Genomic DNA, 57251 nt, shown 5'->3' with positions numbered 1-57251 from the left:
CGAAGGTGCCGCTGAAAAGCGCTACGGCAAACTGCCGGACAAGATTCGCCACAAGGTCTTGGCCATGTGTGCAGCGACCGACAATGTGGGGCTGTTTTTTGGCGAAGACATCTTTGTCGCCTTTGGCGCGATTGCGTTGATGCATACCTTCCTACTGGGCTCGGGCATTGATGTCGAACCGCTGCATATCGCCGTCTGGGGCATACCCACTGCAATATGCGCCTTTATCATTCACGCGATCCGTCTGCACCGCTTTGACCGAAGGCTTACCCGTGAGCTTTTGCCTGCCGTACCGGTTGCTCCTCAGGCGGAGTCAGCGCAATGATCATCTCCATTCAATACCTGTATTGGTTGGCCGGGGTTTTACTGCTCATCACCGCCGGCATGATCCTGGCCGACCGAACCCATCCCAAGCGTTGGTCCAGCTCGCTGTTTTGGCTGTTGTTTGCGATTCCGTTCCTGGTGGGAGAGCGGCTGCCTTCGGTTGCCATCGGCGTCGGTGTCGTATTGATGGCGCTTATTGCCGGTTTGGGTGGTGTAGGCCGTGGTGTGCATGCGCAGTTGCATGACAAGGCTTCCCGAGCCAGTGCCGGCCGGTTGGGCCATAAGCTGTTTATTCCGGCCCTGGCGATTCCCCTGACGACGGTGATCGGCTCGGTGCTGCTTAAACACACCGAGATAGGCGGCGTGCCGCTTCTGGACCCAAAAAACACTACGTTTGTCTCGTTGGGGTTGGGCTGTCTGATCGCTTTGGGGTTGGCCTGCTGGCTGACTCGCGACACACCGGTGCAGGCTTTGCGCGAATCCCGCCGCCTGACGGAGGCGCTCGGTTGGGCGATGGTGCTGCCGCAGATGCTGGCGATGCTCGGGTTGCTGTTCAACGAAGCGGGGGTCGGCACCGCCGTAGCCCATGTCACCACCACCTATATCAACCTGGACTACAAGTTGGTGGCCGTGATGGTCTATGTCTTGGGCATGGCGCTCTTCACGGTGATCATGGGCAATGGCTTCGCCGCCTTTCCGGTGATGACCGGTGGCGTCGGCGTGCCGGTGCTGGTGGGCATTTACGGTGCTAACCCGGCGGTGATGGCCGCTATTGGCATGTTCTCCGGCTATTGCGGTACGTTGATGACGCCGATGGCGGCGAACTTCAATATTGTCCCGGCAGCGCTGTTGGAACTACCGGACAAAAATGCAGTGATCAAAGCGCAAATGCCCACCGCGTTGATGATGTTGGTGGTCAATATTGTCCTTCTCTACCTGCTGATGTGAGGCAATGATGCGTACTGTGCTGCTGACAGGTTTCGAACCTTTTGATCAGGATTCAATCAACCCTTCCTGGGAAGCGGTGCGGCGGCTGGATGGCGTGCTGTTGGCGGAGGATGTACGAATCGTCGCCCGGCAACTCCCCTGTGCCTTCGCTACGGCGGCCATCTGCTTGAAAGCGCTGCTGGAGGAGCACCGTCCGCACCTGGTGATCGCGACCGGCCTGGGTCCGGGCCGCAGTGATATCTCGATCGAGCGGGTGGCGATCAACCTCAATGATGCACGGATCCCGGACAACCTTGGCGAGCAGCCCATCGACACGCCGGTAGTACCGGGTGGTCCGGCGGCCTACTTCAGCACGTTGCCCATCAAGGCGATGGTACGGGCGCTACGCGAGGCGGGAATACCCGCTTCGGTTTCGCAAACAGCCGGTACCTTTGTGTGCAACCAGGTGTTCTACAGCCTGCAACAGGCACTCGCCGGGTCGGCAGTGCGCAGTGGGTTTATCCATGTGCCATCTTTGCCGGAGCAAGCGGCACGTGTTGCGTCCGGGCAACCGTATATGGCACTGGCTGTGCAGGTTGAGGGCTTGCGGATTGCGGCGCTGACGGCGTGGAGTACCCAGGTGGATGTCACGGAAACGGGTGGGCAGGTCAGCTGACTGGCTCGATTCATTTCAGCGGGATGCCTTGCGTTTACAAGCGTGCAATCGATCCGTAGATTGCCTCAGGCCAGGGTTCGTCAGTACCCAAGACCGGGTGACGAAAGCAAGAGGAAGCCGAGCAGTGTCCGCCAAAGGTTCAACCGTATTTGATCATCGGTACCGTGCATTCCTGTTCGATATGGACGGGACCCTTCTTGACTCGATTGCCGCCGCCGAACGTGTCTGGACCACCTGGGCCGAGCGCCATGGCCTGGATGTGCCTGCTTTCCTGGCCACGATCCATGGTGCGCGGGCGATTGATACCATCGCCCGGCAAGCCTTGCCTGGTGTCGATGCGCAAGCGGAAGCCCAGTGGATTGCCGAGGCGGAAATCGAGGATGTTGAAGGTGTGGTAGCCATTGCCGGTGCGGTGGCGTTTCTGAAGACCCTTCCCGGTGATCAGTGGGCGCTGGTTACGTCCGCGCCCAAGGCCTTGGCCCTGCGTCGGCTGCAAGCGGCGGGTATTAGCCCGCCGGCAACGCTGGTAACGGCCGAGGATGTTGCCAGAGGCAAGCCTGACCCGGCCTGCTATGTGTTGGGGGCCCAGCGCTTGGGGGTGCCGGTGCAGGATTGCCTGGTGTTCGAGGATGCAACGGTAGGGATTCGTGCGGGCGAAGCGTCAGGCGCTGACGTTATAGTCGTGACGGCTACGCACTTGACGCCTCTGATGACGGAGCACCCGTCGATTGCCGGGTATGACCATTTGCAGGCTCATCGTGATCAGGAGGGTTTGTTGCAGCTGCAGTGCTTGATGTCGTAACGATTTTGGTCAATGGGAGGGGGTCACGACGAGGTTTTCTGGTGGTCACTACGAAAGGCGCGCCGACACAGTTTTCGATGAATGGCACTCTGGATCGGCTTGAGGCAGAAAAAAAACAAGTACCCGCAGAGGAATAGCGCCAAGTCCAGCCATGAGCGAGCATCGGGGTTATCGACGCTTTCAATTTCGAATTTGAGGCCATATCCCGCTGCTACGAAGAGCACTCCGATCATCAGGGCGAGGGTCCAGGATTTGGAAAAATAAGGCTGCTTGCGGGTTCGCCTCATCAACGTGCTCCAGAGTGCACAGCAGGTTTCAGGTGATTTGTAACCAGATTTGGCCGCTGAATCGGCTACAAGTTCCCTTGGCACCTTGGTGGGATTTTGTGCGTGATGGCCGGTCTGGGCTAATACTAGTAGGTGTTTGCTTCAATCGAGGGGGGGGAATGCCCATCATGTTGACTCACTGGTTTCTCGCGGCGGTTCATCTTCTGGCGTTCGCGATGGCTCTGGCATCAGTGCTGGCTCGCGGTAATGCGCTACGTGTCCTGACAAATACTGAGCCATCCGCAGTGCGGCGCGTATTGATCGCGGACAATATATGGGGGATCAGCGCGCTGGTGTTGCTGATAACAGGTGGCCTGCGTGCCTTCGGCGGTTATGAAAAGGGCACGGAGTACTACCTGCACCAACCGCTGTTTCATCTGAAGATGACACTGCTGCTTTTTATCCTGCTACTGGAAATCGCGCCGATGATCCGTTTGATCAAATGGCGTATCGCGTTGGCCCGAGGTGGAAGCCTTGATTTACACAAGACAGGGCTCTTTGCGCGCATCAGCCATGTTCAGGCGCTGCTGATTGTGTTGATGGTCATCGCCGCAACAGGTATGGCGCGAGGTGTCGGGCTCAGCTAGGCGGGCAACGTATTTCTGGGGAGGGGTGGGGGGCTGCGGGCCAGAAAAGCTTTCGCCAGCCATTACAGTGAACGAAAAGGCTGGCTACTGGAGGCGCTTGAAGATGTTTAGTTTTTCTCCGGAGCAGTCAGGCCTGCCTGGATGCGTTGGTAAATTTCCTCACGGTGCACGGCAACATTCTTGGGTGCATTGATCCCGATTCGTACTTGCTGGCCGCTAACGCCCAGAATGGTGATTGTAATGTCATCACCGATGTTTATGCTTTCACCGACTTTGCGGGTGAGTATCAGCATGATCTTCTCCTTGATTACTTTAAGGACACATGTTCAGACAGTGCAGATGTCGGCTGTGTGTAGATTACTGTGGAGTTGCTTCCCTGTGGCTGCTTTTTTCAGACGCATAAAGGCAGTATTAATTCCCATGACACCATCATACAGGTCTGCGAAACATCATTCGCAATGTTTAAGGCAACGTTTATGACGGCCAGGATAGACAGTGAATGGTAAAGTTGCCGCTTTGATCGTTAAGGAGCAGGGCAGTGCGTAAAGTAGCGATGGCAATTGCGGTGTTGGCGTTGGCCGGTTGCGGTGAGGGCCGGAGTGTCGAAGCACCCAAGGCCAAACCCGCCGTTACCGAGGTCCAGCCCCAAGCCTCGACGATTGTGGCTCAAGAGTGGGACGTATGGGTAGGGCCGCCGGACCATAAGCTGCAAGCGCTGACAGACCTGACCGCATGGTTGCTTGAGCATGGGTTCAGTTTTTACCTGGCCAAGGAAGACGGCAAGGACCAGGTTCTGCTGGGGCCGTTCAGCACCAAGGCTGAGGCTGAAGCGAAGCAGGTGCTGTTGACCGAAAAGCTGGCCCGGGCCAAGAAAAACGACACGGTGTCCGAGGTCATCGAACACAAGGTTGCACCGTAAGAGGATAGCGAGCGGGACAGCCTGTATCCCGCTTGCTTGCCTCCTTTCAGCCGCAGGCTTTCAGATTGACCGGCCCGACAAACTCATTGCCGCGTCCCATCACGCACGCCACGGTTTGATTGCGCTGGCGCTCCCAGGGTTGTACCGGGTAGGTCTTGTTCCACGCTTCGTACAACTTGCGGTCCTGTTTCGACAGGCTTAGGCCGTACTGCTTGCTCATGTAGAAGTAAGTGCGGGCGATCATGCCGCGAATGGACGGCCGGGGCATGACCTTCTTCGCCTTGAAGTCCACTTGGGTCAAGCAAGAGCCATACTGCCCGTTTTGCACCGGCAACCAGCCAAAGCTGAAGTTGTTGCGGTCACCGTTGACCTCACCGATGCTTGGCACCAGATTGTGCAGGTCCGCTTCGGCACGCTTGTAGACGTCATCACTGCGGGTACAGTTCTTGCGTCCACCCTTCTGCCAACATTGGCGCTGATGACCGATTTGCCAGGCTGGAACAATGTGCTCCCACTCGATTCGCGCCGCCCGGTTGGCGTTCTTGCGCGGGACATAGCCACAGGCCTTCAGGTCTACCCGGTTACCCGTGTATTTACAGCCGCAATAAAACTCCGTGGATTGCGGGGCGTAGAGCTTCCAGGCGATTTTCTTGGCTTCACTGAAGGTGCGCGGGGCCTGGGCGTGGGCAGTGACGGCAAAAAACAGGCAGAACAACGTAATAAAACGGACACTCATTGACTCAATCTTCCTTCGGCACAACCCAGAAAACTTGCACGCCGCCATCATCGCGATGGGCGAGCGTTACGTTGTCGTTTTCCGCAATTTCTTCCAGCAGACGCCCCCATTCATCCTCCGGCTCGTCCGGCAAACGGAAGATCAAGGCTGCCTTGGCTTTTTGGGCGTTGGTCGAATTGATGATTTTTTGCACACGAATCGCGAGGCGTTCATAGGCATCAGGCGGGGTAGGTGCTGCAGAGGAAGGCTTTGCCACGGAGTGATCCTTATTAAGCTGTACGAACATACAGTATTTAACTGTGGGTAAATTCGCAACTGCTTAAAATCCAAGAAGATCGCTTTGACCGTGATTTATTTGTTTCTATGCAAAATGGCTTTGTTTTTTAAAGATTTTTTTGTTTATGGGGGCAAGACGGGGAGGGAGACCCACCCGCCGTTCGCGGCGAGTGGGTGATGGCCCGGTCATCACGACCAGGCCGAGGGCGGGATCAATACTCCCAGAACATCCGTTGCAGCTCTTTGCTGTCCTGGGTCTTGGTCAGGGCGACCATGGCCAGGATGCGCGCTTTCTGTGGGTTCAGGTCATGAGCCACGACCCAGTCGTATTTGTCGTCAGGCTGTTCGGCGTTACGCAGAACGAAACCGCCAGCGTTGACGTGGGAAGACCGAATGATCTGTACGCCTTCCTTGCGCAGTTCCTGCAGGGCTGGCACGACTTTGGACGATACCGAACCATTACCGGTACCGGCATGGATGATAGCTTTGGCACCGGCTTGGGCCAGGGCCTTATAGGCGGTGTCGCTTACGTTGCCATAGGAGTAGGCGATTTCGACATCTGGCAGACTTTTGATGGTCTTGATATCGAATTCGGAACTCATGGTGTGGCGCTTGGCTGGCAGGCGGAACCAGTAGGATTTTCCTTCAACCACCATGCCCAGTGGGCCCCATGGGCTTTTGAACGCTTCGGTCTTGATGTTGATCATTTTGCTGACATCGCGACCCGACTGGATCTCATCGTTCATGGTTACCAGTACGCCTTTGCCGCGAGCGTCTTTGCTGCCGGCGACTGCCACGGCGTTGTACAGGTTGAGCATGCCGTCCGCCGACATGGCGGTGCCTGGGCGCATGGAGCCGACCACCACGATTGGCTTATCGGTTTTTTCCACCAGGTTGAGGAAGTAGGCAGTCTCTTCCAGGGTGTCGGTGCCGTGAGTGATCACGATACCGTCCACGTCCTTGCTGTCGGCCAGTTCGGCGACGCGACGCCCCAGTTGCAGGAGGTTTTCGTTGGTGATGCTTTCAGAGGCGATTTGCAGGACTTGCTCGCCGCGAACATTGGCGATCTGGCTCAGCTCGGGAACGCCGGCGATCAGTTGTTCGATACCGACCTTGGCGGCTTGGTAGGTCGCACTGTTGGCAGCACTGGCACCTGCGCCGGCGATGGTGCCACCGGTGGCCAGGATGACGACGTTGGACAGTTTGGTCTTGGTTTCAGCTTCTTTTGCCTGGGCGGCAACAGGGAACAGCAGCAGGAGGGCCAACGCGCCCGGAACAAAGGTCTTGAGTGCAGATTTCATTATTTTTCTCTCTGGTTTTTGATGAGTGCTGATGCAGGTTCATCTAGAAACACCCGGGCAACTCTGAATGCCACAAGGTGCTGTGTAAGAGCAGGATTTGTACCAGCCGTATTCTGTTTGGTGATTGGATTTAACTTATTGATTTACATCTATTTTTGTCTGAATTTATCGATTGCTGTTCAGTTTCTTGTCCGGCTTTCCGAACAAAGTGCGGCCTTCGTGTTCGGTTGTCCGAAAAAGAGGAGGGGAAAGGGTCGGAACGCCAGGTTGTAAATGAACAGCCTTCTGTTATGTCAGAGAACGGTCGAACGCCGGAAATGTTTAGCGCCATCAGCCTCAGGCTGTAGGGCTCGGCGTAGAGCGGGCTCAGATAAAGGTCTTTTCTTCCGTTGACAAATCTCGACAAGATTCGCATAGTTTGCTCAACGCAAACGTTTGCGAGATGTTTCACGGGTTGCTCCATGAGTGTCGTGAAGGCTCGTATCAGTCTCCCGGGTGGGAAGACCGCCGAAGTGTTCTTCGGTGCAAGCGTTGCTCACAATAATCATAAGATCGGAGTGAACCTATGAAGCTGCCATTCGCTGGACGTCTTCTTGCTGTTGCTGTGCTTGCTGCCGCATCCGCTGCCCTGCCTTTCTCCTCTGCATTTGCCGCTGAAACTGCCGCCAAACCCAAGGTCGGTCTGGTCATGAAATCCCTTGCCAATGAATTTTTCGTCACCATGCAAGACGGTGCCAAGGCTTACCAGAAAGCCCATTCCGCTGACTTCGACATGATCACCAACGGTATCAAGAACGAAACCGATACCTCGGCCCAGATCGATATCGTCAATCAGATGATCCTGTCCAAGGTTGACGCGATCGTCATTGCTCCGGCCGATTCGAAAGCATTGGTCACGGTCCTGAAGAAAGCCTCCGATAAAGGCATCAAGATCGTTAACATCGACAATCGTCTCGACGTTGATGTGCTGAAAAGCAAATCCCTGAATATTCCGTTCGTAGGCCCCGACAACCGCAAGGGTGCGCGCCTGGTGGGTGAATACCTGGCCAAGCAACTCAAGGCCGGTGACGAGGTTGGCATCATCGAAGGTGTGTCGACCACCACCAACGCCCAGCAACGCACCGCCGGTTTCAAGGACGCAATGGACGCTGCGGGCATGAAGATCGTTTCCACGCAATCCGGTGAGTGGGAAATCGACAAAGGCAATGCGATTGCCGCCGCGATGCTCCAGGCAAACCCGAACATCAAGGCCCTGTTGGCCGGTAACGACAACATGGCGCTGGGCGCTGTCTCCGCCGTGCGCGGCGCAGGTAAGGCGGGCAAAGTGCTCGTGGTTGGCTACGACAACATCGAGGCCATCAAGCCCATGTTGCAAGACGGTCGTGTCCTGGCAACGGCCGACCAGGCCGCTGCCCAGCAAGCGGTTTTCGGTATCCAGAACGCTTTGAAGCTGGTCAAGGGTGAAAAAGTCGATGCCGTGGACGGCATGATCGAAACGCCGGTCGAACTCATCCTCAAGAAGTAATCCCCAGCAGCACAAACACAGCGTCCGCTCATCCGGAGCGGGCGCCTGGAGACTTTCGTATGTCATCTTGCGCACCGAACGCTGTCCTCTCGGTCAGTGGTATCGGCAAGACCTATGCCCAGCCGGTTCTGTCCGACATCACCCTGACGCTCAATCGCGGGGAAGTGTTGGCGCTCACCGGTGAGAACGGCGCAGGGAAAAGCACGCTGTCGAAGATCATCGGCGGCCTGGTCACACCGACCACCGGGCAGATGCAGTTCAATGGTCAGGCCTATATGCCGGGCAGTCGGACCCAGGCTGAGGAGCAGGGCGTGCGCATGGTTATGCAGGAGCTCAACCTGCTGCCGACCTTGACCGTCGCGGAGAATCTGTTCCTGCACAACCTGCCCAGCCGTGGCGGCTGGATCAGTCGCAAGCAACTGCGCAAGGCCGCTATTGAGGCCATGGCTCAGGTCGGCCTGGATGCCATCGACCCGGACACGCTGGTCGGCAGCCTGGGCATCGGCCATCAACAAATGGTCGAGATTGCCCGCAACCTGATTGGCGACTGCCATGTGCTGATTCTCGACGAACCCACGGCGATGCTGACTGCCCGTGAAGTCGAGATGTTGTTTGAGCAGATCACCCGCCTGCAGGCTCGGGGCGTGGCGATTATCTATATTTCCCACCGGCTGGAAGAGCTGGCCCGTGTCGCCCAACGCATTGCTGTATTGCGTGACGGTAACCTGGTCTGTGTCGAGCCGATGGCCAATTACAACAGTGAGCAGTTGGTCACGCTGATGGTTGGCCGTGAACTGGGCGAAAAAATTGACCTCGGGCCGCGCACCATCGGCGCGCCGCTGTTGACGGTAAAAGGCCTGACTCGCTCGGACAAGGTTCGCGATGTGTCCTTTGAAGTGCGTGCCGGCGAAATTTACGGCATTTCTGGCCTGATCGGTGCCGGCCGTACCGAGTTGCTACGGCTGATCTTCGGTGCTGACCTGGCCGACAGCGGCACCGTGGCCCTGGGCTCGCCGGCCCAGGTGGTGAGCATTCGTTCGCCGGTCGATGCGGTCGGTCACGGCATCGCCCTGATCACCGAAGACCGCAAGGGCGAAGGCCTGCTGCTGACCCAATCGATCAGCGCCAATATCGCCTTGGGCAACATGCCGAAGGTTTCCAGCGCTGGCCTGGTGAACGGTCGCGATGAAACCGCCTTGGCCAAGCGCCAGGTCGACGCCATGAGTATCCGCAGTTCCAGTCCGTCACAGTTGGTGTCCGAGTTGTCGGGCGGCAACCAGCAGAAAGTGGTGATTGGCCGTTGGCTGGAACGTGATTGCGCGGTGATGCTGTTCGATGAGCCGACCCGCGGCATCGACGTCGGCGCCAAGTTCGATATATACGCGTTGCTGGGTGATTTGACCCGTCAAGGCAAAGCGCTGGTGGTGGTATCCAGCGACCTGCGTGAGTTGATGCTGATCTGCGACCGGATCGGCGTGTTGTCCGCCGGGCGCCTGATCGAGACCTTCGAGCGCGACAGCTGGACCCAGGACGAATTGCTCGCCGCCGCGTTTGCCGGCTATCAGAAACGTGATGCGTTGCTCAATGAAGCGGCGCCTAGGAATACCCCATGAAAACTGCACCTTCCGCCGCGAAACGTAGCGGCAACTTCTACGGCCTGGGTACTTACCTGGGCTTGGCCGGCGCCTTGCTGGCGATGATTGCGTTGTTCTCGTTCCTGAGTGACCACTTCCTGTCCTATGACACCTTCAGCACCCTGGCCAACCAGATTCCAGACCTGATGGTGCTGGCGGTGGGCATGACCTTTGTCCTGATCATCGGCGGCATCGACTTGTCTGTGGGTTCGGTTCTCGCCCTGGCGGCATCCGCCGTCAGCGTGGCGATCCTCGGCTGGGGCTGGAGCGTATTGCCGGCCGCGCTGTTGGGCATGGGTTGTGCGGCGCTGGCCGGGACCATCACCGGCTCCATCACTGTGGCTTGGCGTATCCCATCGTTTATCGTCTCCCTCGGTGTGCTGGAAATGGCTCGCGGTGTCGCGTATCAGATGACCGGCTCGCGTACCGCGTATATCGGTGACTCTTTTGCCTGGCTGTCCAACCCGGTGGCCTTCGGCATTTCGCCCTCGTTCATCATTGCGTTGGCGGTGATCATCGTTGCCCAGCTCGTGCTGACTCGTACCGTGTTCGGTCGCTACCTGATCGGGATCGGTACCAACGAAGAGGCGGTGCGTCTGGCGGGGATTAATCCCAAGCCCTACAAAGTGTTGGTGTTCAGCCTGATGGGGCTGCTGGCCGGTGTTGCGGCGCTGTTCCAGATTTCCCGTCTTGAAGCCGCCGATCCAAATGCCGGTTCCGGCCTGGAACTGCAAGTGATCGCAGCAGTGGTGATTGGCGGTACCAGCCTGATGGGCGGCCGTGGCTCGGTGATCAGTACCTTCTTCGGCGTATTGATCATCTCGGTACTGGCGGCAGGGCTTGCGCAGATTGGCGCGACTGAGCCGACCAAGCGCATTATTACCGGTGCAGTGATCGTGATCGCGGTGGTGCTGGATACTTATCGCAGCCAGCGCGCCAGCCGGCGGGCCTGAACCATGGCAACCATCAAGGATGTGGCGGCGCTCGCGGGGATTTCCTACACCACCGTGTCCCACGTGGTGAACAAGACCCGCCCGGTCAGCGAGCCAGTGCGGATCAAGGTCGAAGCGGCCATCAAGCAGCTCGACTACGTCCCCAGCGCGGTTGCCCGTTCGCTGAAGGCCAAGACCACCGCCACCATCGGCTTGCTGGTGCCCAACAGCCTCAACCCGTATTTCGCAGAGTTGGCGCGGGGTATCGAGGATTACTGCGAGCGTAACGGCTATTGCGTGATCCTCTGCAACTCCGACGATAACGCCGAAAAGCAGCGCAATTATTTAAGGGTGCTACTGGAGAAGCGTATCGATGGTTTGATCGTGACCTCGGTAGGCGGTGATGACAGCGGACTGGCCACCGGCCTGAAAGCCGTGCGCACGCCCATGGTCATCGTCGACCGGGCGCTGGATGGCATTGATGTCGACCTGGTGCGTATCGATCACGAGCACGGCGCCTACCTGGCGACCCGGCATTTGCTGGAGTTGGGCCATCGTGATATCGCCTGCATTGGTGGGCCAAGCCATACCCGAGTGGCGCAAATGCGTCTGGCAGGGTATCGCCGCGCCCTGAATGAGGCCAAGGTCCAAGTGCCTGCGAGCCGCACATTGGAAAGCGACTTCACCAGCACCGGTGGCTACACAGCAGCGGCACAATTGCTGGCGGGTAATCCCCCCAGTGCGATTTTTGCCGGTAACGACATGATCGGCTTCGGCGTCTTGCGGGCCGCTGCCGAGCGCAATATCCGCGTCCCCGGCGAGTTGTCGGTGATTGGTTTTGATGACATTCAAATGAGCCGTTACGTCTACCCGGCATTGACCACAGTGGGCCAGTCGATCCTGCAACTGGGGGAGATGGCGGCGGAGCTTTTACTGAGACGGATTGCGACACCCCAATTGCCGATCGATCAACGCATCGTGACGCCGAGCATTGTTTTGCGTGAGTCGACAGCGCCGTTGGCCGGTGTCTTCGCCCAATACCGCTGAACCGAATTGATGAGTACTGATGTATGCCAGCAAAAGTAGTGGTAGTAGGCAGTCTGAACATGGACCTGGTTACCCGGGCCAGTCGGCTGCCCCGTGGCGGTGAAACCCTGATGGGCCAATCCTTTTCCACGGTTCCGGGCGGCAAGGGTGCCAACCAGGCAGTCGCGTCGGCACGCTTGGGTGCAAGCGTTTCCATGGTCGGTTGCGTTGGCTCCGATGCCTACGGCGTCCAGCTGCGGGAGGCCTTGCTGGTGGAGGGCATTGATTGCCAGGCCGTCAGTGAGGTGGAGGGTTCCAGCGGCGTGGCGCTGATTGTGGTGGATGACAGCAGCCAGAATGCGATTGTGATCGTCGCCGGCAGCAATGGCCAACTGACGCCAGCTTCATTGCAGGCGTTCGATAGCGTGTTGCAGGCCGGTGACGTGATTATCTGCCAGCTCGAAGTGCCGATGGACACCGTTGGCCACACCCTCAAGCGTGGTCGCGAACTGGGCAAGACGGTGATCCTCAATCCAGCGCCTGCCAGCGGTCCGCTGCCCCCAGAGTGGTATACCTCGATTGATTACCTGATTCCCAATGAAAGCGAGGCTTCGGCCTTGAGTGGCGTGGTGGTCGACTCTCTCGATACAGCCAAGATTGCCGCCACACGCCTGATCAAGGCCGGTGCGGGCAAAGTGATTATTACCCTCGGTGCCGAAGGCGCGTTGTTCGCGGACGGGCAGGGCTTCGAGCACCTCGTGGCGCCCAAGGTCAAGGCTGTGGACACCACGGCTGCCGGTGACACCTTCGTCGGGGGTTTTGCGGCGGCGCTGGCCAACGGTAAAAGCGAAGCCGAGGCCATCCGTTTTGGCCAGGTTGCCGCGGCGCTGTCGGTGACCCGTGCTGGCGCGCAACCCTCCATTCCCACGTTGCATGACGTTCAAGGTTTTGTGCCCTCATGAAAAAGACGCCCTTGCTCAATATTGCCCTGTCGCGGCTGATCGCTTCCCTTGGTCATGGGGACATTCTGGTGATCGGTGATGCCGGTCTTCCAGTGCCGCCGGGCGTCGAATTGATCGACCTGGCGCTGACAAAGGGCATTCCCGACTTCATCAGCACCCTGCGTATCGTGCTCAGTGAAATGCAGGTGGAAAGTCACGTGCTGGCCGAAGAAATCCTGCTCAAGCAACCGCCGGCACTGGTCGATCTGGATGCGCTGAATAAGCAGGCGGCCCTCGGCGAGCGTCGCTTGCTCAGCCATGAAGCATTCAAGCAGCTCAGTGGCAAGGCCCGGGCTGTGGTGCGTACGGGCGAGTGCCAGCCCTACTGCAATATCGCGCTGGTCTCCGGCGTAACCTTCTAGAATTCCCCAAAGACAAGGAGTGCGTCATGCAACGTGGTACCCCAACCCTGCGACAACTGTTTCGGAGTGTGCTGCTTTTGTCCGTCCTAACTGCTGCAAGCGCCCAGGCGGCGGAAAAAATCGACCTGATCATCGATACCGATCCAGGTGCTGACGACGTGGTTGCCCTGCTGTTTGCCATGGCGTCCCCTGAGGAATTGAACATTCGAGCGCTGACCACGGTTGCCGGCAACGTGCGCCTGGACAAGACCTCCCGCAACGCGCGCCTGGCGCGCGAGTGGGCAGGGCGCCCGGAGATCCCGGTGTATGCCGGTGCTCCGAAGCCGATGTTGCGCACCCCGATCTACGCCGAGAACATTCATGGCAAGGAAGGTATTTCCGGTGTCACCGTACATGAGCCCAAAGAAGGTCTGGCCGAGGGCAATGCGGTTGATTACCTGATCAAAACCCTGAGCACTGCCAAGCCCCACAGCATTACCATCGCCATGCTCGGTCCGCAGACCAACCTGGCCCTGGCACTCACCCAGGCACCTGAAATCACCCAAGGCATCAAGGAAGTGGTGGTGATGGGCGGCGCGCACTTCAACGGCGGTAACATTACGCCGGTAGCCGAGTTCAACCTGTTCGCCGATCCGATTGCGGCCGAAGTTGTGCTCAAGAGTGGTGTCAAGCTGACCTATCTGCCCCTGGACGTGACTCACAAGGTTCTGACCAGTGAAGCGCGGCTGAAGAAGATCGCGGCATTGAACAACAATGCGAGCAAGGTGGTTGGCGATATTCTCAACGAATACGTCAAAGGCGACATGGAGCACTACGGCATTCCAGGTGGCCCGGTACACGACGCTACCGTTATCGCTTACCTGCTCAAGCCGGCGCTGTTCAGCGGGCGTGAAGTCAATGTGGTGGTGGACAGCCGTGAAGGCCCGACCTTTGGCCAGACTATCGTCGATTGGTACGACGGTTTGAAACAACCCAAGAACGCATTCTGGGTTGAAAACGGCGATGCCCAAGGCTTCTTCGACCTGTTGACCGAGCGCCTTGCACGTCTGAAGTAAAACGCTTGTCGGTCGGCGTTCGCCGGCCGGGTCTTACTCACGCTCGGGGTCTTGTGCCCCCATGTGATCGGCCGGGTATTTTTCGAATACCTGGCCGATGAAAGCTTGCGCCGCCTGGGTTCCCAGCTCCTTGACCAGCAGGTCTATGCCAATGATTGCCAGCTCTTCAGGAGTGCCAGGGCTGTAGGAACCTTGCCCTTGGGGCCACTTGGCTTTGATGTCGGCATGGATGCTTACGATGGTCATGGATATCTCGCCAGTCTGGGTTGGGCAACGTCTAGCCTGGCGAGTTAACCATTTTGCACGGTGTTTGGCACTGCTACTTAGGCATGACGGGAGGGCTGTGCGACACTGTTGGCCTGTTTAATTGCCAGGACAAGCCGCGTGCAGATCGATTTGAACAACCCCGAGAGCCTGACACTGGACGCTGTTCGTCAGATGCTTGCGTCGGCCAGCGACAACGCTCACACCCAACTGCGGGTCACCAAAGACGGCATTGCCTACATCTCTTCGGGCGTCGTGGGAGGGGTTGATATCGAGGGGCTGCTGTTTCGCCTGGAGACCTGGGCGGCCGGTTCCGGTTATGTCGGTAACGTGGCAGCCAGCGATGAAGTGTGGGTCATGCAGATTTTCAATGCGCTGAAGCAGAACTGGCCAAAGCCGCCGTTTGACTACATCGATATCTACTGACGCCTGTTCATATCTGGTGACGATTGATTCGCAAAGACCTGACGCCGAGTCAGGCAGACTTGTCGCGGCTTGGTTACATTTCTGAAACCTATCCTCGAAATTGCTGTCGCACGCACTCTGTCCATTTTTCTCAAAGGAGGCTTCATGCCTTGGAAGCTCGCATCATTCGGTACCTTGTTCGCTGCGCTCGTTTTGACGGGCTGCAGCACTCCAGGTACCTCTGGGCCGGCCAAAGATGCCGCCGTGGCCGATTCAGGTCATAGCCGCTGTGAGGCGAAGGCTGCCGAGTTCACGATCGGCCAGAAAGCCTCACCCCAATTGCTGGAGCAGGCTCGCACTCGCGCCGGTGCGCAGAACGCACGGATTCTCAAGCCCAACGACATGATCACCCTGGAATACCGTTCCGATCGCCTGAACCTCAACGCTGACGACAACCTGGTGATCACCCGCGTCAACTGTGGCTGATTGCCTACCGCTTTTGCAGCGCCCATAAAAAACCCCGTCACATGGACGGGGTTTTTTAGATCAGCGCAGAAATTACTCTGGGCGAACCTGTGCAGCTTGCATACCCTTTTGGCCTTTCTCAGCCACGAAGGAAACGGTTTGGCCTTCTTTCAGGCTTTTGAAACCGTCGCTTTCGATAGCTTTGAAGTGTACGAACAGGTCGTCACCGCCACCTTGAGGAGTGATGAAGCCGAAGCCTTTTTCATCGTTGAACCATTTAACGGTGCCGGTTTGGCGATTAGACATGGTGTATCTCCAAGAAACATATATTTTCAGTAGTACTGTGCTGCTCAGGCCAACTGGGCACACCGGGGTATCATAGTCGAAATGTTCGGCTTGGGAGCCCCCCCAAGGCATTGTTTGCTAATCAATCGCGTTGTGTTTCGTGCCTTGTGTGGCTGAAAGCCCCGATTTACGGGGCTTTTGAGCGAAATATCAGCTGTTAAAAAAAGCCGTAAAAGCTGTGTAAATTGTGAGAAATGGCAGTTTTTCAGCTGGTTTATTACGCCAAACTGGCCTCTGGCCATGACCTCAGTACTTATTTAACGACTTTGCAGGACTGGATAGCGCTTTGCGCTTTTGCGAGCAGAGCGTTGTCAGGTGGGGTGTTTCTGTCCATCAGCTTGCTGAGCTCTTCTTTGCTGAAGTTCTTTTCAAGCGCATTTGCGCCGCACTCACAATGGGCTTTGGCCTGTGCTGGATTAACATTGGGGTTCTGCATGGCGCCTTTCTGGCAATCCTGCTGGAAAGAGCTTTTCCCGCCTTCCGGCCAAGCGGCCTGTACGCTCAGTGGCAGCAGTAGGGCAAATGGGGCGGCGAGAGCCAATAAATGTTTAAGACGCATAAGGAGATGCTCCCTGGAGGTCGTGGGTGGAATGACGATTCTCTGTGTCTTTGAGGCCCTGCGTACAGCCCAAGTTCACTTGTGGGCTTAAATTCCCGGAATTTGCTTTTCACCGAGGCGTCGCCGACGCGATGACCGTTCATCTGTGCTAGCATCCCTCTCTTGGCTATTTTTCGGCGTGCCATATTGCCGCCGTGCCAGGGTCTTTTGTTTAACTCCAGTCACTCTGGTTCGATTATCGGTTGGCCGCAAGGCTCCTGCCGCTGTAAGGCAGGCGTTCATCACTGAACGGCCTGGTGTTGGATCTTGTACTGGCTCATCCCAACCCACGTGACCTTTGGTAGGGGTCACCACTAGGAGAGGAGGCGCCATGCCAACTATTACTCTTCCCGACGGCAGTCAACGTTCATTCGATCATCCGGTTTCCGTAGCCGAGGTCGCCGCATCCATTGGTGCAGGCCTGGCCAAGGCCACCGTGGCCGGCAAGGTCGACGGCAAGCTGGTTGACGCCAGCGACCTGATCACCTCTGATGCCAGCCTGCAAATCATTACGCCCAAGGATCAAGAGGGGCTGGAGATCATTCGCCACTCTTGCGCGCACCTGATTGGCCACGCGGTCAAGCAGCTGTACCCGACGGCGAAGATGGTCATCGGCCCGGTCATCGATGAAGGCTTCTATTACGACATCGCCTATGAGCGTCCCTTCACTCCGGACGACCTGGCGGCCATCGAACAGCGCATGCACGCGCTGATCGAGAAAGATTACGACGTCATCAAGAAAGTCACTCCGCGTGCCGAAGTGATCGACGTGTTCAGCGCCCGTGGCGAAGACTACAAGCTGCGCCTGGTGGAAGACATGCCGGACGAGCAGGCCATGGGCCTGTACTACCACGAAGAATACGTCGACATGTGCCGTGGCCCGCACGTGCCGAATACGCGCTTCCTCAAGTCGTTCAAGCTGACCAAGCTGTCCGGTGCCTACTGGCGCGGTGATGCGAAGAATGAACAACTGCAGCGGATCTACGGTACTGCCTGGGCTGACAAGAAGCAGCTGGCGGCCTATATCCAGCGCATCGAAGAAGCCGAAAAACGCGACCACCGCAAGATCGGCAAGCGCCTGAACCTGTTCCATCTCCAGGAAGAAGCGCCGGGCATGGTGTTCTGGCACCCGAACGGCTGGACCCTGTATCAGGTGCTCGAGCAGTACATGCGCAAGGTTCAGCGCGACAACGGTTACCTGGAGATCAAGACTCCCCAGGTCGTTGACCGCAGCCTGTGGGAGAAATCCGGGCACTGGGCCAACTACGCCGACAACATGTTCACCACCCAGTCGGAAAACCGCGACTACGCCATCAAGCCAATGAACTGCCCGTGCCACGTGCAGGTTTTCAACCAAGGCCTGAAGAGCTACCGCGAGCTGCCGCTGCGTCTGGCCGAATTCGGTGCCTGCCACCGTAACGAGCCATCGGGTGCGTTGCACGGCATCATGCGCGTGCGTGGCTTTACTCAGGACGACGCCCACATCTTCTGCACCGAAGAGCAGATGCAGGCTGAATCCGCAGCGTTTATCAAGCTGACCATGGACGTCTACCGCGATTTCGGCTTTACCGAAGTCGAAATGAAGCTGTCCACTCGTCCGGAAAAACGCGTCGGTTCCGACGAGCTGTGGGATCGCGCCGAATCTGCACTGGCCGCCGCCCTTGATAGTGCGGGCCTTGCGTACGATTTGCAGCCGGGTGAGGGGGCGTTCTACGGTCCGAAGATCGAGTTCTCGCTGAAAGATTGTCTTGGCCGTGTCTGGCAATGTGGTACTTTGCAGCTCGATTTTAACCTGCCGATCCGTTTGGGAGCCGAATACGTCTCCGAAGACAACAGTCGCAAGCACCCGGTTATGTTGCACCGGGCGATCCTTGGATCCTTCGAACGATTTGTCGGGATCCTGATCGAGCACTACGAGGGTGCGTTCCCTGCGTGGCTGGCTCCGACCCAGGCAGTGATCATGAATATCACTGATAAACAGGCAGATTTTGCCGCTGAAGTTGAAAAAATTCTCAATGAAAGCGGATTTCGTGCCAAGTCTGACTTGAGAAATGAAAAGATCGGCTTTAAAATCCGCGAGCATACTTTGCTCAAGGTTCCCTATCTTTTGGTTATCGGAGATCGGGAAGTCGAGATGCAGACTGTCGCTGTGCGTACTCGTGAAGGTGCTGACCTGGGCTCGATGCCCGTCGCCCAGTTCGCTGAGTTCCTCGCGCAAGCGGTTTCCCGGCGTGGTCGCCCAGATTCGGAGTAATTATTATTAAGCGTGAAATGAGACAAGATAAACGAGCTGCACCGAAAGCCCCGATCAACGAGAATATCTCGGCACGCGAGGTTCGGTTAATTGGCGCTGACGGCGAGCAGATTGGCATCGTCTCGATTGATGAAGCGCTTCGTATTGCTGAAGAGTCCAAATTGGACCTGGTGGAAATCTCCGCCGACGCAATCCCACCCGTTTGCCGGGTGATGGACTACGGCAAGTCGATCTTCGAGAAGAAGAAGCAGATTGCCGCAGCGAAGAAGAACCAGAAGCAGATTCAAGTAAAAGAAATCAAGTTTCGTCCAGGGACGGAGGAAGGGGATTACCAGGTAAAACTGCGCAACCTGGTACGTTTCCTGAGTGATGGGGACAGGGCCAAGGTATCCTTGCGATTCCGCGGCCGTGAGATGGCCCACCAGGAGCTGGGGATGGAACTCCTCAAGCGGGTTGAAGCTGACCTGCTCGAGTACGGTTCGGTCGAACAGCATCCTAAGATGGAAGGACGCCAGCTTATTATGGTCATCGCCCCGAAAAAGAAGAAGTAATCAATAGGGCACGGCAGGCCTTCTGATTATGTTTATCAACTGAATGCGGAGTACCGAACATGCCAAAGATGAAGACTAAAAGTGGTGCTGCTAAGCGGTTTCTGAAAACTGCTAACGGTATCAAGCACAAGCACGCTTTCAAGAGCCACATCCTGACTAAAATGTCGACCAAGCGTAAGCGTCAACTGCGCGGTAGCAGCTTGCTGCATCCGTCTGACGTGGCAAAAGTCGAGCGCATGCTGCGCCTTCGTTAATTTTAGTTAAGAATAGAGGAAGTAACTCATGGCTCGTGTAAAGCGTGGCGTCATGGCGCGTAAGCGCCACAAAAAAATTCTGAAACTTGCTAAAGGCTACTACGGCGCGCGTTCACGCGTATTCCGTGTTGCCAAGCAAGCGGTTATCAAGGCTGGCCAATACGCCTACCGTGACCGTCGTCAGAAAAAACGTCAGTTCCGCGCTCTGTGGATCGCTCGTATCAACGCTGGTGCTCGTGTTAACGGTCTGTCCTACAGCCGTTTCATCGCTGGCCTGAAAAAAGCGTCCATCGAGATCGACCGTAAGGTTCTGGCTGATCTGGCAGTGAACGAAAAAGCGGCGTTTGCTGCGATTGTCGAGAAAGCTAAAGCCACCTTGGCTTAAGTACCCCCGACAGTCACCCTGGGCCGCTTCCGTGGCCCAAGGTGTTAAACGTCTTAAATAGGGGAAGAGCCTTCAAGCTCTTCCCCTATTTTGTATCTGGAGTCTGTACATGGAAAACCTGGATGCGCTGGTCTCTCAAGCACTAGAGGCTGTGCAAAGCGCAGAAGATATCAATGCCCTGGAGCAAATCCGGGTTCACTACCTTGGCAAAAAGGGTGAATTGACTCAGGTGATGAAGACCCTGGGGAATTTGCCGGCAGAAGAGCGTCCGCAAGTCGGTGCGCTGATCAACGTTGCCAAGGAGCGTGTCACAGAGGTTCTCAATGCGCGCAAGGCATTGTTCGAGGAGGCCGATCTTGCGGCCAAGCTCGCTGCCGAGTCCATTGACGTGACCCTGCCTGGCCGCGGCCAGACCTCAGGCGGTCTGCATCCGGTTACCCGGACTCTGGAACGTATCGAGCAGTTCTTCACCCATATTGGCTACGGCATCGCCGAAGGCCCTGAGGTCGAAGACGACTATCACAACTTCGAGGCGCTCAACATCCCAGGCCATCACCCGGCCCGTTCGATGCATGACACCTTCTATTTCAATGCGAACATGCTGTTGCGCACCCATACCTCGCCGGTACAGGTCCGCACCATGGAATCGCAGCAGCCGCCGATCCGCATCGTCTGCCCAGGCCGTGTGTACCGTAGCGACTCCGATATCACCCACTCGCCGATGTTCCATCAGGTTGAAGGCCTGCTGGTTGATCGCGACATCAATTTCGCCGACCTCAAAGGCACCATCGAAGAGTTCCTGCGGGTGTTCTTCGAAAAAGAACTGGCCGTGCGTTTCCGCCCTTCGTACTTCCCGTTCACCGAGCCGTCCGCTGAAGTCGACATGGAATGCGTGATGTGCAGCGGTAAAGGCTGCCGTGTCTGCAAGCAGACCGGCTGGCTGGAAGTCATGGGCTGCGGCATGGTTCACCCCAACGTGCTGCGTATGTCCGGGATCGACCCGGAAGAGTTCTCGGGCTTTGCCTTCGGCATGGGCGTTGAGCGTCTGGCCATGCTGCGTTACGGCGTGAATGACTTGCGTCTGTTCTTCGACAACGACTTGCGGTTCCTCGCGCAATTTCGCTAGTCGTAACGAATCTTTAGGAGAGCAGGATGAAATTCAGTGAACAATGGCTGCGTGGCTGGGTAAGCCCGCAGGTAAATCGCGACGAGCTGGTTGCTCGTTTGTCGATGGCCGGTCTTGAGGTCGATAGCGTTACGCCGGCCGCCGGTGTTTTCAGTGGCGTGGTGGTGGGCGAGGTGCTGAGCACCGAGCAGCACCCGGATGCCGACAAATTGCGGGTGTGCCAGGTCAGTAATGGCGCAGAAACCTTCCAGGTTGTGTGCGGAGCGCCGAACGTGCGCCCGGGCCTGAAAATTCCATTCGCCATGATCGGTGCCGAACTGCCGGGCGACTTCAAGATCAAGAAAGCCAAGCTGCGGGGCGTCGAGTCCAACGGCATGTTGTGCTCCCAAGCCGAACTGCAGATCGGTGAAGGCAACGACGGCCTCATGGAACTGCCGGCCGACGCGCCAGTGGGTCAGGACATCCGTGTCTATCTGGACCTGGAAGACGCCAGCATCGAGGTCGACCTGACCCCGAACCGCGGCGACTGCCTGTCCCTGGCCGGTTTGGCCCGTGAAGTGGGCGCGCTGTACGCCGCGACCGTCACGCGTCCGGTGGTAGCGGCAGTGGCTGCGGTCCACGACGAAGTTCGTTCGATCGAAGTGCTCGCTCCAGCTGCCTGCCCACGTTACCTGGGCCGGGTCATCCGTAATGTCGACCTGTCCAAGCCAACACCGCTGTGGATGGTTGAGCGCCTGCGCCGTGCCGAAGTGCGCAGCATCGACGCCGCGGTCGACATCACCAACTACGTGATGCTGGAGCTGGGCCAACCGCTGCACGCATTCGATCTCGCCGAAATCAACGGTGGCATCCGCGTACGCATGGCCGAGGAAGGCGAGAAGCTGGTCCTGCTGGATGGCCAGGAAGTTACCCTGCGCAGCGACACCCTGGTGATCGCCGACCACTCTCGTGCCCTGGCGATTGCCGGTGTAATGGGTGGCGAGCACAGCGGCGTATCCGCGACCACGCGTGACATATTCCTCGAAAGCGCTTTCTTCGACCAGATCGCCGTTGCTGGCAAGGCTCGTTCCTACGGCCTGCACACCGACGCCTCGCACCGCTACGAGCGTGGCGTGGATTGGAAGCTGGCCCGTGAAGCCATGGAGCGCGCCACTGGCCTGCTGCTGGAGATCACCGGTGGCGAAGCGGGCCCGATCATCGAGACCGTCAGCGAGCAGCACCTGCCGTCGATTGCCCCGATCACCCTGCGTGCCCAGCGCGTTGAGCAAATGCTCGGCCTGGTCATTGAGCCTGCTGAAATCGAGCGTCTGTTGTCGGCCCTCGGCCTGGGCATCAGCGCCGATGGGGCAGGGCAGTGGCGTGTAGAAGTGCCAAGCCATCGCTTCGACATCAGCCTGGAAGTCGACCTGATCGAAGAGCTGGCCCGCCTGTACGGCTACAACCGCCTGCCGGTTCGCTACCCGCAAGCCCGCCTGGCACCGCAGCCCAAGGCCGAAGCTCGGGCGCATCTGCCTGAACTGCGTCGCCTGCTGGTAGCCCGTGGTTATCAGGAAGCAGTGACCTACAGCTTCATCGATCCGAAGCAGTTCGAACTGTTCAACCCGGGCGTTGAGCCGCTGTTGCTGGCCAACCCGATCTCCAACGACATGGCGGCCATGCGTTCGTCCTTGTGGCCAGGTCTGGTGAAAGCACTTTCCCATAACCTGAACCGTCAGCAAGACCGTGTGCGCATGTTCGAAAGCGGCCTGCGGTTCGTTGGTCAACTGGAAGGCTTGAAGCAAGAGCCGATGCTGGCTGGCGTGGTGTGCGGTAGCCGCCTGCCTGAAGGCTGGGCGCAAGGTCGCGATGTCGTGGACTTCTTCGACGTCAAGGCTGATGTGGAAGCGGTGCTGGGCTTTGCCGGTGCACTGGATGCATTCACTTTTGCTCCGGGCAGCCACCCAGCGTTGCACCCAGGCCAGACCGCACGTATCGAGCGGGACGGTCGTCTGGTGGGCTTCGTCGGCGCCATCCACCCTGAATTGTCGAAAACCCTCGGGCTCGACCGTCCGGTCTTTGTTTTTGAGCTAGTCTTGGCTGAAGTCGCCTCGGGCAAAATGCCTAAATTCAGCGAGTTGTCGCGTTTCCCTGAAGTGCGACGTGACTTGGCCTTGATTGCAGATCGTGAGGTGGCGGCCAGTGCTGTTCTGGACGTAATCCGTGAAAATGCAGGGGAATGGCTGACGGACCTCAGGCTATTTGACGTCTATCAGGGTAAAGGCATTGATCCGCATAGAAAAAGCCTTGCAGTTGGCTTGACCTGGCAGCATCCATCGCGCACTCTTAATGACGATGAGGTGAATACTACGACGCAAAATATCCTCACCTCGCTCGAACAAAGGTTGAACGCCACGTTAAGGAAGTGACGTATGGGGGCTTTGACGAAAGCTGAGATGGCGGAACGTCTGTATGAAGAGCTGGGCCTGAACAAACGCGAGGCCAAGGAATTGGTCGAGCTGTTCTTTGAAGAAATCAGGCACGCTCTTGAAGACAACGAACAGGTCAAGTTATCCGGTTTCGGTAACTTTGACCTGCGGGACAAACGCCAGCGGCCTGGCCGCAATCCAAAAACGGGAGAAGAAATCCCGATCACGGCTCGCCGTGTGGTCACCTTTCGTCCAGGGCAGAAGTTGAAGGCCCGAGTTGAGGCTTATGCTGGAACCAAGTCATAACGACGAGCTACCCGTCATCCCAGGCAAACGCTACTTCACCATTGGTGAAGTCAGCGAGCTGTGTGCGGTAAAACCGCACGTACTGCGCTATTGGGAGCAGGAGTTTCCTCAACTCAACCCCGTCAAACGCACCGGGAACCGTCGGTATTATCAGCGCCAGGATGTGCTGATGATCCGACAGATCCGCGCGTTGCTCTACGATCAGGGGTTCACCATCAGCGGCGCGCGCCTGCGTTTGTCCGGTGATGAAGCCAAAGACGACACCACCCAATACAAGCAACTGATCCGCCAGATGATCTCCGAATTGGAAGATGTGCTGGTGGTTTTGAAGAAATAAAACCGGCTTTTAAAATACTTCCACATTTCAAAAGCTTGCGGTATATTCCTGATCGCTTCGTTACGAAGCGAACCCAGTTTCACGCCTAGTCGGGGCGTAGCGCAGTCCGGTAGCGCACTAGCATGGGGTGCTAGGGGTCGAGTGTTCGAATCACTCCGTCCCGACCATATAATTCAATGACTTAGGCCAATGTTCACAGCATTGGCCTTTTTCATGCGCGTGACTTTTGCGTGACTTCTCTTTTTTCATGCCTGCTTCCTCTTCAAGACTGTCAGCACCGGTCCTCGCGAATCGGTTGCTAATACGATGTTGGCGGCTTCAATCAGGCGCCTACCGGCTCTGCCACCGCCACAGAAGAAGTCGACAACGATCTCATCGTCCAGAGGGTTGAAGCCGAGTCCGTATTGGGTTTTGAAATCGAAGGGGTGTTTCTTCTGTTGTGCGGACATAGGGGATCCTCGCCGGTATAGTTCCGGGATCTACAGGGGAGTTGGATCAAACCTAACTCCACGTGGCCGATGAGCCGTTATCTTCAGTTCGGGATGGAAATCGATGATTTACCAATGCAATGGATGCAACAGAACCACTTTTGAAACGACGTGCCCTTGGTGTACGAGCTCTGAGCTTTCGCCATCGTCCGAACTGAGCTCCCGTCACCTGACACCCCTAGATCCGTCTTTCTACCCGGATTTTCAGTACAGATCGAAAGGCCTCCTGAAGGACTTCTTGGGGAAGAAAAAGGAACAGGCTCAACTCAATGACCTGCTGAATAATGTCCTCAGAAAGTATGCAGAGCTGAAGCAGCCATACTTCACTAATTTTATTCACACCACGCGTGAAGGTGCGGCAGCTCGTGACGAGACTGGCGTGCCAGGGCCAAGAATGGGTGGTGTCTACACCGAGCGTGAGCTATTCAGGGAAGTATTGATTCGTAAGGGGTTTGACGAACTTGAAGAGTTGCCTTCTCTCTTGGATAAGCTGCTCCTGACCACCACCTTCAATTCGACCTACCTCGGTTTTTCCAGGGAACTCAGCCGCCATATCAAAGCAGATTTCGCTGACACCTTAAGGTCTTGGATCGAGGAGGCAGGCACCACTTTTCGAGCTGACTTAGCCTTGTTCTACTACTACCTTTGGGAGAATGACGTTCCATACCCTAGTGTTCAATTCAATCCCCAGGCTACCTCAACTGCAGGTATGCCTCTCGTGGCGATGCCTGCATTTCGAAATGGATTGAGCCTATGCGAGGAAATCTACTTCGATATCTTGGTGGAACGATTGGGAAGTCAGCTCGAGCATTTTAATCCCAACAGGTTCATCACGATGTATCTCGTGGACGCTATGGACGGATTCCAATTCGAAGATTTCTTGGTCGAAATCTTCCGGACTATCGGATACGACGTCAAAGAAACCAAAAGAACGGCTGACCAGGGAGCAGACCTGTTCGTAAGCCGATTTGGCAAGAACATGGTGATCCAAGCAAAAAACTACACAGGCTCTGTTGGCAATTCCGCTGTGCAGCAGGCTATCTCAGCTAAAGCCTTCTACGGGTGCGATGAGGCGATGGTTGTCACCAATTCGTACTTCACCAAATCCGCAAGAGAATTGGCGAATACGGCAGCTGTGCGACTGATTGATCGGGAAGGGCTCCAGAGCTACCTGGACGATTACAACCAGAAATTGATCGAGGTTTTTCAGGCTGAGGAAGAAAACATGTCGTGAGGATGACGATGCTTTCTGGCCCCTTACCAGGGTTGGTGGCACAGCCTCAATAAAAAAGCCGAACGCTAACCCGTTCGGCTTTTTTGTGCGCGTAGACTTTTGCAGGGAGACGGACCACAGTTTTTTCAGTTTTTCCTGTCGGTGTAATTTATTTGTCTCTTGAAGCCTCTACCTTGCCCTGAGTCTTTCTTTGTCGTTCAAGAACTCCAAGGGATTGAATAGTTTTATGCCAACTCTCACACGCAGGAGGCTGCTACAGGCGGCCGCTATCGGGTCAACCTTCACGCTGTTGCCCGACTCCATCCGCCAGGCCCTGGCGATCCCCGCTAACAACCGCACTGGCACGATCAAGGATGTCGAGCATGTGGTGATCCTGATGCAGGAGAACCGCTCCTTCGATCACTACTTCGGCACCTTGCCCGGCGTGCGCGGTTTCAGTGATCGCTTCACCATCCCGCTACCCGGCAAGCATAAGGTCTGGGAGCAGCAGGGTGTCGGGCGGCGGGTTTTGCCCTATCACCTGGACAGTTCACTCGGCAACGCACAGCGGGTCAACGGTACACCCCACTCCTGGGTGGATGAGCATGCGGCCTGGGGCAGCGGCAGGATGAATGCCTGGCCGACGTTCAAGACGTCCACGTCCATGGGTTACTACCGCGAGCAGGAGTTGCCGTTCCAGTTCGCCCTGGCGAACACCTTCACCTTGTGCGATGCCTACCATTGCTCGGTGCACGCCGGCACCAACCCGAATCGGCTGTTTCACTGGACCGGCACCAACGGGCCGACCGGGGCCAATGTGGCGGCGGTGGTCAACGAGTGGGATGGTCCTGGCGCCGTGACGGTCGGCTACACCTGGAAAACCTATCCCGAACGCCTGGAAGAGGCGGGCGTCAGTTGGAAGGTCTATCAGTTCTTGCCGGACAACTTTGGTGATAACCCGTTGGCCGGTTTTCGCCAGTACCGCGCTGCCAGTGTCGCTGCCGGCAACCCCGCGCAGCCACCGAAAGACTTTACGGCCTTTGTGCCTTACAGCGATCAACTCAATGCCCGGGTGCCGTTGTACAAGGGCAACGGCAACACCCTCCCGGCCAGCAGCGGCAGCCAACTGGAAGCGATCATCCAGGGCTTTCGCGATGATGTGCACGGTGGGCGCCTGCCCCAGGTGAGCTGGATCGTCGCCCCGGCCAATTACTCCGAACACCCCGGGCCTTCCAGTCCTGTGCAGGGCGGCTGGTTCACCCAGGAGATCCTCAAGGCGTTGACCGACAACCCGGAGGTCTGGAGCAAGACTGTGTTGTTGGTTAACTACGATGAAAACGATGGTTTCTTCGACCATGTGCCGTCGCCGTCGGCCCCGTCAAAGCGGCTGGACGGCAGCTTCGCCGGCAAGTCTACGGTGAAGTTCGACAGTGAGATTTTCACCCACCCGGCGCCACCTGGTTCAACCCAGCAACCCAAGCCCGACGGTGGCGTCTACGGGCCAGGCCCGAGGGTGCCGATGCTGGTCCTGTCGCCGTGGAGCCGTGGCGGTTGGGTCAACTCCCAGGCGTTTGATCACACCTCGGTACTGCAGTTTCTGGAAAAACGCTTTGGGGTGCGCGAACCCAATATCAGCGCCTGGCGCCGGGCCGTGTGCGGCGACCTCACGTCGGCGTTCAACTTCGTCAACCCCAACACCGAAACCCTGCCGCCGCTGCACACCACCACCCGACAGGCCGCTGACTTACTGCGCCAGCGTCAGGAGCAACTGGCCCAGGTCGCCCTGCCAGCGGTGGGTCGGCAACAGGCGCCGCATCAGGAGCGTATGGCGCGGCCATCCCGAGCCTTGCCGTATAGCTTGAGCGTCGAGGCTTCGGCTGACCGTCGCGCCCGATCGCTGACCCTGGACTTCATTAACCGTGGTGAGCAAGGCGCGGTGTTCCACGTCTATGACCGTTTGCGGCTGGAAGACATCCCACGGCGCTACACCGTTGAAGCCGGTAAAACCCTCAGCGACACCTGGCAAACCCTGGGTGCCTACAAACTCTGGCTGTTGGGGCCGAACGGCTTCCATCGTTCATTCCAGGGGAATCTGAAACGTGACGAGCCCGAATTGTTAGTGTCCTATCGCGGAGACGCTCTGCTACTGACGTTGATCAACAACGGTAGGCGCTCGGCGTCGGTCAGCATCGGTCGCTGTCCTTACACCAAGCAAGGCCCTTGGCTCTTTGATATACCGGGCGGCGGCACCCTGCAACGCACGTTCTCCTGCCAGCCCAGCGGTGGCTGGTATGACTTCAAGCTGCGTGATGAACATGGCTGGATGCGCCGGGTGGCGGGACGGATCGAAACGGGAGAGCACAGCATCAGCGATCCGCTGATGGGTAAGCGCGTATAAGCGGGCAGCCATTGCCTGGCTGTTTTCTGTAGCCGCTGCCGAGGTACGAGGCTGTGATGGGCTGCGCAGCGGCCCCCGAGGGTGGTCCTGCGGCCCACATCGCAGCCTCGTACCTCGGCAGCGGCTACAGGTGGCCGAAAGCCGGCAGCGCGCTTTTACGGCACTCTCGAATCCAAAAAAAGCTTGACCTTCCAAACGTGGCAAGTCGGATAAATGGAAAAAAAGCTGCTTCGTCTCAGCTAATCCAAGTCGACTCCCGTTGCGAAAGGTCAAATGATGAACGTCAAACGCGTAACCCTGATCACGGCGGCGATAAGCGTCGCGCTCACGCTCGCCGGTTGCAAGGACACGGTGCCCGCGGCCAGCCCTGCCAAGCCACCGAGTGTTCCGGTGGCCGAGGTGGTCGTTCGCCCGGTGACACCTTTTGTCGAGTACACCGGCTCACTGACTGCGGTCGAACGGGTTGAACTGCGCCCGCGGGTCGCCGGCTATATTCAGAATGTGAGCGTGCCCGAGGGCCGTTTTGTCGAGAAGGGCAGCCGACTCTTTCTCATTGATCCACGGGTGTTCCAGGCTGCGCTGAACGCGGCGACGGCGCGCCTGCGCGAAGCGCAAGCGGCCTCGATGCTCGCCCAGGCGGAGCATGCGCGTGCCCAACAACTGTTCGCCAAAAATGTCGTCGCTCGTGATCGCCTCGACACTGCAGTGGCGTCACTGAATGCACGTAAGGCGCAGGTCGAAGCCGCAAAGGCAGCGCAGGATGCTGCGCAACTGGACCTGAGTTTCACCCGTGTCACAGCGCCGATCAGTGGACGCGTCGGGCAAACCCTCGTTACTGAGGGCAACTACGTCACCAGTGGCGTGACGCTCCTGACGACAATCGTCTCGATCAATCCGCTGCATGTCTATTTCGATGTCGACGAACGCACGTATTTGCAGTCGCTTGCCGCCGGCCGATCCAGCGCGACCCCGCAAACGGCCAAGGTCATGGTGGCCCTGCTGACCGACAAGACCTATTCGCGGCTCGGCCGTCTCGATTTCCTCTCCAACGCCGCTGATCGCGGGACGGGAACGGTGCGTATCCGCGCAGTGGTCGACAACCCGGATGGGCAATTGACCCCCGGCCTTTTTGCCAAGGTCAAACTGGAGACCGGCACACCGCAAGCCAGGGTGCTGGTCTCCGATCAATCGATTGGCACCGATCAAGGCAGCCGCTATGTGCTGGTGGTCGACCAGGACGACAAGACGCAATACCGGCCCGTCGAGCTGGGCGCGATGGTCGACGGTTTGCGCGTGGTCGAACAAGGCCTGCAGCCGGGCGAGCGCATCGTCGTCAAGGGGTTGGTGCGCCCGGGTATGCAGGTCACGCCACTGACCGCCGCGATTGATGGTACGCCCACAGCGCCGGTGCAAACCGTGGGAGCCGTGCAATGACCTTTCCACGGTTTTTTATTGATCGCCCGATCTTTGCCATCGTGCTCTCGGTGTTGATGATGATCGCTGGCATCGTTGCCTTCTTTCAGTTGCCGCTCAGCGAGTATCCGGCGGTGACCCCGCCGACCGTGCAAGTGACCGCGTCCTACCCGGGCGCGAATCCCAAGGTGATCGCTGAAACGGTGGCCGCGCCACTCGAGCAGGCAATCACCGGGGTCGAGGGCATGCTGTACATGTCGTCGCAATCGGCAACGGATGGGCGAATGATCCTGACCGTCACGTTCGCCCAGGGCACGAACGCCGATATGGCCCAGATCCAGGTGCAAAACCGGGTCTCGCGGGTGCTGTCGCGTTTGCCTGAAGAGGTCCAGCGCCAGGGCGTCGTCACGCAAAAGACCTCGCCGGACATTCTGATGGTGGTGCATCTGCTGTCGCCCGATAAACGCTACGACCCGCTCTATATCTCGAACTACGCCTACCTCCAGGTGCGCGACGAGTTGTCCCGCATCCCGGGGATCAGCGACGTGCTGGTGTGGGGCGCTGGCGAATACAGCATGCGGCTGTGGCTGGACCCGAACCTGATCGCTGCACGCGGGCTGACGGCGGGCGACGTGATTGGCGCCGTGCGCGAACAGAACGTGCAAGTCGCCGCCGGCTCCGTTGGCCAGGCGCCCAACTCCACTGCGGCCTTCCAGGTAACAGTGAACACGCTCGGGCGGTTGACCGACGAAGAACAGTTCGGCGACATCATCATTCGCACGGGCAGCGAGGGTCAGGTGACGCGCTTGCGCGATGTTGCGCGGGTCGAAATGGGCGCTGATGCTTATGCGCTGCGCAGCCTGCTTGACGGCGAGCCAGCCGTTGCGCTGCAAATCATCCAGAGCCCGGGCGCCAACGCGCTCGATGTTTCACAGGCGGTGCGCGACACCATGCAGCGCCTTGAACGCAACTTCCCGGCCGGGCTTACCTCACGTATCGCCTATGACCCGACGGTGTTTGTGCGGGCCTCGCTTGAGTCGGTGGCGATCACCCTGTTGGAGGCGATCCTGCTCGTCGTCATCGTGGTGGTGGTGTTCCTGCGTAATTGGCGGGCCTCACTCATTCCCCTGATGGCGGTGCCGGTGTCGCTGGTCGGCACCTTCGCAGTGATGCACCTGATGGGTTTTTCGCTCAACACCTTGTCGTTGTTTGGCTTGGTACTGTCGATCGGGATTGTCGTCGACGATGCGATCGTGGTGGTCGAGAACGTCGAACGGCACATCGAAAATGGCGAGGAACCCACGCAAGCCGCAAGGCGTGCGATGGACGAGGTCACCGGCCCGATCATTGCGATCACCTCGGTGCTTGCCGCCGTGTTTATTCCGACGGCTTTCCTGAGCGGTTTGCAGGGCGAGTTCTATCGCCAGTTCGCGCTGACCATCGCCATCTCGACCATTCTCTCGGCGGTCAATTCGCTGACCCTCAGCCCGGCGCTTGCCGGGATGTTGTTGCGCCCGCGCGAGGAGGGCATTGCAAGAGACCCGCGTAGCCTGCGGGGCCGGGCTGAGCGATTGCTCCAGGCAATTGGCCGACCATTTCAACGTGCACCGCAGGCTTATGGCAACACGGTGCGCAAGGTTGTTCGGGGCAGCAGTGTGGCGCTGCTGGTTTACGGTGGGTTGCTTGTGTTGACCTACTTTGGGTTCCAGGCCGTTCCGCCGGGCTTTGTGCCGATGCAGGACAAATACTACCTGGTGGGGATCGCCCAACTCCCCAACGGGGCATCGCTGGATCGCACCGACGAGGTCGTCAAGCAAATGTCGAAGATTGCCCTGGCAGAGCCCGGCGTTGAAAGCGTGGTGGCGTTCCCGGGCCTGTCGATCAACGGCTTCGTTAACGTACCGAACGCGGCGGTGATGTTTGTCATGCTCGACCCGTTCAAGGACCGCACCACGCCTGACCTCGCCGCGAACGCCATTGCCGTGCGCCTGCAAGGCAAGTTTTCCGGCATCCAGGACGGATTTCTCGGCGTCTTCCCGCCGCCGCCCGTGCCGGGCCTTGGCGCTACCGGGGGCTTCAAGATGCAGGTCGAGGACCGTGGCGGGGCTGGGCTTGAGGCGCTGGTTGAGCAGACCCGGGCATTGATGATGAAAGCCACCGAGTCAGGCCAGGTCGCCGGGCTTATGACCAGCGTTGACGTCAATGCTCCCCAGCTCGATGTCGCTATTGATCGTACTCAGGTCAAGAGCCAGGGCGTCCATCTGGCGGATGTATTCGAATCGCTCCAGGTCTATCTGGGCTCGCTCTATGTCAATGACTTCAACCGCTTCGGCCGCACCTACAAGGTGACGGCCCAAGCCGATGCGGACCACCGCATGCAGGCCGAGGCCATCGGCCGCCTGCAAGTACGCAATGCGGCCGGGGACATGCTGCCCTTGTCCTCGTTTGTCAGTGTCACGCCGAGTTCTGGTCCAGACCGCGTGACGCACTATAACGGCTACCCCTCGGTCGACATCTCGGGCGGCGCGATGGCAGGCGTCAGTTCAGGGCAGGCGGTTGCGGCCATGGAACGTCTGGCGAACGAGGTGCTGCCTGAAGGCACGAGCTTCGAATGGACGGATCTCACCTACCAGCAAAAGCTCGCCGGAGACTCGGCACTGTTCATTTTCCCGCTGTGTGTGCTGCTCGCTTACCTGATCCTCGCCGCGCAATACAACAGCTGGCTGCTGCCGTTGGCCGTGATGCTGATCGTGCCGATGTGTCTGTTGAGCGCGATCATTGGCGTGTGGCTGGTGGGCGGCGACAACAACGTCTTCGTCCAGATCGGGCTCATTGTGCTGGTCGGTCTGGCGGCCAAGAACGCCATCCTGATTGTCGAGTTCGCCCGTAGCCGCGAAGCCGAAGGTGCCAGCGCGCTGGAGGCGGTCATCGAGGCGTGTCGACTGCGACTGCGGCCGATCCTGATGACTTCACTGGCCTTCGTCGCCGGCGTGGTTCCGCTGGTATTGGCCAGCGGCGCCGGGGCTGAGATGCGCCAGGCCATGGGTATTGCGGTGTTCGCGGGCATGCTCGGCGTGACGTTATTCGGGCTGTTCCTGACGCCGGTTTTTTATGTGGTGATTCGCGCCATGGCCACCCGCTTCGAGCGGCACCGCTCAAGCGTGAAGCCACGCCTGCAGGAGAGCACGTCATGAGAAGTCCTTATCAAGCAGTTTTGCTCCCGCTCAGTGCGCTTTTCCTGCTGGTGGGATGTGCCTCGGTAGGGCCCGATTACTCTGCGCCCGCGCTGTCTTCGTCGCAGTTTCCTGCCAGCTTCGGCGAGCCCTCTGCGACGCTCAGTTCGGGCGCGGTCGAGGTGCAATGGTGGCGCGCCTTTGACGAGCCCGCGCTCACCACCTTGATCCAGCGTGCGCTCGCAGCGAACCATGACATTGGTATCGCTGCCGTGCGGCTCGACGAGGCCAAGGCGGTGCTGCGCGAGAGTCGTCAGGGCTTCCTGCCGCGCGGCGGTCCTGCACTCGGCTATGAACATGCGCGACGCAGTGAAGTCGAGACTCCGTCTGGCCAGAGCCGTCATGCTGAAAGCTATCGCGGTGCGCTCGACGCATCCTGGGAAATTGATCTGTTTGGCCGTGTGCGGCGCTCGGTGGAGGCGGCCACTGCCCAGGCAGGTTCTCGCGAAGCGCTGCTGCGTGGGGTGCAAGCGGGCGTGGCGGCCGAGGTGGCGGCCACCTGGTTTGAAATGCGCGGCCTTGAGGCCGAACTGGCGGTGGTCGCCGACATCAGCCAAAGCCAGCGTGAAAGCTTGAATATGGTCACCCGTATGGTCGGCGCCGATTCGGCCACCGAGTTCGACCGTCTACGTGCCGAAGCGCTGCTGCGCGGTGTCGAGGCGACGGCCCCCGAGTTGGAGCGTCGCCGGGCGGCCGCGACCAACGCACTGGCTATCCTTCTTGGCGAAACACCGCAGACATTCAGATTGCCAGCGGCCAAGCCTGAGGATGAAAGGCTGGCCGTGCGAGCCCTGGCTGTCGGCGACCCCGCCGGGCTGCTTTTACGGCGCTCCGATATTGCGGCGGCCGAGCGGGCCCTCGCGGCGGCCACGGCGCGGATTGGGGTGGAGACGGCCGGCCTGTACCCTGAGATCCAGGTACAAGGTTCAATCGGGTTCGTTGCCGGGAGCCTCGATGCATTGGGTGAAGCCGGCACGCAATCCAGCTTTATCGGCCCGGCTATTCGTTGGAATCTTCTCGATTTTGGCCGCGTACGCGCCCGGATCGCCGTCAGCGAATCGCGTACCCAGGAGGCCTTGATCGTCTATGACCAGACGGTGTTGCGCGCACTGCAGGAAACCGATAATGCCTTCAGGTCCAATAGTGCGGCGGGCAGCACGCTGCAATTACGCCTGCTGGAGTCCGCCGCCAATCGCGAGGCGTCACGGTTGGCCAGGCTGCAGTTTGCCGAAGGCGAAGGGGTTTACCTAGACGTGCTGGAGGCCGAACGGTCGGACTTTGCCAGTCGGCGTGCGCTGACCGTCGCGCGGACCCATCAGCGGCTTGCGGTTGTCAGCATCTACAAGGCATTGGGTGGTGGATGGGAGATTTGCGAGCAGGCGGGTCAAGATTGCAGCGGGGCCAAGGGCGTAGCGAGTCTTGATCGTGGGAAACAAATCACCCACAGGCCTTGACCTTGCCAAAGAGGGAAGGTTTAGGCTTGGTTCAACAGAGACATTCAAAGGGGTAATGCAATGGCTTCCGTTTCCCAGCAACCAGGCTCCAATCCGTCCACGTCCACCACGCGTCTGAGCCTGCCGGTGGAAGGCATGACGTGTGCTTCGTGCGTCGGTCGTGTCGAGCGCGCGCTGAAGGCGGTCCCCGGCGTGCAGACCGCTGCGGTGAATCTCGCCACCGAGCGTGCCGACATCACCTTCGGCGGCGTGGCCGATCCGCAGGCGGCGGTGCGCGCTATCGAGGGCGCGGGCTACAGCGTCCGTGAAGAGACCACTGAGCTGGCGATCGAAGACATGACCTGCGCTTCGTGCGTGGGTCGGGTTGAAAAGGCGCTGGCGAAAGTTCCCGGCGTGCTCGAGGCCAATGTCAACCTGGCAACCGAGCGCGCCCGGGTGCGCCACCTGGCAGGAGTCGTGTCGATTGTTGACCTTGAAGCGGCGGTCCAGCAGGCGGGTTACACCTCCCGGCGTGTGTCCGACGCAACCGCGAATGCCGGCGATCAGGACGCTGAGCGCCGTGAAGGCGAAACGCGTGCGCTGCGGCGCTCGTTGCTCATTGCCGGTGTCCTGACCTTGCCCGTGTTTATTCTCGAAATGGGCTCGCACCTGATTCCCGCGATGCATCATTGGGTGATGAGCGTTCTGGGCCAGCAGACGAGCTGGTACCTGCAGTTCGTGCTTGCCACCCTGGTCCTGTTCGGCCCGGGCCTGCGCTTCTTCCGCAAAGGCGTGCCCGCGTTGCTGCGCGGCGCCCCCGATATGAACTCGCTGGTTTCTGTCGGCACGGCGGCGGCGTACGGCTATTCGCTGGTCGCGACTTTCGTCCCCGACGTACTGCCGCAGGGTACCGCCAACGTTTATTTCGAAGCTGCCGCAGTGATCGTGACCTTGATCCTGCTCGGCCGCACACTGGAGGCGGGCGCCAAGGGGCGAACCTCGCAGGCGATCAAGCGGCTGGTCGGGCTTCAGGCCAAGACCGCACGCGTGGAGCGCAACGGCGAAACGCTCGAGGTAGCGCTTGATCAGGTGACGACCGGTGACATCGTGCTGGTGCGTCCGGGCGAGAAGGTGCCGGTAGACGGCGAGGTGGTCGAGGGCGCCTCTTATGTTGACGAGAGCATGATCAGCGGCGAGCCGGTGCCCGTGTCCAAAGGGGTAGGCGCCGAAGTCGTCGGTGGCACGATCAACAAGACCGGGGCTTTCAGTTTCCGCGTCACCAAGGTCGGCGCCAATACGGTGCTGGCGCAGATCATCCGCCTGGTCGAGCAGGCGCAGGGTTCCAAGCTGCCCATCCAGGCGCTGGTGGATAAGGTGACCATGTGGTTCGTCCCGGCGGTAATGGCGGCGGCCACATTGACCTTCCTGGTGTGGCTGATCTTCGGTCCGGCTCCGGCGCTGACCTTTGCGCTGGTCAATGCGGTCGCGGTGCTGATTATTGCCTGCCCGTGCGCCATGGGGCTGGCCACGCCGACCTCGATCATGGTCGGTACCGGCCGCGCGGCCGAACTCGGTGTGCTCTTTCGCAAGGGTGAAGCCCTACAAGCACTGCGGGATGTGAGCGTGATTGCACTCGACAAGACCGGCACGCTGACCAAAGGGCGCCCCGAGCTGACGGACCTGGTTCCGGCCGAGGGCTTTGAATACAACGAAGTGCTGGCGCTGGTGGCGGCCATCGAGACGCGCTCCGAACACCCGATTGCCGAAGCCATCGTCGCCGCCGCCAAGCAGCGGGGTATCACGCTCGCACCTATCGAGGACTTTGACGCGACACCGGGCTACGGCGTGTCGGCCAAGGTTGCCGGCCGCACGGTGGCTGTCGGCGCAGACCGCTTCATGACGCAACTCGGTCTTGATGTGAAGGGTTTTGTGGCCACCGCCGAACATCTCGGCGCACACGGCAAGAGCCCGCTCTATGCTGCGATTGACGGCCGCTTGGCGGCGGTGATTGCGGTCGCCGATCCGATCAAGGAGTCGACGCCCGAGGCGATCAAGGCGCTGCACGCGCTGGGGCTCAAAGTGGCGATGATCACCGGCGACAATGCGGCGACGGCGACGGCGATTGCCAAGCAACTGGGGATCGACGAAGTGGCCGCCGAGGTCCTGCCTGACGGCAAGGTCGCGGCGCTGAAGAAATTCCGCATCAATGGCGCGCGGGTTGCCTTCGTCGGCGACGGTATCAACGATGCGCCGGCACTCGCGGAGGCAGACGTCGGGCTGGCCATCGGCACGGGAACCGATGTGGCGATCGAGGCCGCTGACGTGGTGCTGATGTCGGGCGACCTGCGTGGCGTGCCGAATGCCATCGCACTCAGTCAGGCGACGATCCGCAACATCAAGCAGAACCTGTTCTGGGCCTTTGCCTACAACGCTGTGCTGATTCCGGTCGCAGCGGGTGCGCTGTATCCAGTGAACGGCACGCTGCTGTCGCCGATCTTCGCGGCGGCGGCGATGGCGCTCTCCAGTGTCTTTGTGCTCGGTAACGCGCTGCGGCTCAAACGTTTCCAGGCGCCCATGACGGTTGAAGCGCGCACTGAGACGCAGGGGAGCGGGGCGGCATCGCCCAAGTCACAGCTGGTGAATGAGCATTGATTCTGGGCTGAAGCGATAAAAAGTGTTTGACCTTGCCACGAGGTCAAACACCATTTTACTCGGACACAGTCATCCACCAGGAGATCAACGATGCTGCGTTTCCACATTCCAAACATGACCTGCGGCGGTTGCGCCAGATCCGTTACCAAGGCGCTGCTGAGCGTCGACCCGCAAGCGCGTATTGAAACCGACCCGCCCACACGCTTGGCACGGGTCGACAGCGCCCTGGAACACAGCGTTTTCCTCGCAGCACTTAGCGAGGCCGGGTACATCCCTTCAAGCCTGTGGCGAGAGGGCAATCCCTAATGTCGTTCAGTTAAGGCATGGAGATCCGGCAACCGAAGCAAATTCAGTGTGGGAGTTGCCGAGCCCCAGCGAGGCTACGATGGCGTCGGTACAGCAAACATTGATGTTGCCTGACCCGCCGCCATCGTAGCCTCGCTGGGGCTCGACAACTCCCACAGTTGATCTTTGTAGTCTTGAGCACCCTCGCCACAGGGTTATTCATTGAGCCTGAAAGAGGGGTAGATATTCATGCCCATCAGAACCCCGCAAGCGCCGAACTTTCGCACATAAAAAGAAATTTCCTACAAGCCTTGACCTTGCCATTGCGGGAACCTTTAAGCTTTTTTTCAACAACAACAACAAAGCTCAAGAGGTAGTTCAATGGCTTCTGTCGCCCTCCAAAAAAGCGCTACGCCCGCCATCTCCTTCGTCGCCAAAGGAGATCGTCATGAATAAGCTCAACACCTTTCGCGAAGCAGTGAACCCGGAAAGTCTCTGCAACCAGGCGTGTGCTGCCGCTGACGATGCATCGGCCCTCCTGGCCGCAGCGTTGAAGCCCACCGCAACTTACTCCCAAGTCACACTCGCGCTCGAGGCTATTCTCGCGCTGACCGCGAAGGGCTTGGCGGGAGATGCGGCAGCCTACGCGCAATACCAATCGCTGCTCCTGGAACTGCATATTCCGGGCGACGCTCGCACCGAGCCGACCCGCCGCTGGATGGCGAGCCAGGTGTACCGGATGGAAGACGAGTTCGCGCCAGCGCTGTCTGATTTCTCTGCGCTGCCCGTGGATCAGTTCCGGGAAAAAGTCGACGCCGAAATTGCCGCGCGCACCCGCGTCAAGCACCCCATGTCGGTCCATCTTTTCCAAGGCTCTCCGCCGCTGGAAGATGTGCGGTTTTTCCTGCAGCACCACTGGAACCGTTCGTACAACTTCTACAGCTTGCTGGCGGAGCTCGCGTTTCGCTTCGAAGCCATCGAAGACGCCTCGGTGTTCTATCGCAACCTCTATGGCGAGGCCGGGGCGGAGGCGCCTGATCGCTCGCACCCGGCGTTGCTCTCGCACCTCATGACGTATTTCGATATTCCGTTGCAAGTCGATTTCCCGGCGCTCCATCCGTTGGAAAAGGCGTACCTCAATAACCGCATCCGTTGTGTCCGCCACACCGATGTCGCCTGGGGCCTGGCGCTGCTGTACGCGGTGGAGTCAGTGAGTTGCGTCAACCACCGGCGTATCTACGAACTGTTGCAGCGCTTGGGGGTTCCAGAAGAGCCCAGCGAGTTCCATCGCCTGCACGGCACACAGGACGAGATCGACACCGAGGAGATGTGGGAACTGATTGCCAAGCTCGCGCCGAGCGCAACGTTCCAGCGCCAGTTCATGCAGTCGCTGACGCGCCACTTCGAAATCAACCGGGCGTACTTCGATATGTTGTGGCAGCAGATGCAGGAGCAGTCCGGCCAGCCAGCCTGAGCCGTCACGGTGCACCTATAACAATAAGGAACAGACATGATGAACACGCGTAACTTTTCCCTGCAACAACTCCAGGGCCTGCACACGCCGGCCGCTCGCAGTGTCACCGACGCGCTGGCGTCCAATGCCTCGTCCGCCTCTATTGAAGCGGCGGCCACAGCGCTTTCTGATCTGACTGAGTCGGCCCACAAGGGCAATGCCCAGGCCTTCGCCGAGTATCAACACCTGCTCTATATCCTTTCGCTGAGCGACGATGTGGCGACGTCGCTCACCCGACGCTGGCTGGCCAATGCCATCTATCGAGTGGAAGAGCGTTTTATCCCTTCGGCAGATATCGCAAGGCCTCTGTCCGAGGCGGGTTTCCAGGAGCGGCTCGAGCAAGAAATTTCTTCGCAGTCTCGCGAGAAACACCCGATGTCGCAGTATGTGTTCGCAGGCCATGCCTCGCCTGCACAGCTCCAGGTTTTTCTGCGGCACCAGTGGTTTCGAACCTTTCGCCTGTATCGGGAAGCGGCGGACCTGTTGGTCAACCTGATTGATGTGGATGAGGCCGCCGCGCTTGCCCGCTACCTTTACGGTGAGTTGGGGGAAGAGGACGAGCAACGCTCACACCCTCGGTTGCTGGCGAAGCTGCTCAATGCTGTGGACCTGGAGGGCGACTTTCAGGCGATCTCGACGATGCCCGAGGAAGTCGCGTACCTCAACAACCGCGCCCGCTGCTTTCGCAATCCGGACGTCGGCTGGGGCCTGGCCGTGTTCTACGTCACCGAACTGGTGGTTCCCGGCAATCACGAAAAGCTCTATCACGCGCTGCTCAAGGCCGGCATCAGCGAAGACGCGGCCGAGTATTACAAGATCCACATCAGTCTCGTGCCGCCTCGGGCCAAGCGTGAATGGCAGCTTATCTCGCGACGCATTCCAGACGCTGGGTTCCAGAACGCGTTCCTGACCTCGTTGTCGCAGCACTTTCGTCTGGAAAGGGCTTACTACGACGCCGTCTGGGAAGAAATGCAACGCGTGAAGTGACACTCCCTGGGACTGCACGAGCCATAGACCATGCCGAGTCATATAACAGAGTCTCGTATCTACGGGGGCGCCTACTCGTCTCCCGAATTTGCAGCGATCTTCTCTGATTCCAATCAGGTGCAGAAGTGGCTGGATGTCGAACGGACGCTCGCACAGGTCCAGGCCCAGATGGGCATCATTCCCCACGAGGCCGCGCGCGAGATTGCGCGTGTGGCCAAGGTGGAGCTGTTCGATCTTGAGGGGTTGGGCCGGGAGAGCAGGGAAACAGGGCACATCCTGATTCCCGCCATTCGGGCGCTGGCCAGGTCCTGTTCGGGCGAATGGGGTGAGTACGTGCACTACGGCGTGACCACCCAGGACATTCTCGACACAGGGCTGATCCTGCAGATCAAAGAAGCGTGGGACCAGGTCCTGACCCGACTGCATTCGATCCGCAACCATCTGATGGTGCTCGCCCAACGTTACAAGCACACGCCGATGGTGGCGCGAACCCATGGTCAGCAGGCGCTGCCTACGACGTTCGGCTACAAGGTCGCGGTTTGGATCGATGAGCTGGACCGGCACCTGGAGCGCTTTGCCGAGGCACATGCACGGGTGATGGTGGGCAATCTGACGGGCGCTGTGGGCACCCTGGCGTCGTTCGGTGCACAGGGCTTCGAGATCCAGCAGCGAACGCTGGCCAGTCTCGGGCTTGGCGCCCCGTTAACCAGTTGGCACTGCGCGCGGGATCGGATTTTGGAGGCCGCCTGGCTGCTGGTCCAAACCTCGCTGACGCTTGGGCGGGTCGCCAATGAAATCTACCACTTGCAACGCACCGAAATCGACGAGGTTCGCGAGGGAGTTCGGCCGGGCCAGGTGGGCAGCAGCACGATGCCCCACAAGCAAAACCCGTCGACGGTCGATTTGATCAGTGCGCTGTCACGTCTGGTCCGGGCACAGATGGTTGCGCTCACCGACGCGGCGTTTCAGTTGCACGAACGCGACGGCACGACCTGGCGCATTGAGTGGGCGGCCTTGCCGGAGCTCTTCATCTACGCCGGCGCGCTGCTCACCCGCATGGAGGAAGTGTTAACGGTCGGGCTGGACATCCGGGAGGAGCGGATGCGCAGCAACCTTGACCTGCTGGGCGGCCTGATTCTATCGGAGCGGGTGATGCTGGCGCTGAGTGCCCGGTTCGGCAAGCAGACGGCGCATGAGCTTGTACACGAAGTCTCTGCGCACGCCCGGCAAAACGCGCTCTCGTTTCGGGACGCGTTGCTCCAGGAAGAACGTCTGCGTGGTTGCTTCACGCCACAGGCGCTCGAGGATCTGCTCGACCCCGTCACCTATGTCGGGCTGGCGGCGGACATGGTCGATCGGGTCGCCGGCAATAACGTACACCCCACTTCAAAGGGTGACCTTTGAGATGGGCAGTCAACATGGAAAGAAATCCCAGTCAGTCTCAGCTTGTGATGGAGGGTATGTGATGGAATCGCAATCGTTAGAAGTTGTAGCCCATTCTTCTCGCACCGCACGTCCAGTAAAAATCAAGGCCGTTCGAGCCAAGGAAAAAGATTGCCTGCACGAACACAGCCACATTGTGGACTCGAAAATTCACGGTGGAGGCTATGCAGGCCCCATCTCCCGGAAGATCTTCTGCAGTCACTGTCGTCTGCAGCGCTGGCTGGATGTGGAAGCCGCGCTTGCGATGGCTCAAGCGGACGTCAATATCATTCCACGGCAGGCCGCGCTTGAGATTGAGCGTGCCGCGAAGCTCTCGGGCATGAACCAGGAGCAGATTGCCGCCGGAGTGGCGACGACCGGGCATTCGTTGATGCCACTCCTGAGTGCGTTGCAGAAAAACTGCAGTGCGAGCGCTCGCGAGTACGTTCATTACGGTGCCACCACGCAGGACATTCAGGATACGGCCCAGTCGCTTGAGATGCGTGACGTGCTGGACGCGATGGATCATTCGCTCGATATCCTGCTGCAGAAACTTACTGCGCTGTCGAACGCGCACCGCAACTCGCTGATGGTCGCCCGGACCCATTCGATTCCGGCGTTGCCCACGACGTTTGCGTTGAAGGTGGCCGGGTGGATCGATGAGTTGTTGCGCCACCGCGAACGCCTCGGCGAGGCGCGTAAGCGGGTGTTGGTGGTGCAGTTGTTTGGTGGCGTTGGCACGATGGCCGCCTTTGGCCCTGAAGCCATGAACCTGCTGGATGGCTTCGCACGCCGGCTGTCTCTGCAGGCGCCTCTGGCGGGCTGGCACGTCGCCCGCGATCGGGTTGCCGAGTTTGTGAGCACCCTGGCAATGGTGACTGCGTCCCTGGCCCGCGTGGCGGATGAGATCCGTACCTTGAACCGCTGGGAAATCGGCGAGGTGGAGGTCGGTTGGACCGCAGAGCAGATCGGCAGTAGCACGATGCCCCACAAGCGTAACCCTGAGGGTTGCGAGCAGGTGGTAGTGCTTGCGCGCCTCGCCAAGGCACAGGTGATGCTCGCACTGGACGCCATGATCCTGGAGCACGAACGGGACTACCGAGGGACTCGCCTGGAGTGGTGTGCGGTGGCGGATGTTTCCCACTACGCGCTGATGGCGCTCTCGCTGGTGACGGAGACGATCAGCGGGCTCACGGTCAACGACAAGCGGATGGAGTGCAACGCACACGCCTTTGGCGATGCCATCTGCACCGAGGCCGTGGTGTTCGAAATGGCGAGAAAGCTCGGCAAGAGCAGCGCGTACAAAATTATCTATGAGGTCTCCCAGGCATGCCAACGAGACCGGGTGTCGATCCGCACGGCGATCGAATCCGATCCACGGGTCATCGCTGCCATGGAGGAGGGCGCACTGGCTCGGCTGTTCGAACCCAGGACCCACCTTGGCATGTCTGAACAGATCGTCGACAACGTGTTGGCCAGGGTAAACAGCCGTCATAAATGAACGATCAGCCGCTACAGGCGGCCGTACTGAAAATAATAATGGAGAAGCAAATGTCGAAGGCTATCGAGATGGATACGACGAAGGTCAAGCAATTTTCTGCACGGATCATGGAGGATTACGGCAACACGCTGCGGGGCGCGATGCTCTACATCGGCGACCAAGTGGGTTTGTTCAAAGCGCTTGCCCACTGCGAGTGGGTTACCCTTGAGGAACTGGCGCAGCAGACCAGCCTCAATGCGCGTTACCTGCGCGAATGGCTAGGCAGCATGGTGACCGGCAATTACGTGACCTACGATCAGGAAACCAAGCGTTATCGGATGCCGCCTGAATTTGTCCCCGTACTCGCGGACGAGGACTCACCGTATTTTGCCGGTGGGATCATCCAGTTGAGCGTGCCGTTCGTGAGCATGGCCCCCAGGGTGATCGAGGCTTTCCGCAACGGCGGCGGCTGCCCCGAAGAGGCGTTCCCGCTTGAGACCTGGGAGGGCATGGAGCGCATGACCATGCCCTGGTACAAGCACTTTCTTGTCCAGCACTGGATCCCGTCGCTGGATGGCGTCGAGGAAAAACTCAGGGCCGGGGGCAGCGTGATTGATTTTGGCTGCGGCAGCGGCCTGGCCGCGATCACCATGGCCCTGGCCTACCCTGAGGCCCGTGTGTATGGCAGCGATTTCCACCTGCCTTCCATCGAACGAGCGCGGGCAAACGCCGAGGCTGCCGGGGTCGGTGACCGGGTGCAGTTCGAGGTCAGCGATTCCGATGCGCTCGTGGGCAAGAAGTTCGACTTCGTGACCACCTTCGTGGTGATCCACGATGCGACCGATCCGCAGCAAATGATGAAGGACTTGCGCGCCTCGACCGCCGACAACGGCACCTACCTCATGGTGGAGCTCAACCTCTCCGAGGACCTGCACGAGAACATGAACCTGTTCGGTCGGGTGATGTACCCGCAGAGCACCCTCTATTGCATGACGTGTTCGCTGTCCCACGGCGGTGCGGGGCTTGGAGCCTTTATGGGCGAGAACCGTGCACGGCAAATGGCTGAAGTTGCAGGCTTCAGCCATTTCCGCAAGGTGCCTTCCGAATGGCCGCCGATGCCTGCGTTGTTCGAACTCAAACCCTGAGCCCGGCGTTGCCCGGCATCGCTTGCGATGTCGGGTAGCAGTACGTCTGACCAACGGGTGAAATGAAACCCTTGTGGGAGCTGTCGAGCCCCGGCGAGGCTGCGATGGCGTCGGCACATCAAACATTGATGCAGGCTGACCCACCGCTATCGCAGCCTCGCCGGGGCTCGACAGCTCCCACAATTGATCTTCATTGTCTTGAGTCGAGTGTTTATTTGAGTGGCCGGTTTTTTGGACGGGTCTTCAGAAGCGGTCAGTCACGCCACACCGGGTTGGAGTCACCGTCAATCGCCCAGTGAGGTTGCCCGGGCTGGATGCACACACCACCCACCCACCGTTCATGTGTTGCGTGATCCGGCCAATAAGCGGTTCCGTCGAGGACTTGCTGGCCTAGCGCAGTCAACGCCAGCAACCGTCCAGGCCATCCCAGATGAGGGTCTGACTCCGTCAACAACGGCGTCGCGCCATCGATCAGCGGCCGCATCAGCGCGTGAAACATCAAATCCCCCAAGTAAGGCAGCGGTTCGCGCTTGGCCATCAGCTCGGCGAACACCCTGGCGAATGCCACCGGGCCAGCCTCGGCGATGTAGTGCAACGCCAGGCGCTCGGTCAGTGACAAGCCGTCCTGGGCCCCCGGCAGCTCCTGCAACTGCCGCCGGAGCGCCGGGGCCAGGAATGGCAACGACGTGTAGGTGCCCTGGGCGATCTGCGCCAGATTGACCGGCGAGCTATCGCAATAGGCCAACCATGCCCGGCGTGCCAACCGCAGCATGGGCTCGTCAACCCCTCGACGCTGGGGCCATAACCAGGCCAATACTTCGGGCGCCAGTTGGCCAATGCCGATGAAGCGCTGCACACCGGGTATACGGTCGATTTCTATCAGTTCGAGCTTGCGGGGCAGGTGTTCAAGACCGGTCAGCGCGCGGATCAGGAACAACTGATCATAAGCGTCCGCTTCGCACCACAGTACGCTGTGTTCGGCGCTGCTCAACTGCTCGAGGTTGTTGTATTCATCCTCATGCCGACGGGCCACTTGCGTGAGGTCCATTGTAAAAGCCTGGCTGATGTAGCGGCTTCGAATGGCCTGGTATTGCTCGGCAGGCAATGACTGGACGGGCCCCATGCATAACGGGTCGGCCAGCATCTGAAAGCGCCCTTTGAAACCGGCCAGTTGCAGGGTGTGGGCAATATCGTTGCCGCATCGCCAGTGGGTGGTCCGGGCTTCATCACTGGCCTCGAAACCAGGATGGCGAGACGCGAAGTCGATTGCATCCACATGGGCCTTGAGTTTTGGCCAGCTACTGAAGCCCAACTGCCTGGCGATCAGCCATTGGGCGCCGGACAAGGTCGGGGTACCGGTGGGAATAAGGGAACGCTGATCGGCGGCCGTGCCATTTTTCATGCACAGCAAAAGTTCCTTGGCGCGTTTACGTTGCTGCTCAAGGTTGATGCGGCCGTTATGGGACGATGACGTGGGATGTTGCGACATACGATCTCCTTGCACAAACCTTGTCCGCTTTAAGGTTGGGAGTCGTAGTAATGTGATGTTTACTCAAGGTCTTGGGCGCAGCCCTTTCCGCGGATGGTGGCGTAGATGGCGCCTTGCGGGGGAATATAGGCAGTCGCGTATTTGATTGCAAGCCGTTCCAGAGGACCGCGTCCATGACGGGCACTGATTACCCATTGATTGAAACCAAGGCACTCACCCGCATGGATGAGCGTCGCCAGGCTCAACTGCTGCAGGCCACTGATTTCACGTTGCGTAGCGCAGACCGTATTTCGATTACCGGCGCGTCCGGCTCCGGCAAAAGTGTGTTCCTCAGGGCGCTCGCCTTGCTGGACGCACCGACCTCGGGCGAAATCCTCTGGCATAACCAGCCTGTTCCCAACGTGCAAATACCTAAGTACCGCAGCCGTATCTGCTACCTCTCGCAGCGGCCGGCGTTGCTCGAGGGCACGGTGGAAGACAACCTGCGTTTTCCCTACACCCTCAAGACCTTGCAGCATTTGAAATTTGATCTGGACGCAGTAAAGACGTTGCTGGCCCATGCGGGAAAAACGCCGGACTTTTTGTCAAAAAGCGCGGCTGACTTGTCGGGAGGTGAGTCACAGATTGCCTCGCTGATCCGCACCCTCCAACTGGACCCGGATGTACTGCTATTGGACGAGCCTACCGCAGCCCTCGACCCCGCATCCTCCTGCGACGTCGAGGCCTTGATCAACGCCTGGTTCGGCAACGGCTCGGCCCATGCCTATATCTGGGTGTCCCACGACCATGAGCAGGCCCGGCGCATGAGCAGCACTTGGCTGCACATGGACGCGGGTGTGCTGAGCGGAGCCGCCCAGCCATGAACTATCAAAACCTGTCTGCCCTGGACATGGGCATCGCCGCCTCGCTGATACTGATCAACGGTGCGCTGTCGCTGCTGCTGCGGCTGGGCCTGGAACGCCAGTTGATCTGGGCCGCCATCCGCACCGTGGTGCAACTGCTGGCGATTGGTTACCTGCTGGGGTGGGTGTTCGAGTTCGCCTACTGGTATGTGGTGCTGCCGCTGATGTGTCTGATGACCTTGATCGCCGGCATCTCGGCTGCCGGGCGCGGCAAGCGTACGTATGCGGGGCAGCGCGTCGACAGCATTGTCTCGGTGTGGGGCAGCTCCTGGCTGGTTACGGCCGTGGGCTTGTTCGCGATTATCCGTATCCATCCCTGGTATGAGCCGCAGTATGCGATCCCCATTCTCGGGATGATCCTTGGCAACACGCTGACGGGCGTCTCCCTGGGTATCGAGCGCATGACCCAGGAATTGACGTCGGGGCGTAACAATATCGAGATGATCCTGGCCCTGGGTGGCTCACGCTGGGAGGCGGCGCAGGATGCGATCCGCCAGGCTGTGCGTGCGGGGATGATCCCGACCCTGAACCAGATGGCCGTGGTGGGTATTGTCAGCTTGCCGGGCATGATGACCGGCCAGGTCCTGGCGGGAGAAAGTCCGGTGGACGCGGTGCGTTACCAGATCGTGATCATGTTCCTGATCGCCGCGTCGTCGGCGTTGGGGACGGTAGGTGCGGTGTTGCTTACCTACCGTCGGCTGTTTTCTGCCGGGCATCGTTTCTTGCGTTACCGGCTTGAAGATCGGTCTTAAGTAAGAGTGGGCGGCCGTCAAAGGCCTTGAAAGGATTGGTCTTCAGTAACGAATCATCACCGACTTCAACTCGGTGTAGTCCTCAATAAACGCCCCACCAAACTCCCGGCCCACCCCCGAGGATTTATTGCCACCAAACGGTACCGCCGGGTCGAGCATAGTGTGCATGTTCACCCACACCGTGCCGGCATTGATCGCCGGGATCATACGCAGGGCCTTGCCCAGGTCATTGGTCCACAGGCTGGCGCTCAAGCCGTAGGGCGTGTTGTTCATCAGGCCCAGCAATTCGTCTTCGCTGTCGTAGGGGAAGAAGGTGGCGATGGGGCCGAAGGTTTCTTCGTTGAGCAGGGTGTCGTTGACGGTCTTGGCGAGGATTACCGTGGGTTCGACATAGCAGCCGGGCCGGTCCATCCGTTGGCCGCCGTGGATGATCGTATTGTTTTCGGCGCGGGCGGTGTCGAAGAAACCTTCAAGTTTCAACTGGTGCTGACGGTTGGTCACCGGGCCGAACTCGGTGCGCTCGTCCAGGGGCGAGCCGATGTTCAATTTGCTCAAGCGCTGGGCCAGTTTGTCCATGACTTGCTCGATCTGCGAGCGATGGAAAAAGAAGCGTTCGGCCGCCGCACAGATTTGCCCGGAGTGCAGGAAGCCGGCTTCGATGATGCCGTTGACGGCCTTGTCCAGGTCCATGTCCCGCAGGAAGCCCGCCGCATTCTTGCCCCCCAGTTCCAGGGTCGCGCGGGTCAGTCCGGCGCCCATGGCACTGCGGCCCACGGCGATGCCTGTCGGTACCGAGCCGGTGAACGATACCTTGTGGGTGCCTGGATGCTCGATCAGGCCTTTGCCCACGTGGCCGCCGCCGGTCAGGACGTTCAGCACACCCGCCGGCAGCCCGGCCTCGATGGCCAGTTCGGCGATGCGCAGGATGGTCAGCGGGGTGAACTCGCTGGGCTTGATGATGATGCTGCAACCGGTCACCAACGCCGAGGCGAGTTTCCAGATGGCGATCATGGTGGAGAAGTTCCACGGCACGATGCCTACCACCACGCCGACGGGTTCGCGCAGGGTGAACGCGGTGTAGCGTTCGCCGGCAAACGAGGGCAGTGACGGGGTGATGGTCTGGCCGCTGATCTTGGTCGCCCAGCCCGCGTAATAGCGCAGGAAGTGTGCGGCCTGGTCGACTTCAAAGGCGCGGGCAATCTGGATGATCTTGCCCGACTGGCAGGTCTCGATCTGCGCCAGTTCTTCGCGGTTCTGCTCCAGCAGGTCCGCCAGTTTCAGCAGCACATTGCCGCGCAGTGCCGGTGCGGCCTGGGACCATTGTTTGAAACCGCGATTGGCTGACGCCACCGCCGCATCAATATCGGCAGGATCAGCATCGGCGACCTGAGCGATGATTTTGCCGGTGGCGGGGTTGATCACTTCCAGGGTCTGGCTCGAATGGCTCTCGACGTAGCCGCCATCGATAAACAACCCATGGTTTCGACTGAGAAAAGCTTCGACTTGAGGCAGCAGTGGAATATCGCTCATGGGTGTTCCTGAGGGCAGAGGGAAAACCCGAGGTTAACCAACGCTGGACTTTGCGGCTTGACTGTACCTGCCAGGATTCATGTCTGTGGCTGACATCGCGATGCATCAGATAGACCGCCCCATCCACCGCATCCCCGTAGCAGTTGTCGAGCGTCAGCGAGGCTACGTAAGGCCACACCAGAAACAGGAAGCCAAACGCCCGATGGCCCCAAAGCCCATCACCAAGAATCGCATCACCCCCTACGCAGCCTCGCTGGAGCTCGACAGCTGCTACGCAACGCCAGGCTCAAGTGGTGTGGATACCTATGATGTCTATGAAAAGTACAATCTTGGCTGTGGAACGTGCATTTTCTGCGCTGAGAGTGCCTCCCATACTGGCCCTGCATCCTGCGCCGCTCCTCGATAAAGAAGCGCCAGCCGGACATCCAATAATAAGCAGGGCCGTCCATGAAAAAGCCAAACCCGCTCCTTGAAGACCTCAAGTCCATCCTGCCGGCCATCGCCGCCAATGCTTCGCGCGCCGAACAGGAGCGCCAGGTGCCTGACGAGAATATCGCGCTGCTCAAAAGCATTGGCCTGCACCGTGCTTTTCAGCCGAAGCAGTACGGTGGCATGGAGTTGTCGTTGCCGCAGTTTGCCGACTGCATTGCCTTGCTGGCCGGGTCCTGCGCGAGCACCGCTTGGGCGATGAGCCTGCTGTGCACCCACAGCCATCAATTGGCGCTGTTCTCGGCCACCTTGCAGCAGGAGGTCTGGGGCCATGACCCGGATGCCACGGCCAGCAGCAGTATTGCGCCGTTCGGCCGTACCGAGGAGGGCGAGGGCGGCGTGTACTTCAGCGGTGAAATGGGCTGGAGCAGCGGCTGCGACCACGGCGAGTGGGCAATTGTCGGGTTTCGCCGGCCAAACACCGAAGGCACCCAGGATTACTGCTTTGCGGTGTTGCCGCGCAGCGACTACCAGATCCGTGATGACTGGTTCGCCGCCGGCATGAAAGGCAGCGGCACCAAGACCTTGATCATCGACAACGCCTGGGTGCCGGAGCACCGCATCCAGAAAGCCAAGGACATGATGGAAGGCAAGTCGGCAGGCTTTGGTCTTTACCCCGACAGCAAGATTTTCTACTCGCCGTACCGGCCGTATTTCGCCAGCGGTTTCTCCACCGTCAGCCTTGGTGTGGCCGAGCGCATGCTTGAGGTGTTCCGCGAAAAAACCAAAACCCGCGTACGGGCCTATACCGGTGCGGCTGTCGGCGCGGCGACCCCGGCGTTGATGCGCCTGGCCGAGTCGACCCATCAAGTGGCGGCCGCCCGGGCCTTTCTCGAGAAGACTTGGCAGGAGCATGCCGACCACAGCGCCGAGCAGCGCTACCCCAGCCGCGAAACCCTGGCGTTCTGGCGCACCAACCAGGCCTACGCCACCAAGATGTGCATCCAGGCGGTGGACCGGTTGTTCGAGGCCGCCGGTGGCAATGCCTGGTTCGAACACAACGAGATGCAGCGCCTGTTCCGCGATTCCCACATGACCGGCGCCCATGCCTACACCGACTACGACGTCTGCGCGCAGATCCTCGGCCGTGAGCTGATGGGGCTGGAGCCGGACCCGAGCATGGTGTGAGCCAAACCTTGATAACAACAAACAGGGCGGCGCTTGAACGTTGCCCGGGAGTCTTGCATGTCTGATCACAGCGCTTGCGCCACCTTCGACCCTCGGGCCTTTCGCCGGGCCCTGGGCAATTTCGCCACCGGCGTCACGGTGGTCACGGCGGCCACTGCTTCGGGGCGCAAGGTGGGTGTCACGGCCAACAGCTTCAACTCGGTGTCCCTCGACCCGCCGCTGGTGTTGTGGAGCATCGACAAACGCTCCAACAGCCACGCGGTATTTGAAGAGGCCAGCCATTTTGCGGTCAACGTGCTGGCGGCGGATCAGGTCGACCTGTCTAATAATTTTGCGCGGCCCAAGGAAGATCGCTTCGCCCTGATCGAGTACGAACCGGGCGAGGGCGGCTCGCCAGTGTTTGCCGATTGCTCGGCGGTGTTTCACTGCGAGAAATACCAGCAGGTGGATGGCGGCGACCACTGGATCATGATCGGCAAGGTCGTGGCGTTCGACGACTTTGGCCGTTCGCCGTTGCTCTATCACCAGGGTGCCTACGCACAGATCCAGACGCTCCCGTAACTGTAGCCGCTGTCGAGGCACGAGGCTGCGATGGGTTTGGTGCGGCATTCCGACGAAGCGACCCCCGAGGGCGGTCCTGCGGACACGCATCGCAGCCTCGTACCTCGGCAGCGGCTACAGGTGTTGAGGTGTTATGTGGCTCAGAAGGGCACGGCCACCACCAACTGACTGTAGACATTGGTGCCATTGCCGCCGACCTGATTGCCGCCGTTGTCCTGGTCCTTGTTCGGCTTGTACAGACCCAGCAACGGAGTGACGATCAGGTGCTCATTCACCACCCACTCGGCATACAGGTCCAGCTCACGGCCATCGAGGTCCGGCATACCATTCTTGCTCAGGGTCTTGTAGTCGAAGAACAGCGCGCCGACGGTCACGTTGTCCAGTGGCTTGAGCTTGAGTGCCACATGCTGGACCGCCGTGTTGCTGTTGTACGGGCCTGAGTAATTGCCGGCCACTTCGCCCTGGACCCAAGTGCCATAGCCACGGTTGAACCCGGAAAACATCGCATCCCAGTTTTTCGAATAACGGCTGTAGCGGTAGGTCAGGTCCGGCGATAAAGGCAGGTCGGCAAAGGTGTAGCCGCCTTCGGTGTACCAGGCATTTTCCTGGCCTGCATCCTTGTCCTGCCGGGCATATTCGAAGGAAAAGTGTGCGTTTTCGATCCCCGCATTACCGACGCCGCGCACGCTGTAGAGGTTCATGCCCTTGCGTTGTTTTTGCAGGTCATTGGCAAAGCGTTCATCGACGTCGATGCCATGGATGTAGGTCAACCCCAACGTGCCCGGTGCGCTGGTGTATTCCAGGGTACCGGCGGCCATTTCGGTGTTGGCCTGGGCGCGGTTGTCGGACTTGATCCACATCAGGCTGCCATGCACGCCGTCCTTGCCCCCCAGGCGCACCACGGCGGTCTGGTCGAAGGCGTGACGTGCGGCGATGTAATACGCGCCGCCACGGTTGAACTCGCCGTCTGCCACGCCATTGCCCAGGTTGGGGCCGTCATCGTTGATGATGAAGCCGTCCCCCAAGGTGATGATCTGGCGGCCGAACGACAGGTCGACGCCATCCTTGCCCAGCGCTGGAACTAAATCACCGGAACGCCAGCCGGCGAAGGCTTCGTCGAACTTGGTCGTGCGCTCGGTGCCGTTGGTGACCCGCGATGCATCGCCATCGCCCCAGGTGCCGGAGCTCACCAGATTGGCGGTGCCGTAGACGCTGCCCAGCACGCCCAGGGTCTGGTCGACGCTCAAGCCATACTTGATAAAGCTTTCGCGCCAGGTGGAACCGCCGGGGCTGCCCTCGTAGTTCTTACGGCTGTTGAACATCCCGTAGACCGCCAGGAAGTTACCGGTGACCTGGGTATCTTCGTCGGCGTACAGTTCAACCGCATGGGCCGATGACTCGGCGATCAGCAGCGCGACGCCCAGGCCGGCGGCCTTGTGCAGCCAGCGGATTTTCAGTGTGTGCTCCATTGTTATAGTCCCCAGCATGGTGAATTGAGGGCGCATTAGGGCGAGCAGGGCGGGGGGAAGTCTTTCACCTGCGTGCCAGGTAATTGATCCTGGCCGCCAGCGCACGGGTCGTGGCAGGGAGCAACAAAACCGGCGGCAGACATGGGCAAGACGATCAGGTCGAGCGGGGCGCACAGTGCCCTCACTCTAAAAATCCGCTTTCGAGGATCTGCACCATGTCGATCAATGACCGGCTCACCGCGCACTTGAACCGTGGCACGGTGGGTTTTCCCACCGCCCTTGCCAGCACCATCGGCCTGATCATGGCCAGCCCGGTGATTCTCACGGCGACCATGGGTTTCGGCATCGGCGGCAGCGCCTTTGCCCTGGCCATGCTGATTGCGGTAGTGATGATGCTGGCCCAGGCGACCACCTTCGCCGAAGCAGCCTCAATCCTGCCCACCACCGGCTCGGTCTACGACTACATCAACTGCGGCATGGGCCGGTTTTTCGCGATCACCGGCACGCTGTCGGCCTACCTGATCGTGCATGTGTTTGCCGGCACTGCTGAAACGATCCTTGCCGGGGTTATGGCGCTGGTGAACTTCGAACACCTCAACACCCTGGCCGAGTCGGCCGGCGGTTCGTGGTTGCTGGGGGTGGGATTCGTGATTGTGTTTGGCATACTGAATGCCTTCGGTGTCAGCGCCTTTGGCCGGGCGGAGATCATCCTGACCTTCGGCATGTGGACCACCCTGATGGTGTTTGGTGTGCTGGGCTTGATTGCAGCGCCAGCGGTACAACTGGACGGTTGGTTCGGCGAATCACTGGTGGGTACCGACCTGATAACGGTGCTGTCGCTGGTGGGCATGGCGATGTTCATGTTCGTCGGCTGCGAGTTCGTCACGCCCCTGGCGCCGGATCTGCGCAACTCGGCGAAGGTCATGCCCCGGGCAATGATGCTCGGATTGTTGGGCGTGGCGAGCTGCATGTTCATCTACGGCGCGGCGATGAAGCGCCAAGTGGAAAACGTAGTGCTCGACGCGGCCGCCGGCGTGCACTTGCTGGACACGCCCATGGCAATTCCAAAATTCGCCGAGCAGGTGATGGGCCAGATCGGCCCGATCTGGCTGGGCATCGGCTTCCTGTTTGCCGGCGCGGCCACCATCAACACCTTGATGGCCGGTGTGCCACGGATTCTCTACGGCATGGCAGTGGACGGCGCGTTGCCCAAGGTCTTCACCTACTTGCACCCACGCTTCAAGACCCCGTTGCTGTGCATCCTGGTGGCGATGCTGATTCCGTGCCTGCACGCGCTGTACCTGGGAGGCAACACTGACAACATCATGCATTTGGTGCTGGCGGCCGTGTGTGCCTGGAGTTTTGCGTATCTGCTGGTGACGTTGTCGGTGGTGATCCTGCGCATTCGCCGTCCCGACCTGCCACGGGCCTACCGTTCGCCGTGGTTTCCGCTGCCGCAGATTCTGTCGAGCATCGGCATTTTGCTGGGCATGTGGTTTATCACGCCGCCCGGGATGAACCCAGCAGATATCTACGTACCGTTCGGGGTGATGCTCGGGTGTACGGCGGCGTACGCGCTGTTCTGGACCTTGGTGGTGCAGAAGGTCAATCCATTCAAGCCAGCCTCTGTGGAAGAGGTGTTGGCCAAGGAGTTTTGCAATGAGCCGGGGCATTCTCACGATGGTTACGTCAACCATGCTGCAAAAGCTGTCTGAGCTGTTCAGTGCCCAGCGTGCCCCGGCGGGTTACCGACCAGGGGTGACCCTTGGGCACTTGCAACGCAACCTCGGGCTGGCGAGTTTTGAGCGGGTAACACCGACACTGGCGCAGGTCTGCCTGGGCGATGGCGGCCTGCAACTGGAGATCACTGAACGCACCGAATCGCAGTTGTTGATGCACCTGGTCATGACCGAGTTTGTCCTGCGCGTACCTGCCTCCAGAGAGGGCATGGCACGCTTCGAACTGCACCATGGCGGGGCTGTTCGACGCAGCGGCATTCGCTGTCGGCAACGCGCGGGAGACGCTGGATTATTGGCCGAGCTACAGGCCGGTTTGCAGGCCGACAACTCTTTGCACCAAGCGCTGATGCCCCTGGACTTCAAGCGCCTGCGTATTGACCTGCAAGAGCGCCAGTGGTGCGTGCGCCTGGAGCACATGGGCGGCAGCGAGGTGGTCAATCGCATGCCGGCCTTTCGGCGCTATATCGCCCTCAGCGGCGAGCAGCGCAACCACCTGCTGGCAGCGTTGGCGGGCTTGCAGCGGGTCTTGCTCATACTCTGATTGGCATCATTAGTGCTTCTACCTTGGCGGACAGGTACTTGTTGCGCGCATATAGATAACATGTTAACTATTGCCCGACAAAAACAAAAAAAACCACTGTGGAGACACCCCATGAACAACCAACAGATGACCCAAGACGGCCTGGCAACCTGGACCCGGGATCTGCGCGCGGTGTGTGGTCACTTCGACACGGAACTGGCCTTCAATCGCTCGCTGTTTATCGGCGAGGTCTGCACCCTTTCCAGAGGCGGCTTGCCCCTGGCCAGCCTGCGCACCAACGCAGGCCTGATCAAACGACAAACCCCCAATCCCGACCACGACAATGACCAGGATTGCTTCCTCGTCAGCCAGCGCAGCGGTTACTCCCAGATCATCCAGAACGGCCACTGCATCCAACTGGCCCCCGGCGAGATGCTGTTGATGGACTCGACGGGCTCCATTGAAATCACCCCATTCGGCCTGATCGAACATGCCTCGCTGTCGCTGCCACGCCATGAAGTGTGCAAACAACTGGGCAGCCAGGGCCTGACATTTGGCAAGATCTCGTCAAGCAAGGCCTGCGGGCGGATGCTGCATGTATTGATGGATCAACTGTGCAAGGACAGCCAGGAAGGCGAGGGCGTCGTGGGTGAAGTCGAGGCCTTGCAGAGTGCGTTTGTCTCGCTACTGGGCTCGGCCATGGAACAGGAGGATGAAGGGCGAGACGACGTGACCTCGTTGCAGGGCAGCAACCTGCGCAGCTATGTGCAGAAGGTCATTGAAGAGTCCCTCACTCAGCCTGGCTTGAGCCCGGTGGGGTTGGCCAACCGGTTGAATATCTCGGTGCGGCATTTGTATCGGTTGTTTGAGGAGCAGGATGATAGTGTGTGTCGTTATATCCAGCGGGCGCGGTTAAAGCGCAGTGCTGATGATTTGACTAATCCATTTTTGAAGAGTGAGTCGATTACTTCGATTGCTTATAAATGGGGGTTTACGGATTCGGCGCATTTTAGTCGCTCGTTCAAGAAGCAATTTGAGGTGTCGCCGAAGGATTTTCGGTCGAGTCGGTTGTCGTTGGCGGTGTGAAGGGTTGAGGTTCGGGAAGGTCGGTGGGTGATTATTTATGACGACTTATTCCCGGAGTATATGGGCCTGAGTTTATTAGGTTGAGTCTGCCCAGCGCATACAAAATTCATGTTGTTCTTGGATGTCGTTGGTTAAGTCGTTTTCTTCGTAATCGAAAATGTAGACTAGTGCAGGGTTCGACTGTCCCATTATCAGCTCGTAGGCAACAAGGCCATTTGACATTTGTGATGACATTCCCGAAGTGTGTACGCTGATTTTGGCACCCTTGCATAAGAATTTTATATTTTTATGATCTATCCTTGCTAGACCAAAGCTGCCGTATAAGTCTAGGTCGGTATAAGATTTTTTGATGCCGTCACTTAGTGTGAGTGTGAGGGTGGGCTCTCCTCCCTCGTATTCGATTTTTGCGCTTTCACGAATGTTGTTTTTTATAATGGTGATTTTACGTGATTTCATAGGTGCTCTCTATTGGGTTTTGGTCGCGTATATTTCCTATAATCCAATATTTTTGAGAGGCTTTGGTGTGCTTGTGTATTAGTGTCAGTTGAGTTTTTCATAGTCTTCTGCACCTAGCGATACTAACCAGTTCTTGAAAAAAATAATCTGCTCTTGTGGATCATTTGTAAGGTTGTTTTCTTCGTAATCAAATATATGAACTATGTCTTCTCCTTCTGCAGGCTTTCCCATTGTCATTTTATAAGCGACAAGCCCTGCGCTCATTTGAGAGGCCATTCTGGACGGCATAACATTTAGTTGTGCACCTTTACACAGAAAGGTGATTTGAGGGAAGTCTGCTCTTACCTTTGCAAGGCATACATAGATATCTTTCCCGTGGTAGATTTTTTTGAAGTTATCTGCTTCAGAAAAGGTCATTGTGAGCGCCACGTCATCGTATTTTACCGTGACTTCTGTTTTCTGATTATTGATTATCGCCTTAATTTTTTTTGTGTTCATTTTATTTCCTATTTGGGTTTGGGATGGAGTAACCAACATAACGTCCATCAGCTTTCATTGGCGTTGCTCCTAAAATGTCCTCAGTATCTATTTTTTGATAAATGGCAAACTCTCTTTCTTTTGGATATGGCGTGGATTTTCCTAACTCGGTGTTTACATCATGGTCAGCTATACTTTTCAATGTGTACAAGTAGCCTTTTTTCGTTTCGTAACTGGTAGCGAAGTTGATCCCTGTGAGTCTAGAGGGGGACGTGCTGATGAAATTGCTTGGTGGGTCTTTGCTATCAACAGCATGCAGGTATAGGTCATTGCTTTCTCCTTTACTTTTGAAACCCTCTTTAAAGACTATGTCTGGGTGCAATTTATCCCCTCGAAAAAGATACTCGTCATCATTTTTTGGGGTTGGGGGGTCAGGATCGCCTTTATTAACCGATGCTTTTGATGGTGGATCATCAACGTTGACCGCTGGCTTACACCCATCCCCACCCGGACACCGATTCAACCCCAACGGATCCACCCACCCCGTCGGGTTGGGCACGTACTGGTATCCGTTCAGCCCGCCCGCCAGTTTCACCGGGTCGGGAGTCAGGTAGCGGCCGTTGTCCGGATTGTAGTAGCGATGGCGGTTGTAGTGCAGCCCGCTTTCCTGGTCGAAATACTGGCCCTGGAAGCGCAGCGGATTGGTGACGGAGTTGACGTCGAGCCGGGCGATTTGGCCGTAGGCGCGGTAGTGCGCGGACCAGACGATTTCGCCGTCAGGGTTCGTCAGTTCCTGAGGTGTGCCGAGGTGGTCGAGTTGGTAGTGGAACGGTTTTACGTTGTCCGGACCAAAGCCTTCCAACAGCGCTAACGGTCTAAAACTATCA

54 protein-coding genes, 1 tRNA gene and 2 pseudogenes (1 of these 57 running past the window's edge) are annotated in these 57251 nt (G+C 58.9%); 43 read left to right on the top strand and 14 right to left on the bottom strand.

Annotated elements, in window-relative coordinates:
* From GNF76_RS25495 to GNF76_RS25475, 5 genes are all read left to right on the top strand, one after another.
* Positions 1–325, top strand: partial view of a DUF969 domain-containing protein gene (locus GNF76_RS25495; RefSeq protein WP_155585839.1) — the 3' portion only. Its footprint begins 401 nt before the window's first position; only the last 325 of its 726 coding nucleotides appear in the window; its start codon lies off the left edge, out of view; the stop codon is at positions 323–325.
* Positions 322–1272: a DUF979 domain-containing protein gene (locus tag GNF76_RS25490; RefSeq protein WP_155585838.1), complete on the top strand. Its 951-nt coding sequence runs from the start codon at positions 322–324 to the stop codon at positions 1270–1272. The genes GNF76_RS25495 and GNF76_RS25490 overlap by 4 nt, the downstream gene beginning before the upstream one ends.
* A gap of 7 nt (positions 1273–1279) precedes the next feature.
* Positions 1280–1927, top strand: coding sequence for a pyroglutamyl-peptidase I (gene pcp / locus GNF76_RS25485; protein WP_155585851.1), 648 nt, complete (start codon positions 1280–1282; stop codon positions 1925–1927).
* 124 nt (positions 1928–2051) lie between these two features.
* Positions 2052–2729: an HAD-IA family hydrolase gene (locus GNF76_RS25480; protein WP_178123580.1), complete on the top strand. Its 678-nt coding sequence runs from the start codon at positions 2052–2054 to the stop codon at positions 2727–2729.
* 454 nt (positions 2730–3183) lie between these two features.
* A complete protein-coding gene (locus GNF76_RS25475) occupies positions 3184–3642 on the top strand; it encodes a DUF2214 family protein (RefSeq protein WP_155585836.1) in 459 nt (152 codons plus the stop codon).
* Between the two features lie 107 nt (positions 3643–3749).
* Here the strand turns inward: GNF76_RS25475 and csrA are convergent, their stop codons facing one another.
* Positions 3750–3935, bottom strand: a complete 186-nt coding sequence (csrA, locus tag GNF76_RS25470; RefSeq protein WP_155585835.1) for a carbon storage regulator CsrA — start codon at positions 3933–3935, stop codon at positions 3750–3752.
* A gap of 245 nt (positions 3936–4180) precedes the next feature.
* On the opposite strand from csrA, the gene GNF76_RS25465 reads away from it, so the two are divergent.
* Positions 4181–4561, top strand: a complete 381-nt coding sequence (locus GNF76_RS25465; RefSeq protein WP_343037849.1) for an SPOR domain-containing protein — start codon at positions 4181–4183, stop codon at positions 4559–4561.
* Between the two features lie 46 nt (positions 4562–4607).
* On the opposite strand, the gene GNF76_RS25460 is transcribed toward GNF76_RS25465, so the two are convergent.
* The 3 genes from GNF76_RS25460 to GNF76_RS25450 form a co-directional block, all read right to left on the bottom strand.
* Positions 4608–5297 (bottom strand): endonuclease, encoded by a 690-nt coding sequence (locus GNF76_RS25460; protein WP_155585834.1) that lies wholly within the window; start codon positions 5295–5297, stop codon positions 4608–4610.
* A gap of 4 nt (positions 5298–5301) precedes the next feature.
* Positions 5302–5553 (bottom strand): DUF1654 domain-containing protein, encoded by a 252-nt coding sequence (locus GNF76_RS25455; RefSeq protein ID WP_178123578.1) that lies wholly within the window; start codon positions 5551–5553, stop codon positions 5302–5304.
* A 232-nt stretch (positions 5554–5785) separates the two neighbouring features.
* On the bottom strand, positions 5786–6874 hold the full coding sequence (locus GNF76_RS25450) for an asparaginase (protein WP_155585832.1): 1089 nt from the start codon (positions 6872–6874) through the stop codon (positions 5786–5788).
* A 565-nt stretch (positions 6875–7439) separates the two neighbouring features.
* Here GNF76_RS25450 and GNF76_RS25445 point away from each other — a divergent pair.
* From GNF76_RS25445 to GNF76_RS25415, 7 genes are read left to right on the top strand one after another with little or no spacing between them, the layout of a single operon-like run.
* Positions 7440–8399 (top strand): sugar ABC transporter substrate-binding protein, encoded by a 960-nt coding sequence (locus GNF76_RS25445; protein WP_155585831.1) that lies wholly within the window; start codon positions 7440–7442, stop codon positions 8397–8399.
* Between the two features lie 59 nt (positions 8400–8458).
* A complete protein-coding gene (locus GNF76_RS25440) occupies positions 8459–10012 on the top strand; it encodes a sugar ABC transporter ATP-binding protein (protein WP_155585830.1) in 1554 nt (517 codons plus the stop codon).
* Positions 10009–10986: an ABC transporter permease gene (locus GNF76_RS25435; protein WP_155585829.1), complete on the top strand. Its 978-nt coding sequence runs from the start codon at positions 10009–10011 to the stop codon at positions 10984–10986. The genes GNF76_RS25440 and GNF76_RS25435 overlap by 4 nt, the downstream gene beginning before the upstream one ends.
* Before the next feature lie 3 nt (positions 10987–10989).
* Positions 10990–12012, top strand: a complete 1023-nt coding sequence (locus GNF76_RS25430) for a LacI family DNA-binding transcriptional regulator (protein ID WP_155585828.1) — start codon at positions 10990–10992, stop codon at positions 12010–12012.
* Positions 12013–12035: 23 nt separating this feature from the next.
* Positions 12036–12953, top strand: a complete 918-nt coding sequence (rbsK, locus tag GNF76_RS25425; RefSeq protein WP_155585827.1) for a ribokinase — start codon at positions 12036–12038, stop codon at positions 12951–12953.
* Positions 12950–13354, top strand: coding sequence for a D-ribose pyranase (gene rbsD / locus GNF76_RS25420; RefSeq protein WP_155585826.1), 405 nt, complete (start codon positions 12950–12952; stop codon positions 13352–13354). Before rbsK ends, rbsD begins: the two co-directional genes overlap by 4 nt.
* Positions 13355–13380: 26 nt before the next feature.
* Positions 13381–14409, top strand: coding sequence for a nucleoside hydrolase (locus GNF76_RS25415; RefSeq protein WP_155585825.1), 1029 nt, complete (start codon positions 13381–13383; stop codon positions 14407–14409).
* Between the two features lie 33 nt (positions 14410–14442).
* Here the strand turns inward: GNF76_RS25415 and GNF76_RS25410 are convergent, their stop codons facing one another.
* Positions 14443–14655 (bottom strand): hypothetical protein, encoded by a 213-nt coding sequence (locus GNF76_RS25410; protein ID WP_155585824.1) that lies wholly within the window; start codon positions 14653–14655, stop codon positions 14443–14445.
* Between the two features lie 138 nt (positions 14656–14793).
* Between GNF76_RS25410 and GNF76_RS25405 the strand changes: the two genes are divergently transcribed.
* A complete protein-coding gene (locus GNF76_RS25405; RefSeq protein ID WP_178123576.1) occupies positions 14794–15099 on the top strand; it encodes a hypothetical protein in 306 nt (101 codons plus the stop codon).
* A 144-nt stretch (positions 15100–15243) separates the two neighbouring features.
* A complete protein-coding gene (locus GNF76_RS25400) occupies positions 15244–15564 on the top strand; it encodes an I78 family peptidase inhibitor (protein ID WP_155585823.1) in 321 nt (106 codons plus the stop codon).
* Positions 15565–15636: 72 nt separating this feature from the next.
* Here GNF76_RS25400 and GNF76_RS25395 read toward each other — a convergent pair whose 3' ends face one another.
* Both GNF76_RS25395 and GNF76_RS25390 read right to left on the bottom strand, forming a co-directional pair.
* Positions 15637–15849: a cold-shock protein gene (locus GNF76_RS25395; protein WP_003179963.1), complete on the bottom strand. Its 213-nt coding sequence runs from the start codon at positions 15847–15849 to the stop codon at positions 15637–15639.
* Positions 15850–16141: 292 nt separating this feature from the next.
* Positions 16142–16447: a hypothetical protein gene (locus tag GNF76_RS25390; protein WP_155585822.1), complete on the bottom strand. Its 306-nt coding sequence runs from the start codon at positions 16445–16447 to the stop codon at positions 16142–16144.
* A gap of 370 nt (positions 16448–16817) precedes the next feature.
* On the opposite strand from GNF76_RS25390, the gene thrS reads away from it, so the two are divergent.
* From thrS to GNF76_RS25345, 9 genes are all read left to right on the top strand, one after another.
* Positions 16818–18740: a threonine--tRNA ligase gene (thrS, locus tag GNF76_RS25385; RefSeq protein ID WP_155585821.1), complete on the top strand. Its 1923-nt coding sequence runs from the start codon at positions 16818–16820 to the stop codon at positions 18738–18740.
* Positions 18740–19291 carry a translation initiation factor IF-3 gene (gene infC / locus GNF76_RS25380; protein WP_169875357.1) on the top strand — a complete coding sequence of 184 codons (552 nt, stop codon included), beginning with the start codon at positions 18740–18742 and terminating at the stop codon, positions 19289–19291. Before thrS ends, infC begins: the two co-directional genes overlap by 1 nt.
* A 59-nt stretch (positions 19292–19350) precedes the next feature.
* A complete protein-coding gene (gene rpmI, locus GNF76_RS25375; RefSeq protein WP_002553160.1) occupies positions 19351–19545 on the top strand; it encodes a 50S ribosomal protein L35 in 195 nt (64 codons plus the stop codon).
* A gap of 28 nt (positions 19546–19573) precedes the next feature.
* Entirely contained in the window at positions 19574–19930 is a 357-nt protein-coding gene (gene rplT, locus GNF76_RS25370) for a 50S ribosomal protein L20 (RefSeq protein WP_003219940.1), read from the top strand.
* A gap of 109 nt (positions 19931–20039) precedes the next feature.
* The gene (gene pheS / locus GNF76_RS25365; protein WP_047229332.1) at positions 20040–21056 is read left to right on the top strand and encodes a phenylalanine--tRNA ligase subunit alpha; all 1017 of its coding nucleotides are present in this window, start codon (positions 20040–20042) and stop codon (positions 21054–21056) included.
* A 26-nt stretch (positions 21057–21082) separates the two neighbouring features.
* Complete coding sequence (pheT, locus tag GNF76_RS25360) at positions 21083–23461, top strand: phenylalanine--tRNA ligase subunit beta (protein WP_155585820.1); 2379 nt, start codon at positions 21083–21085, stop codon at positions 23459–23461.
* Positions 23462–23464: 3 nt separating this feature from the next.
* The gene (gene ihfA / locus GNF76_RS25355) at positions 23465–23767 is read left to right on the top strand and encodes an integration host factor subunit alpha (protein ID WP_002553164.1); all 303 of its coding nucleotides are present in this window, start codon (positions 23465–23467) and stop codon (positions 23765–23767) included.
* Complete coding sequence (locus tag GNF76_RS25350) at positions 23748–24104, top strand: MerR family transcriptional regulator (protein WP_093414414.1); 357 nt, start codon at positions 23748–23750, stop codon at positions 24102–24104. The genes ihfA and GNF76_RS25350 overlap by 20 nt, the downstream gene beginning before the upstream one ends.
* A gap of 90 nt (positions 24105–24194) precedes the next feature.
* Positions 24195–24271, top strand: a tRNA-Pro gene (locus tag GNF76_RS25345).
* Positions 24272–24349: 78 nt separating this feature from the next.
* Here GNF76_RS25345 and GNF76_RS25340 read toward each other — a convergent pair.
* Positions 24350–24553 carry a hypothetical protein gene (locus GNF76_RS25340; protein ID WP_155585819.1) on the bottom strand — a complete coding sequence of 68 codons (204 nt, stop codon included), beginning with the start codon at positions 24551–24553 and terminating at the stop codon, positions 24350–24352.
* 103 nt (positions 24554–24656) lie between these two features.
* On the opposite strand from GNF76_RS25340, the gene GNF76_RS25335 reads away from it, so the two are divergent.
* From GNF76_RS25335 to GNF76_RS25280, 12 genes and pseudogenes are all read left to right on the top strand, one after another.
* Complete coding sequence (locus tag GNF76_RS25335; RefSeq protein WP_155585818.1) at positions 24657–25826, top strand: restriction endonuclease; 1170 nt, start codon at positions 24657–24659, stop codon at positions 25824–25826.
* A 226-nt stretch (positions 25827–26052) separates the two neighbouring features.
* Positions 26053–28203: a phosphocholine-specific phospholipase C gene (locus tag GNF76_RS25330; RefSeq protein ID WP_155585817.1), complete on the top strand. Its 2151-nt coding sequence runs from the start codon at positions 26053–26055 to the stop codon at positions 28201–28203.
* Between the two features lie 276 nt (positions 28204–28479).
* Complete coding sequence (locus GNF76_RS25325; protein ID WP_155585816.1) at positions 28480–29637, top strand: efflux RND transporter periplasmic adaptor subunit; 1158 nt, start codon at positions 28480–28482, stop codon at positions 29635–29637.
* Positions 29634–32810 (top strand): efflux RND transporter permease subunit, encoded by a 3177-nt coding sequence (locus GNF76_RS25320; protein WP_155585815.1) that lies wholly within the window; start codon positions 29634–29636, stop codon positions 32808–32810. The genes GNF76_RS25325 and GNF76_RS25320 overlap by 4 nt, the downstream gene beginning before the upstream one ends.
* Positions 32807–34303: an efflux transporter outer membrane subunit gene (locus tag GNF76_RS25315; RefSeq protein ID WP_155585814.1), complete on the top strand. Its 1497-nt coding sequence runs from the start codon at positions 32807–32809 to the stop codon at positions 34301–34303. The genes GNF76_RS25320 and GNF76_RS25315 overlap by 4 nt, the downstream gene beginning before the upstream one ends.
* 60 nt (positions 34304–34363) lie before the next feature.
* Positions 34364–36934 (top strand): heavy metal translocating P-type ATPase, encoded by a 2571-nt coding sequence (locus tag GNF76_RS25310; protein WP_155585813.1) that lies wholly within the window; start codon positions 34364–34366, stop codon positions 36932–36934.
* Positions 36935–37024: 90 nt separating this feature from the next.
* Entirely contained in the window at positions 37025–37240 is a 216-nt protein-coding gene (locus GNF76_RS25305) for a heavy-metal-associated domain-containing protein (RefSeq protein ID WP_155585812.1), read from the top strand.
* Positions 37241–37667: 427 nt separating this feature from the next.
* Entirely contained in the window at positions 37668–38693 is a 1026-nt protein-coding gene (locus GNF76_RS25300; protein ID WP_155585811.1) for an HOASN domain-containing protein, read from the top strand.
* Between the two features lie 39 nt (positions 38694–38732).
* Positions 38733–39719, top strand: a complete 987-nt coding sequence (locus GNF76_RS25295; protein WP_155585810.1) for an HOASN domain-containing protein — start codon at positions 38733–38735, stop codon at positions 39717–39719.
* Positions 39720–39749: 30 nt separating this feature from the next.
* Positions 39750–41185: pseudogene (gene purB / locus GNF76_RS25290) on the top strand (adenylosuccinate lyase).
* Positions 41185–42642: a class-II fumarase/aspartase family protein gene (locus tag GNF76_RS25285; RefSeq protein ID WP_155585808.1), complete on the top strand. Its 1458-nt coding sequence runs from the start codon at positions 41185–41187 to the stop codon at positions 42640–42642. The pseudogene purB and the gene GNF76_RS25285 overlap by 1 nt, the downstream one beginning before the upstream one ends.
* A 50-nt stretch (positions 42643–42692) precedes the next feature.
* A complete protein-coding gene (locus GNF76_RS25280; RefSeq protein ID WP_155585807.1) occupies positions 42693–43766 on the top strand; it encodes a class I SAM-dependent methyltransferase in 1074 nt (357 codons plus the stop codon).
* A gap of 253 nt (positions 43767–44019) precedes the next feature.
* On the opposite strand, the gene GNF76_RS25275 is transcribed toward GNF76_RS25280, so the two are convergent.
* A complete protein-coding gene (locus GNF76_RS25275) occupies positions 44020–45255 on the bottom strand; it encodes a DUF1835 domain-containing protein (RefSeq protein WP_155585806.1) in 1236 nt (411 codons plus the stop codon).
* A 173-nt stretch (positions 45256–45428) separates the two neighbouring features.
* Between GNF76_RS25275 and GNF76_RS25270 the strand changes: the two genes are divergently transcribed.
* Both GNF76_RS25270 and GNF76_RS25265 read left to right on the top strand, forming a co-directional pair.
* Positions 45429–46118, top strand: a complete 690-nt coding sequence (locus GNF76_RS25270; protein ID WP_246211991.1) for an ABC transporter ATP-binding protein — start codon at positions 45429–45431, stop codon at positions 46116–46118.
* Entirely contained in the window at positions 46115–46909 is a 795-nt protein-coding gene (locus GNF76_RS25265) for an ABC transporter permease (protein WP_155585805.1), read from the top strand. Before GNF76_RS25270 ends, GNF76_RS25265 begins: the two co-directional genes overlap by 4 nt.
* Before the next feature lie 42 nt (positions 46910–46951).
* Here GNF76_RS25265 and GNF76_RS25260 read toward each other — a convergent pair whose 3' ends face one another.
* Positions 46952–48439: an aldehyde dehydrogenase family protein gene (locus tag GNF76_RS25260; RefSeq protein ID WP_155585804.1), complete on the bottom strand. Its 1488-nt coding sequence runs from the start codon at positions 48437–48439 to the stop codon at positions 46952–46954.
* Between the two features lie 447 nt (positions 48440–48886).
* Between GNF76_RS25260 and GNF76_RS25255 the strand changes: the two genes are divergently transcribed.
* Both GNF76_RS25255 and GNF76_RS25250 read left to right on the top strand, forming a co-directional pair.
* A complete protein-coding gene (locus tag GNF76_RS25255) occupies positions 48887–50056 on the top strand; it encodes a p-hydroxyphenylacetate 3-hydroxylase oxygenase component (protein ID WP_155585803.1) in 1170 nt (389 codons plus the stop codon).
* A gap of 57 nt (positions 50057–50113) precedes the next feature.
* Positions 50114–50602: pseudogene (locus GNF76_RS25250) on the top strand (flavin reductase family protein); the annotation flags it as partial.
* A gap of 155 nt (positions 50603–50757) precedes the next feature.
* Here the strand turns inward: GNF76_RS25250 and GNF76_RS25245 are convergent.
* On the bottom strand, positions 50758–52086 hold the full coding sequence (locus GNF76_RS25245; RefSeq protein ID WP_155585801.1) for an alginate export family protein: 1329 nt from the start codon (positions 52084–52086) through the stop codon (positions 50758–50760).
* 215 nt (positions 52087–52301) lie between these two features.
* On the opposite strand from GNF76_RS25245, the gene GNF76_RS25240 reads away from it, so the two are divergent.
* From GNF76_RS25240 to feaR, 3 genes are all read left to right on the top strand, one after another.
* A complete protein-coding gene (locus GNF76_RS25240; protein WP_155585800.1) occupies positions 52302–53801 on the top strand; it encodes an APC family permease in 1500 nt (499 codons plus the stop codon).
* Positions 53782–54366 (top strand): DUF3156 family protein, encoded by a 585-nt coding sequence (locus tag GNF76_RS25235; protein WP_155585847.1) that lies wholly within the window; start codon positions 53782–53784, stop codon positions 54364–54366. The genes GNF76_RS25240 and GNF76_RS25235 overlap by 20 nt, the downstream gene beginning before the upstream one ends.
* Before the next feature lie 111 nt (positions 54367–54477).
* Entirely contained in the window at positions 54478–55431 is a 954-nt protein-coding gene (gene feaR, locus GNF76_RS25230; protein WP_155585799.1) for a transcriptional regulator FeaR, read from the top strand.
* Positions 55432–55506: 75 nt separating this feature from the next.
* Here feaR and GNF76_RS25225 read toward each other — a convergent pair whose 3' ends face one another.
* The 3 genes from GNF76_RS25225 to GNF76_RS25215 all read right to left on the bottom strand — a co-directional run.
* Entirely contained in the window at positions 55507–55887 is a 381-nt protein-coding gene (locus tag GNF76_RS25225; protein WP_155585798.1) for a hypothetical protein, read from the bottom strand.
* Between the two features lie 84 nt (positions 55888–55971).
* On the bottom strand, positions 55972–56385 hold the full coding sequence (locus GNF76_RS25220; protein WP_155585797.1) for a hypothetical protein: 414 nt from the start codon (positions 56383–56385) through the stop codon (positions 55972–55974).
* Between the two features lies 1 nt (position 56386).
* On the bottom strand, positions 56387–57251 hold an 865-nt coding region (locus tag GNF76_RS25215), incomplete at its 5' end, for an RHS repeat-associated core domain-containing protein (protein WP_178123573.1).

Origin of the sequence: Pseudomonas spelaei (assembly GCF_009724245.1) — a bacterium.
In the GTDB taxonomy this organism is placed as follows: Bacteria; Pseudomonadota; Gammaproteobacteria; order Pseudomonadales; family Pseudomonadaceae; genus Aquipseudomonas; species Aquipseudomonas spelaei.
The sequence above is the reverse complement of the archived record's forward strand: the minus strand, read 5'-3'. Positions and strand labels throughout refer to the sequence as shown.

Bases quoted from the DNA above. Each gene is read 5' to 3' on its own strand.
- GNF76_RS25490 (WP_155585838.1), top strand. From the start codon at position 322: ATGATCATCTCCATTCAATACCTGTATTGGTTGGCCGGGGTTTTACTG.
- pcp (WP_155585851.1), top strand. From the start codon at position 1,280: ATGCGTACTGTGCTGCTGACAGGTTTCGAACCTTTTGATCAGGATTCA.
- GNF76_RS25475 (WP_155585836.1), top strand. From the start codon at position 3,184: ATGTTGACTCACTGGTTTCTCGCGGCGGTTCATCTTCTGGCGTTCGCG.
- csrA (WP_155585835.1), bottom strand. From the start codon at position 3,935: ATGCTGATACTCACCCGCAAAGTCGGTGAAAGCATAAACATCGGTGAT.
- GNF76_RS25460 (WP_155585834.1), bottom strand. From the start codon at position 5,297: ATGAGTGTCCGTTTTATTACGTTGTTCTGCCTGTTTTTTGCCGTCACT.
- GNF76_RS25450 (WP_155585832.1), bottom strand. From the start codon at position 6,874: ATGAAATCTGCACTCAAGACCTTTGTTCCGGGCGCGTTGGCCCTCCTG.
- GNF76_RS25445 (WP_155585831.1), top strand. From the start codon at position 7,440: ATGAAGCTGCCATTCGCTGGACGTCTTCTTGCTGTTGCTGTGCTTGCT.
- GNF76_RS25440 (WP_155585830.1), top strand. From the start codon at position 8,459: ATGTCATCTTGCGCACCGAACGCTGTCCTCTCGGTCAGTGGTATCGGC.
- GNF76_RS25435 (WP_155585829.1), top strand. From the start codon at position 10,009: ATGAAAACTGCACCTTCCGCCGCGAAACGTAGCGGCAACTTCTACGGC.
- GNF76_RS25430 (WP_155585828.1), top strand. From the start codon at position 10,990: ATGGCAACCATCAAGGATGTGGCGGCGCTCGCGGGGATTTCCTACACC.
- rbsK (WP_155585827.1), top strand. From the start codon at position 12,036: ATGCCAGCAAAAGTAGTGGTAGTAGGCAGTCTGAACATGGACCTGGTT.
- rbsD (WP_155585826.1), top strand. From the start codon at position 12,950: ATGAAAAAGACGCCCTTGCTCAATATTGCCCTGTCGCGGCTGATCGCT.
- GNF76_RS25415 (WP_155585825.1), top strand. From the start codon at position 13,381: ATGCAACGTGGTACCCCAACCCTGCGACAACTGTTTCGGAGTGTGCTG.
- GNF76_RS25410 (WP_155585824.1), bottom strand. From the start codon at position 14,655: ATGACCATCGTAAGCATCCATGCCGACATCAAAGCCAAGTGGCCCCAA.
- GNF76_RS25400 (WP_155585823.1), top strand. From the start codon at position 15,244: ATGCCTTGGAAGCTCGCATCATTCGGTACCTTGTTCGCTGCGCTCGTT.
- GNF76_RS25395 (WP_003179963.1), bottom strand. From the start codon at position 15,849: ATGTCTAATCGCCAAACCGGCACCGTTAAATGGTTCAACGATGAAAAA.
- GNF76_RS25390 (WP_155585822.1), bottom strand. From the start codon at position 16,447: ATGCGTCTTAAACATTTATTGGCTCTCGCCGCCCCATTTGCCCTACTG.
- thrS (WP_155585821.1), top strand. From the start codon at position 16,818: ATGCCAACTATTACTCTTCCCGACGGCAGTCAACGTTCATTCGATCAT.
- rpmI (WP_002553160.1), top strand. From the start codon at position 19,351: ATGCCAAAGATGAAGACTAAAAGTGGTGCTGCTAAGCGGTTTCTGAAA.
- rplT (WP_003219940.1), top strand. From the start codon at position 19,574: ATGGCTCGTGTAAAGCGTGGCGTCATGGCGCGTAAGCGCCACAAAAAA.
- pheS (WP_047229332.1), top strand. From the start codon at position 20,040: ATGGAAAACCTGGATGCGCTGGTCTCTCAAGCACTAGAGGCTGTGCAA.
- pheT (WP_155585820.1), top strand. From the start codon at position 21,083: ATGAAATTCAGTGAACAATGGCTGCGTGGCTGGGTAAGCCCGCAGGTA.
- ihfA (WP_002553164.1), top strand. From the start codon at position 23,465: ATGGGGGCTTTGACGAAAGCTGAGATGGCGGAACGTCTGTATGAAGAG.
- GNF76_RS25350 (WP_093414414.1), top strand. From the start codon at position 23,748: ATGCTGGAACCAAGTCATAACGACGAGCTACCCGTCATCCCAGGCAAA.
- GNF76_RS25340 (WP_155585819.1), bottom strand. From the start codon at position 24,553: ATGTCCGCACAACAGAAGAAACACCCCTTCGATTTCAAAACCCAATAC.
- GNF76_RS25335 (WP_155585818.1), top strand. From the start codon at position 24,657: ATGATTTACCAATGCAATGGATGCAACAGAACCACTTTTGAAACGACG.
- GNF76_RS25330 (WP_155585817.1), top strand. From the start codon at position 26,053: ATGCCAACTCTCACACGCAGGAGGCTGCTACAGGCGGCCGCTATCGGG.
- GNF76_RS25325 (WP_155585816.1), top strand. From the start codon at position 28,480: ATGAACGTCAAACGCGTAACCCTGATCACGGCGGCGATAAGCGTCGCG.
- GNF76_RS25320 (WP_155585815.1), top strand. From the start codon at position 29,634: ATGACCTTTCCACGGTTTTTTATTGATCGCCCGATCTTTGCCATCGTG.
- GNF76_RS25315 (WP_155585814.1), top strand. From the start codon at position 32,807: ATGAGAAGTCCTTATCAAGCAGTTTTGCTCCCGCTCAGTGCGCTTTTC.
- GNF76_RS25310 (WP_155585813.1), top strand. From the start codon at position 34,364: ATGGCTTCCGTTTCCCAGCAACCAGGCTCCAATCCGTCCACGTCCACC.
- GNF76_RS25305 (WP_155585812.1), top strand. From the start codon at position 37,025: ATGCTGCGTTTCCACATTCCAAACATGACCTGCGGCGGTTGCGCCAGA.
- GNF76_RS25300 (WP_155585811.1), top strand. From the start codon at position 37,668: ATGAATAAGCTCAACACCTTTCGCGAAGCAGTGAACCCGGAAAGTCTC.
- GNF76_RS25295 (WP_155585810.1), top strand. From the start codon at position 38,733: ATGAACACGCGTAACTTTTCCCTGCAACAACTCCAGGGCCTGCACACG.
- GNF76_RS25285 (WP_155585808.1), top strand. From the start codon at position 41,185: ATGGAATCGCAATCGTTAGAAGTTGTAGCCCATTCTTCTCGCACCGCA.
- GNF76_RS25280 (WP_155585807.1), top strand. From the start codon at position 42,693: ATGTCGAAGGCTATCGAGATGGATACGACGAAGGTCAAGCAATTTTCT.
- GNF76_RS25275 (WP_155585806.1), bottom strand. From the start codon at position 45,255: ATGTCGCAACATCCCACGTCATCGTCCCATAACGGCCGCATCAACCTT.
- GNF76_RS25270 (WP_246211991.1), top strand. From the start codon at position 45,429: ATGACGGGCACTGATTACCCATTGATTGAAACCAAGGCACTCACCCGC.
- GNF76_RS25265 (WP_155585805.1), top strand. From the start codon at position 46,115: ATGAACTATCAAAACCTGTCTGCCCTGGACATGGGCATCGCCGCCTCG.
- GNF76_RS25260 (WP_155585804.1), bottom strand. From the start codon at position 48,439: ATGAGCGATATTCCACTGCTGCCTCAAGTCGAAGCTTTTCTCAGTCGA.
- GNF76_RS25255 (WP_155585803.1), top strand. From the start codon at position 48,887: ATGAAAAAGCCAAACCCGCTCCTTGAAGACCTCAAGTCCATCCTGCCG.
- GNF76_RS25245 (WP_155585801.1), bottom strand. From the start codon at position 52,086: ATGGAGCACACACTGAAAATCCGCTGGCTGCACAAGGCCGCCGGCCTG.
- GNF76_RS25240 (WP_155585800.1), top strand. From the start codon at position 52,302: ATGTCGATCAATGACCGGCTCACCGCGCACTTGAACCGTGGCACGGTG.
- GNF76_RS25235 (WP_155585847.1), top strand. From the start codon at position 53,782: ATGCTGCAAAAGCTGTCTGAGCTGTTCAGTGCCCAGCGTGCCCCGGCG.
- feaR (WP_155585799.1), top strand. From the start codon at position 54,478: ATGAACAACCAACAGATGACCCAAGACGGCCTGGCAACCTGGACCCGG.
- GNF76_RS25225 (WP_155585798.1), bottom strand. From the start codon at position 55,887: ATGAAATCACGTAAAATCACCATTATAAAAAACAACATTCGTGAAAGC.
- GNF76_RS25220 (WP_155585797.1), bottom strand. From the start codon at position 56,385: ATGAACACAAAAAAAATTAAGGCGATAATCAATAATCAGAAAACAGAA.